Source organism: Streptomyces sp. NPDC006551, assembly GCF_040611675.1.
Classification (GTDB): Bacteria; Actinomycetota; Actinomycetes; order Streptomycetales; family Streptomycetaceae; genus Streptomyces.
In genome coordinates this window covers 1-57,671 of the sequence record NZ_JBEXOT010000031.1, presented here as the reverse complement: position 1 = coordinate 57,671, position 57,671 = coordinate 1, and the positions used below count along the sequence as shown (strand labels likewise).

Genomic DNA, 57,671 nt, shown 5'->3' with positions numbered 1-57,671 from the left:
GACGAGCTGGGGCTGGCAGCGTGGGGGGTCGACGCCTCTCCCGCCATGATCGAGTTGGCTCGACAGGACCATCCGCACCTGCGCTTCGACGTGGGTTCGATGGCCGCGCTGGACATCGCCGACGGCGTGCTGGGCGGCGTACTCTCCCGGTGGTCCGTCATCCACACTCCGCCGCCGGAACTCCCCGCCGTCCTGGCGGAGTTCCACCGGGTGCTGGCGCCTGGCGGCCACCTGCTGATCGGCTTCTCGGCGAGCGACGGTCCGTCTCACCCGACGCAGGCCTTCGACCACACGGTCGCCCTGGCCTACCGGTGGTCGCCCGATCACCTCGCCGCGGTGCTGCGCGAGTCCGGCCTGACCGAGGTGGCCCGGATGGTTCGCGAGCCTCAGCCCACCGACCGGCGGCAGTTCCAGGAGGTTCACCTGCTCGCGCGCAAGGCGTGAACGGGGGACTCCGGACACGACCTATGGGCGTGCCGAGGTGCCGATACGGAGCAGGGCTGTCAGGTCACCCGTACGTGGGTGCAGATCGTCGTCGGCCACCAGTCGGGCATCATCGGGCATAAGGCCCATTCGGACAGCAGGAATTCGAGGAAGCCGGGACTGGACGTGGGCGACGTGGTGATCGATGCGCGAAACGATCGGGAGGGCCCGGAGGACGGTCCTTCCGACGAGACCGCCTCCGCCTCCGGTCGCGGCCCGAAGCGGTCTCGTCCCTTCTGGGTCGAGCTTCCGCTGCTCGCCGGCGTCGCGCTGGTGCTGGCCTTTCGGATCAAGACGTTCCTGCTGCAGGCGTTCCCGATTCCCCCGGCCCCATGCAGAACGTCCTCCAGGAGGACGATCGCGTCCTGGTCGACAAGCTCACACCGTGGTTCGGCTCGGAACCCACCCGGGGCGAGGTCATGGTCTTCCGCGACCCCGGCGACTGGCTGCTGCGCCAGCCGGTGCAGGAGCCGAATGCGGCACAGAAGTCCCTGAGCTTCGTCGGGCTGATGCCGGCGGCCGGAGAGCAGCACCTGATCAAGCGGGTCATCGGTGTGGCCGGCGACACGGTCGAATGCGCGGGCACGGGACCGCTGAAGGCGAACGGCAAGCCGCTCGCCGAGCCGTACGTCTTCCCGGGCAACACTGCGTGCAGCACGGACGCGGGAGGTCAGTTCAAGGTCACGGTGCCCAGCGGCCATCTCTGGGTGATGGGTGATCACCGACAGAGCTCGCAGGACGCCCGCTACCACCAGAACGACCCCCGCGCCGGCATGGTGCCCGTGAAGGACGTGGTGGGCCGCGCCGTCGTGATCGCCTGGCCGACCAGCCACTGGTCGACCCTGCCGGTCCCCAGCACCTTCGAACAGCCGGGCCTCGCACCGGCAGGGTGACGCTCCTCCCCCAGCACGGAGCCTGCCCGGAGGCACCGACCCATAAGGTCCCCCCGGCAGACTGCGAGGGCCTGCCGGCATCGGCGTGGATGTCTCCGTCCACACCTAGCCGGCAGGCCCTCACCCGTCACGCCTCTCAGAGGGCGCCGACGATGTCCTCGACCCGGGTCTTCGCGTCGCCGAAGAGCATCGCGGTGTTCTCACGGAAGAACAGCGGGTTCTGCACACCGGCGTATCCGGAGGCCATGGAACGCTTGAACACGATGACCTTCCCGGCCTCCCAGACATTGAGCACCGGCATGCCGGCGAGCGGGCTGCTGGGGTCCTCCGCTCCGGCCGGGTTGACCGTGTCGTTGGCGCCGATCACGAGGACGACGTCGGTCTCGGCGAAGTCGTCGTTGATCTCGTCCATTTCGAGCACGATGTCGTACGGCACCTTGGCCTCGGCGAGGAGCACGTTCATATGACCGGGCAGGCGGCCGGCGACGGGGTGGATGCCGAACCGTACGTCGACACCCTTCGCGCGCAGTTTCGAGGTGAGTTCCGCGACCGGGTACTGCGCCTGGGCGACGGCCATGCCGTACCCGGGCGTGATGACCACGGACCGGGCGGCGCCCAGGAGTTCGGCGGCGCCCTGAGCGGTGGTCTCCTGGTGCTCGCCGTAGTCGACGTCCGAGCCCGCCGACGCCTCGATGCCGAAGCCGCCGGCGATCACGGAGAGGAACGAGCGGTTCATCGCCTTGCACATGATGTACGACAGGTAGGCGCCCGAGGAGCCGACGAGCGCACCGGTGATGATCAGCAGGTCGTTGCCGAGCAGGAAGCCGGAGGCCGCCGCCGCCCAGCCGGAGTAGCTGTTGAGCATCGAGACGACGACCGGCATGTCGCCGCCGCCGATCGAGGCCACCAGGTGCCAGCCGAGGGCCAGCGCCAGGACCGTCACGGTGATCAGCAGCCACAGCTCCGGCGTGATCACGAACCACACCGTCAGGGCGAGGAACAGGACCAGCGAGCCGAGGTTCAGGGCGTTCTTGCCCGGCAGCCCCAACGGCTTGGAGTCGATCTTCGCGGCGAGCTTCAGGTAGGCCACGATGGAGCCGGTGAAGGTCACCGCGCCGATGAACAGGCCGATGAACACCTCGGCGTGGTGGATGCCCAGCGTGCCGAGCGCGTCCAGGGCCTTGGCCTCGTGGCCGTCCGGGTCGTGCTCGACGTTCAGGTAGCCGTTCCAGCTGACGAGCACGGCGGCCAGACCGACGAAGGAGTGCAGCAGCGCGATGAGTTCGGGCATTCCGGTCATCTCGACGCCGCGGGCCCGCTGCAGGCCGATCAGCGCGCCGATCAGCATGGCGACGGCCATCAGGCCGAGGCCGGCACCGCTGACGTCGCCGTCCAGCGCGAGCACGACCGTCGCGACGAGCGCGACGCCCATGCCGAGCATGCCGAACGCGTTGCCGAGCCGTGCCGATTCGTGCTTGGAGAGTCCTGCCAGCGCAAGGATGAACAGCAGCGCGGCAACAAGGTAGGCCGCCTGTGCGGCGAGGGTCGCAGACATGTCAGCTCCGGTTGAACATGGCGAGCATGCGACGCGTCACCGCGAAACCGCCGAAGACGTTGATACTGGCCAGAAGGATCGCGACGAACGAGAGCACCGTGACCGCCGTGCTCGTGTGGCCGATCTGCAGGAGCGCGCCGACGACGATGATCCCGGAGATCGCGTTCGTCACCGACATCAGCGGCGTGTGCAGCGCGTGGTGCACATGCCCGATCACGTAGTAGCCGATCACGATCGCGAGCACGAAGACCGTCACATGGGGCAGCAGCGCGGCGGGGGCGAAGGCGGCGGTGAGGAACAGCGCCAGCGCGCCGAGGGCCACGCCGCCGAACTTCTGCTTCGCCGTCATCGGCGCCTTCGTCGGCTTCGTCGGCTTCGGCTGCTTCGTGGTGGCCGCCGTGGGCACGGGGGCCGGGGCCGCGGAGACCTGGACCGGCGGGGGCGGCCACGCCGTCTCGCCGCTGCGGACGACGGTGATCGAGCGCTGCACCGGATCGTCCCAGTCGAGGACCAGCGACCCGTCCTTGCCCGGCGTCATCAGCTTCAGCAGGTTCACCAGGTTCGTGCCGTACAGCTGCGAGGCCTGGGCCGGCAGTCGGCCCGCCAGATCGGTGTAGCCGATGATCGTCACGCCGTTGTCCGTGACGGTCTTCTCGCCCTTCACGGTGCCCTCGACGTTGCCGCCGTTGGCGGCCGCCATGTCGATGATCACCGAGCCCGGCTTCATGCCCGCCACCATCTCGGCGGTGATCAGTGTCGGCGCGGGACGGCCCGGGATGAGCGCGGTGGTGATGACAATGTCGACGTCGCGGCACTGCGCGGCGTAGAGCTCGGCCTCGCGCGCCTTGTAGTCGGCGCCCATCTCCTTGGCGTAGCCGGTCTTCGAGACCTCCACCTCCGGGGACTCGATCGACAGGTACTCGCCGCCGAGCGAGCGGACCTGGTCGGCCACCTCCGGTCGCGGGTCGGTCGCCCGTACGATCGCACCGAGCGAGCCGGACGCGCCGATCGCCGCCAGACCGGCCACGCCGGCACCCGCGACGAGCACCTTCGCCGGCGGAACCTTGCCCGCCGCGGTCACCTGGCCGGTGAAGAAGCGCCCGAACTCGTGCGCGGCCTCGATGACGGCCCGGTAGCCGGCGATGTTCGCCATGGACGACAGTACGTCCATGGACTGCGCCCGGCTGATGCGGGGCACGGCGTCCATCGACAGGGCCGTGAAGGGGCGCCGGCCCAGATCCTCGACCATCGCCGGGTCGAAGGCCGGCGCGAACAGGGCGATCACCGTCGCCTCCGGGCGTACCCGATCCAGCTGCGACGGGGTCGGGGCGTTGACCCCCAGCACCACGTCCGCGGCCGCCGCCTCGCCGACGGTCGCGCCGGCGGCCTCGTAGGCACGGTCGGTGAAGCCGGCCGCGACCCCCGCGCCCGAGTCGACGACCACGTCGTAGCCCAGTGTGCGGATCCGTTCGATCGTGGCCGGCGTGGCCGCGACGCGACTCTCACCTGCCCGCGCTTCCTTGAGCACTCCGACAATCACGAGTGTTCTCCGTTCGCTGCTCTGGCCGTCACCGGCGTGTTCTCCACCCGATCAGATGTGCACCCCGCGTTGATCCGGAGCACGACGCTCAGCTTGGCCGTCGAGAGCTCTCCTTGAACAGCACCCACCGGTGAGGTACACGCAACACTCGACAAGGCCCGGGTGCCGTGCCTCACATGACGCCACACCTGACGTCGTACGTCGTGATGCCGACGCCGCCCGGGCGAACCGCAGACGGTGGCAGCGCCCTCCCGAAGCCCTCCTTGCCAACGCCCCTGGTCAGTTCCCGGGAGCCGCGCCGCGGCGGGCGTCACCCTCTGGGACTGGGCGGACTTCCGTTCGAGACGGCCCGGTGGGAACTGCCGGAGGGCGGTCTGCTCGCCCTCCACACCGACGGCCTCATCCAGGCCCGTGAGCGTGACGTGAGCGCCTCACTGACGCTGCTGAGCGACGCCCTCGCACAGGCGTCCCGGTCCTCGTTGTCGCCGGACGAGGCCTGCGAACGGCTGCTGACCACCTTGCTCCCGGGACGCCCCGCCAACGACGATGCCGAACACGGCGCCGCGCTGGGCAGGGGGGACGACCTCCGCGGTCGTCATGTAGTGAAGGGGGATGGCGATCGCGGTGCCGCCGAAGGCCAGCGCGATCAGTACGAGCCGCGGACCGGACGCGTCGATAAACGGGAACGCCGCCATCGCGCATCCCGCCACGCACACGGCGAGACTCTGCGCCGCCCCGCTCGACCAACGGTTGCTCACGCCACGGGATTTCAGCGCGTCCACGAACGGTGAGACCGCCAGCGGCAGCACGAGACCGGAGCCGGACATGACACTGATGGCGGTCGCGGAGGCCGCCGCGGACATGTCCATCTGTGTCCCGAAGTAGGCGGGCAGCCCGGCGTGGCTGAGGGAGCGCCCACGCCGCTCCGAAGGCGCGGGCGATGCTGCCGAGTACGGTGCCGGTCAGCAGGATCTCGCGGTACGGCAGCCGGAGCCCGCCGGATTCTGTGGCCGTGTGCTTGTGGTCGTACGGGCCGTCGTGGCCGACGCGCCACGACAGCAGCGCCCAGGTGGCGCTGACGACGGCGAGGACGGCGTAGGTGGAGCGCCGGCCGAAGCCGTCGATCAGCCAGATGACGGGGGCCGCGATGAGCGTGCCCAGGGCCGCCCCACCGATCTGGAGGGCCGAGGGCAGGGCGCGGCGCTCCGGCGGGAACCACTTGTAAAGGGCGTGCATGGACATGGACGCGGCCGGTCCCTCGGCGGCACCGAGCAGGATGCGGCCGGCGGATGACGAAGGACGGGGACCAGATGGGGCTTCGCCGGCTGTTGAGCGACGTCACCGCCGGTTGGGCGACCAGCACACACACAAGACGCTGAAACAGGCCCTCGCCGACCTGGGCATGCCCTCGGTGGAGGAGGGATCCAAGCGTGAGCGGGTGGAGCGGAGCCTGGCCCAGGCACCGGACGGCCGGCTCGCGCATGTCGTCGAGCGCTTCCTCCCGACGCAGCGCACCGACGCGCCGACCCGCAACCTCCTCCGGGACGCGATGTGGGCACCAGCTTCACCGCCCGAGACACCCCTGCGTACGCGGACGAGCCGGCCCGGGCCGTTGACCCGGAAGACCTCGTACAGCACGGCGCCCGGTTCATGGCGTTGCTGGACCGTTTCTGACATCTCGACGACGACATCCGCTGGCGCGATCTGCAGTCCTGGTGGCAGGACAGAGAGCACCTCGCCGACGTCGGCGAGGCAAAAAAAGGCCTCTACGCGCGGCTCCTCGCCAGCCTTCCCGCCAACTCTCCAGGACAGCGCAACCTCTTCGACAGCTACCACCGCATCCTCGGAGCCGAGGTGTACGACATGCCTGCGCTCCTCCCGGAGGTATGGCTTCACTGGAATCCCGTGACCGTCCGCGAACGCGGCCCCCAGGCCCTCCTTCGCTTCCGAATGGACTTTCTCCTCCTGCTGCCCCACGGCCAGCGCGTGGTCCTGGAAATCGACGAATCCCAGCACTACACCCGCGACCGCGGCCGCATCCCCGACACCACCAAGTACGCGGCCGTGGTCGCCGCCGACAGGGACCTCAGACTCAGCGGCTACGAGGTCTACCGCTTCGAACACGACGAACTCCGGGACGGGACCGCAGCCCGTACGCTCCTGGAAGCCTTCCTTCCACGCCTGTTCCAGCACCACGACGTCACCGGCCGCCGCTGAGGCCCGGGCCGGACAGGCCGAGCCGAGGCTGGGGACTTGGTCGCGGCTGCGATGAGCTCGCATAGACCCAGGTTGCGTGATCGGACGACAACCGAGCCCATCCCTGCTCTGGACGGCAAGGGCACGAACCGCTGCCCACTCACGGAACGCTCCTGTCGGGGCGGGCCGTCCAGACACGCACGACACGGCCAGGCTCCTCCCCGACACTTTGCGTAGCCGCGTGTCCGATTCTGCCGCCCGGAGCGTCAAACGAGCGTCACGACCATCATCGGCTGGCTCCTCCCCTCTTGCACTGCAGACTCCGCGCGCTTCAGCGTTCTAGGCGGTGGAACCGCCGGCCACCACCATTTCCCACGTTTCGCGTGACGGGCCAGAGGGTGATGGGGGGAGCTGTGACTGCCTCCTCAACCACTTCTCGACGCGGTCCCTTATCTCAGGGGCGGCGAACGCCTCGTGCGGTGTTCGCATCAAGTGCCGCGCCTGGGCCCATGCGCGCATGACCACCGGGTCCTCGAGAGCACAGGCGAACCAAGCGGCACGAAGCCTCGCCGAGTCGTCCAGGCAGGCCGGCACCGAGCCGGACAGTCGTCTCTCGTTCTCCCGGTCCGCCGAGACCTGGAGGTCGAACCACGGCTTGAGCACGTCTCGCGTCCATCGGTCGTAGGACAGGGCGAACTCATCGGGTCGATCCGCGCGGTGGGCGGTGTCGGCAATGCGTTCAGCAGCCCGTAGCGCGAGGGAGATGCCCTGCGTCATGGTCGGGTTGGTGTGGACGAGGGCGTCTCCCACCCGGATCACCCCCGTGGCGACCGGACCGGACTTGTCGGACGTGGGGCTCCAGCGATTATCGAGACCGGCCATGACGTACACCTCCCCCACCGACTGCGGAAGATTGGAAAGCCACGCCTCAGTAGCGGGGAAGAGACGGGCAAGCGCGTCGAACGTGGCGGGATCGCGCAGTGCGGACAGGGTCGGGTCCTTTACGGCGCAGACCAGGGCCACGCCCAGCAGGTCGTTGTCCGAGGGGAAGGCGATGCTCAGGGCGTGGGACGTCGCGGAGATGTAGGGAACGTACGGGATCCTGGAGGCGATGCCGCGTTTCGTCCGGTACCAGCGGCACGTATAGGCGAGACCCACCCGATGGGATTCTGTCTCTGCGATTCGGGCTCCCGCCGTGGTCAGCCAGCCGACGACCGGCGAGCGGCGTCCAGCCGCGTCAACGACCAGGCGGGTGTGGATCGTCTCGCCGGCGAGGTGGATTCCGGTCACTCGCGGCACACCGTCCGATCCCGGCTCGGTCGCAAGGCCGCGTACAGCCCACCCTTCGTACATGGTGATGTTGCTCTGGGCCTTCACCGCCCTGCGCAGGGCGACCTCGAGGACGACACGCCTCAGCCTCACGAGGACCAGGTCGTCATCTCCCGTTCTGAAGGGTGGACGCTGGGCGAACCAGTCGAACTCGTGCTGCTCCCAGGCACCAAGGTCGAGGAGATGCGCGTAGACGTCGGGGATGCGCGCCTTGAGGATGGCCCGTGCCGGGCCCAGCAGCGCGTGAGGCTGGACGGCCTGGGGCACTCGTGGGCGTGCTCTCCGGAAGAAGGCATCGTCCAGGTCTTCGACCGGGTCCATCGCGTCCTGCTCGATGAGAATCACCTCGTGAGCACCACGGGCGAGGAAAAGGGACGTGGCCAACCCCGCAATGCCTCCGCCGATGACAGCGATGGGACTCATTCGTTCTCCCCTTCGTACACCTACGCGGAATCGGTCCGCCAGGGCTCGTCTCTTCCGGCCGGTCGTGTCCGTGCCGACGCAAATCGTCCCGCCGGCACAGGGCTTCGGCATCGGTGAAAACTGCGGTAACTCGCCGGCCACGGCCCTGACCTGCTTGTCAGTGCCCTGATCTGCCGATCGCCGTGCAAAGCACGTAGGTACTAGTCGCCGATGCGCGGCCGTTTCGGCTGGTGCGAATCTGCACGAGGCGGCCGAATCCAGGTCGCCGATCACGACGATCATCGGAGATGACATGGCAGCCAACGACATCACGTACACCGGACTCGACGCGCTCCTCACCCCCGAGAAGTCGGTGCTGCTGCTGATCGACCACCAGGGTGCCCAGTTCGCCGGCATGCGCAGCATGGACGCCAGTCTGGTCATCAACAACGTCACGGCGCTGGCCAAGGGCGCCAAGCTCTTCAACGTGCCGACCATCCTGACCACGGTGGTCGAGGACCGCGGCGGCCACATCATCAGCCAGCTCCAGGACGTCTTCCCCGAGCAGACGCCGATCGACCGTACGGCGATCAACACCTGGGAGGACCAGCGGGTCGTCGATGCCGTCGAGGCGACCGGCCGCAAGGACCTCGTCATCGCCGGCCTGTGGACGGACATCTGCCTCGCCTGGCCCGCGATCCACGCCCTCGCCGACGGTTACCGCGTCTTCGCCGTCACCGACGCCTCGGGAGCCACCACCACCGAGGCCCACGAACGCGGCATCGAGCGCATGATCCAGGCCGGTGTGATCCCGACCTGCTCCGGCACCGTCATCTCGGAGTGGCAGCGGGACTGGGCGCGCGAGGAGACCGTTCCCGGCATGACGGAGATCCTCCTGGAGCACGGCAGCAGCTTCGGCACCAGCCTCGCCTGGGAACTCCAGCTCCTGGGGCAGAACAAGGGCTGATCCGGGCTCGTACGGCAGCAGACCCACGCAGGCGGCATGGCACCCGTCTCTTCGCCGTGCCGCCTGCGGCACGCCCATACCGCGCCCGAACACCCACCGCGCGGTATGGGCGTGCCGCGGCCCCGGCTCGAGTACTGCCGGGACGGTGCCGCGTGCCCATCGCCCAACTCAGAAGGGCGGACAGGCGGGTGTCATACCCGGCTCATGTCCCGCCACGCTCCGCCGGACAGAAACACAGGGACACATGACCGACACCTCCCCCATCGGACCGCCGCCCCCCTTCGACTCCGAGCTCGTACCCGCCCTGGCGTCGTTGGCGCGGGTCATGCCTCCGGCCATCCATCCGGAGATGCTCCCGGCACTGCGTGACTTCATGGAGTCCAGTGCCGCGAGCGACGACGACATACGCCGAGGCGGTGCTGTCGAGTTCGAGGAACTCCGGGTTCCGGGGCCGGCGGGGGCTCCGGACATCTCGCTGCTGGTGTGTCGGCGGGCCGGCTCCACGGAGCCGCGGCCTGCGGTCTACTTCACGCACGGCGGCGGCATGGTCCTGGGCAACAACCGCAGCCTCATCGGCGAGATGGTCGACTGGGTGGAGCAGCTCGGAATCGTCCTGGTCTCCGTAGAGTACCGACTCGCTCCGGAACACCCCTTCCCTGCCGGCCTGGAGGACGTGTACGCCGGGTTCAGGTGGACCATGACCCACGCCGAGGACCTGGGGATCGATCCCGAGCGCGTAGTGGTGTCGGGGCCGAGCGCGGGCGGCGGCCTGACGGCTGCCGTGACACTGCTCGCCCGGGATCTGAACGGCCCTGTCGCAGCGGGACAGTTGCTGGTCTGCCCCATGCTCGACGACCGCAACGACAGCGCGTCGGCTCTCCAGATGGCGGGGGTGGGGGCGTGGGACCGCACCTCCAACGAGATGGGGTGGACCGCACTGTTGGGAGAGCGCCGTGGCGGTCCGGACGTTCCGGCCCATGCGGCTCCCGCCCGCGCCGAGGACCTGTCCGGCCTGCCCCCGCTCTTCGTGGATGTCGGTTCCGCCGAGACCTTCCGCGACGAGGTCGTCACCTATGCCGCCCGGTTCTGGCGGGCCGGCAGCGTGGCCGAGTTGCATGTGTGGCCTGGCGGCTTCCACGGATTCGATGCGCTCGCCCCCGATGCCGACGTGTCCAAGCGAGCTCGCGCGACGCGGGTCGACTGGTTGCGTCGGACGTTGCGGCTCTGATCACCCGGAAACGAAATTGTTGACGTGACAACTTTTCACGGATAGTTTGTTGATGGATCAACCAAGGAGCTCAGCATGAACATCACAGTCATCGGCCGCGGGCATGTGGGCGGAGGCCTGGCCCGCATGTGGCAGAAGGCCGGCCACCAGGTCACCACCATCGGGCGCGACGGCGGTGACGCCTCGGGTGCCGACGTCGTCGTGGTCTCCGTCCCCGGCAACGTGATCACCGAGGCCCTGTCGGTGGTCACCGGCCTCGACGGCCAGGTGACCATCGACACCACCAACCTCTACACCGAGCGGGACGAAACCTTCCCGTCCCTCTCCCACCGCATCAAGGCGGTGATCGGAGGCCCCACCGCGAAGTCTTTCTCCACCGTCTTCGCCTCCGCCTACGACGACATCGCCACCCAGCGCGTCACCCCCAGCAGCCTCTACGCAGCGGAACCGGGTGCCAAGGACATCACCGAACGGTTGATCCGGGATGTCGGCCTCGACCCGCTCTACGTCGGCGACATCGATCCCGGCGCACGTCTGCTCGAGAACAGCTCCGCGCTGACGCGTGCGCTCGCAGGACGGATCGGCCCCTTCTTCTACCGGTACGGCCGCCCCGGCGAGCTGTAGTCCCAGGCCGCGCTGTAGTCCCAGGCCGCTCCGACGTTCCCGGACGGCGGCCGCCTGTTCACCACCCTCATCAAGGAGACCCGTCATGACCCGCATCGCGATCATCCTCGGCAGCACCCGCCCCGGTCGGAACGGCGAGGCCGTGGCCAACTGGGTGCTCGACATCGCCAAGCAGCGCACTGACGCCGAGTACGAGCTCGTCGACATCGCCGACTTCAAGCTCCCCCACCTCGACGAAGTGGTGCCGCCCTCCCTCGGCCAGTACGCGCAGCCCCACACCAAGGCCTGGGCCGAGAGGATCGCCTCCTTCGACGGTTACGTCTTCGTGACCCCCGAGTACAACCACTCCACGTCCGGCGCCCTGAAGAACGCCATCGACTTCCTCTACAAGGAGTGGAACAACAAGGCCGCCGGCTTCGTCAGCTACGGCAGCGTGGGCGGCACCCGTGCCGTCGAGCACCTGCGCCTGGTCATGGGCGAACTCCAGGTTGCCGACGTCCGCAACCAGGTCGCCCTCTCTCTGCACACCGACTTCGAGAACTTCAGCGAGTTCCAGCCCGCCGACCACCAGGCGGGAGCCGTCAGCGGCGTCCTGGACCAGGTCGTCGCCTGGAGCGGCGCCCTCGCCCAGCTCCGCGCCGCGGCGTGATCCCGCCGGACGGTCATCAGCGGCGCCGCGGGCGCTGACGCCCCTGCTCCGTCCCACCCTCAAGGGTGCCGCCACCACCGTGGCCGCAGCCCTGGCCGACGCACCCGGTCCTTCGGCAACCGCGTCACCGCAACCCCACCCCGACACCCTCGGCATGGTCCCGTCGCGCCGGCTCGGGGTTCCTCCGAGGTGGCGAACGCGGTCGCCTGCCGAGGGCCCACCTGTCCGGCAGCGTCCCCGGCGGCTGTCGGTCGACGAACCCGGCCAGGTGGCCGTCGGCCGACCCCGATCTTGAGCACGAGAAGGAACCCACCATGAGCAGCAACAGCGCAGGCGAGGCCGCGAAGGCAGTCATCCGCCGCAACACCGAGGAAGTGCAGGGCGGCGGCGACTGGACCCTGTACGACGAGCTGTTCTCCGACGACTTCGTCGACCACACTCCCCAGCCCGGCCGTACGGCCGACAAGGCAGGTGCCCTGGAGCTCTATCAGACGCTGCGCGCGGCCTTCCCCGACTTCCATGCCGTGATCCACTGGCAGGCTGCCCAGGATGACCTGGTCACGACCTATAAGACCTACCACGGTACCCACAGAGGAGAGTTCTTCGGCATCGCGCCCACCGGGCGCAAGATCCAGTTCGAGACGGTCGACGCCATGCGCGTCGTCGACGGCAGGATCACCGAGCACTGGGGCGTGGCCAACCTCTTCTCCCTCATGGAGCAGCTCGGCGCCCGCCTCGTCGCTGCCCCCGCAGAGTGAATCCGCTCTCAACGCACAGGGGCCCTTGTACGCCGAGGCCTGTCTGACGACCGCTGCGGCCCCTGCGCACCGCGCCTTGCCCGGACTTCACTACCGGCATCCGCTGCTGGGGAGTCCGGGTGTCCCGCCGGACAGATGCTCGACGACGGCCTTGAGTGCCCGGCAGGTCGAGTGTGACAGAACAGGGCTCCAACAGGACTCGCGAGCCGAGGAGTTGAGCTTCGAGGACCTCCACCGACGGCACGGGAGCCTTGTGCGTCGCGGTCCTCGTCCAGGCCCCGTCGGCATCGCCCCGCCAGAGGCCACTGCAGGAAATTGCGTACTGAAGGCGTACTACGCGACGTCGCCCGGGTGGGTGGCATCAACATGAGGGAGAGCCGCGAGACGTTTCTCGACCCCGCGTGCGAGGGCATCGATACCCAGGCTGGTGAACATCGTGAAGGCGAGCTGCCAGTGCTCGCGGGCCTGGTCCGGTTGGTTCATCGCCGCCTTGAGATCGCCCAGTGCGCGTAGGGAGACGGCTTCCAGCTGCTGGTGGCGGATCTGCCGACTCAGTAGCAGGCCTTCCTCTGCGTGGTGTTCGGCCAGCTCCAGCCGAGCAGTCAGGGTGTACGCCTCGCAGAGGCGGATGTGGGCGCCGGCGCGAAGCGGCCACTCTTCGCCTGCTTCCAGCAACTCCAGGGTTCGCTGATAGCGCGTGATCGCGTCGCTCACCAGATTCCGTCGCACCAAGACCTGGCCGTGACGGTAGTACGCGTAGGCCTTTCCGAGGCGGTCGTCCAGCTGCTGGAAAAGCTGTACGTGCCGCTCGGCGTCGGCCACGGTCCGTTCGTCGATGCCTTCCGTGTAGAACCGGGTCTGAATCGCGTTACCCAGGACCGTCGCCTCAAGGTGGAAGTTACCGCGGTGCCGTGCCAGGACCGCTGCGCGCCTGAGGACTTCCACGCCGGTCTCCGGGTCCGATGCACAGACGATCAGGCCTTGGACGTTGAGCGCCATGACGTGGAGGTCGTCGTGACTCGACAGCTCCAGAGCGCGTACCACGTTCGGCTCTGCCTGATCGAAACGGCAGACCTGGAGCAAGGCCCCGCCCAGCATGTAGCGGGCGCGCGCTTCGGACCGGGCGTCGTGGGCTTGAGCGGCAGCCTCGGCCACAAGGGCCGCGACGGGAATCACCTGATGCCAGAGAAACGAGTTCATCAGAACGGCGTCGAGCATCAACAGAAGCGTCGCGGCCCGCGCGGTGTGGGTGACCGCCGTCTGCTGCAGCAACAGCAAGACGTCATCAATGGCGGATGCGCCCCACGCAAGCGCCTCGTCCACGCTTTCAAACCTCGGTTCGCCAGGCGAACTCGGAACTGATTCCTGTACCACTGTATGGCCGGGGCGGATAACGCGGTACGAATCGGTGGCGGAGACCAGATGCAGGTCGAGGAGGCGGCCGAGAGCAGCATGACGGACTTGGTCGGAATCAGTCTCGACAGCCAGACGGCGGGCGAAGAGACGGACCAGGTCGTGCAGGCGATAGCGGTTCAAGGCCGGCGACTCCAGCAGTCCAGCCGCCATCAGGCTCTCAAGGAGCGGCTGGGTGACCTCCGCGGAGATTCCGAGGAGGGTGGAGGCGGTCGGCAGGTCGTACAAGTGGTGGGTGGGCAGGGCCAGCAGCCGCAGGGCGCGCTGTGCGTGGTGGTCGAGCTGTCCGTATCCGAGGGCGAAGCTGGACTCCACGCTGACGTCGTCCACACGCAGCTCCGATAGCCGCTGCTGCTCGTCCACAAGGCGGTCAGCGAGGTCCGCCAGGGTCCACTCGGGGCGTGCGGCAAGACGGGAGCCGAGGATGCGTACGGCCAACGGCAGACCCCCGCACGACGTGAGAACGCGCTGTGTCGCGTGCGGTTCCGCGTGGATACGAGCGGGTCCGACGATGTGGGTGAAGAGGTGCAATGCCTCTTGCGGGGCCAGGGGGCCCAGGACGACACGCAGGCTGACCGGAAGGGCCGCGAAGGCATCGCGGCTGGTGATCACAACGGCACAGGAGGGTGAGTCGGGCAGAAGAGGGGTCACCTGATCGAGGTCGGCGGCGTTGTCCAGGACAACCAGAATGCGCTGCTGGGCGATCCGCGAGCGGTAGCTGGCTATTCGGTCGTCCAACTCAGGCGGTATGAGGGACTCTTGTTCTCCCAGTGCGCGGAGGAACGATGCCAGAACGACGCCGGGGTCGGCAGGGGTGCCATCTGCACCGCGCAGGTCGACGTACAGCTGTCCGTCGGGATAGGCGTCGAGCACGGGTTGCACGCTGTGCATGACGAGGGAGGTCTTGCCGGCGCCGCCCATCCCCGTGAGGAGTACGATCGGCATGCCTTCAGCGGCGGGGCGCCGCAGGGTCCGCCGGATGTGTTCGGTTTCCTGTCGCCGACCGGTGAAGTCGACTACGGCATGCGGAATCTGGCGGGGGGCGCGGTCCCTCCCGGAGACGACTTCAGGCCTCTTCCGGGACGGCGAGGCGGCGGCGAGTACCTCTGCGTGCAGTTTCTGCATGTGGGCGTCGGGCTCGATGCCCAGTTCCCGCGCGAACGCGTTCCGCAGACGCTGGTACACCGCCAGCGCCTTCTCCTGTCGGCCGCTGCTGGAGAGGGCCCGCATCAGAAGGTGGTGCAGCCCCTCGTGCAGTGGGTGCGTCTCGACGAGTCCGGCGAGTTCCGTCGCGGCTTGCGCGTACTCGCCGAGAGTCACCATCGCCGCCAGCCGTGCCTCGGCCGCGTCCAGGCGGCGCTCCTCCAGCCGGACACGTTCCTTCCGGGCGAACGGGCCGGGCACGTCTGCCAGCGCCGGCTCACTCCACATCGTCAGGGCTTCGTCGAGCAGGGCCCGGGCCCCGGCTGTCTCACCGCACGCGCTACGGGCCCGCGCGTCGGCGACCTTTCGTTCGAACAGCTCCAGGTCCACAGAGCCCTCGTCGAGGCGCAGAGCGTAACCGCCCGGGACGGACTGCAGGACCTGCCATGCCCGCCCTGGAGTACGACCGGGCTCCAACAGGCTCCGTAGCCTCCATATGTAGGTGCGCACAACGGATTGCGGGCTGCGGGGTGGCGCCTGCCACAGGGCGTTCACGAGGTCGTCCGTGCTTACGGTGCGCCCACGCCGCAAGATCAGGACCGCGGCCACGGCCCGCTGTTGAGGCGAACCGAGATCCAGTTGCGCACCGCCCTTGTACCCGCGGAGCTGACCAAGCACCGAGAAGGCGATGCCTGGTGCCCCCGCTGCCCCCATGGTGACCCCACCAGCCTGACGACCTGATCCATTTCCCGCCCTCAGAGGCACGGGCGGTCATCTTACGCCGTCGCGCAGAAAGGATTCTGTAAGCGAAGGAGCGGGGCGCTGTGAGGATTCGGGGACTCCGCCCACGGTCGTGGCCCCGAAGGTACGGGTCCGTCGGTCAGCTCGGGTCAAGCCACTTCTTCAGAGCCCAGGACAGCGCGGGCATGACCGCGTAGGACATGAGGCAGCTGAAGAGCACCGCCACCAACGCCGTACGCAGGAGGAGGGGCAGACCGTCCAGGTGCGGCTGGACCACCGCGCCGGAGAAAAGGGAGATCGGATAGATGCCGAGCACCGCAGCCACCGTCATCTTCCAGCGAGGCGGCGGGGCGGCATGGGCGCTGCCCGGCGGGACGAACCAGCTCTCGATGCCACTGAGGCGGCGCCGGTCCACCTCCCAGTGATGGCCGTCGGCCCGTCGGAACCAGGCGGCGCGTTCGGCCGAGGCGTCCCACAGGGCGTGGGCCTCTGCATCACGGAACCGGTGGACCAGGCACCACGGCTCGCCCGGGCCGCTGGGTCGGAACAGGCCGTAACCGAGGTGTCCGGGAAAGGCGGAGGCCGCGGTGAGTACCCCGTGAGCCCACTTCTCGAAGTCCTCTTCGTGACCGGGCTCCACTTGGCGGGCGATGAGCAGGCCCACCTCTCCGGAGGGGACCGGGGCCGATCGGCGCTCTGCCTCGACGGTTTCCGACATGGCTGTCTCCTTCGACACTGGGCGGTTGGCCAGGGGCGTTCGCGCCCCGCCGGGTGTGCCGGTCCGGGCTTTGGCGCCTGGCCGAATGGTCTTAGTGAGCGGTCTGGCCGCCGTCCACCACGAACACGCCACCGGTGGTGAAGGAAGCCGCGGAGGAGGCAAGGTAGAGCACCATGCCGACGATCTCCTCGGGGTCGGCGGCACGTCCGAGCTGGGGACCCGCCATGACGACGTCCCGCTTGACGGGATCGTCGAGCCACGCCTGAGTCATGGCCGTCCTGGTCAGTCCGGGGGCCAGGGCGTTGACCCTGATGCCGGCCTTCGCGTAGTCGACGGCGGCCGCCTTGGTCAGCCCGATGACGCCGTGCTTGGCCGCCACGTAGGGGGCCATGTCCGGGTCTCCGATGAGTCCGGCGATCGACGCGGTGTTGATGATGGAGCCGCCGCCGGCGGCCGCCATGTGGGAGATCTCGTACTTGAGGGAGAGGAAGACGCCTTTCAGGTCGACGGCGATCGCCTTGTCGAAGTCCTCTTCCGTCTGCTGGGCCAGCGGGGCCGGCGGGACGAAGACGCCCGCGTTGTTGAAGGCGATGTGGAGGCCGCCGAAGGTGTCCACGGTCGTCGAGACGAGGCGTGAGACCTCCTGCGCGACGGTGACGTCGGTCGGGACGAACAAGCCGCGGCCACCCTCCTTCTCGATGAGGTTCACGGTCTCGCTGCTGCGTGCGTCGACGTCGCCGATGACCACGGTGGCGCCTTGGCGGGCGAAGGCGAGAGAGACCGCTCGGCCGATTCCGGTGGCGCCGCCGGTGACGAGCACGACTTTGCCGGTGAAGTCGAAATACTGTTGCGTCACTGTGTCCAGCTCCTGACTGGTGATGTGGGGGCGTTGGACGCCCCCGGCGGAGGTTCTGCGAGCGCCCCGCCGGGGGCAGCTGGGCGTCAGAAGGTGACGGTCACCTTGCCGCGCACGTGCTTGGAGGCGAAGTCGACCAGGGCTTGGTCCGCCTGGCCGAACGGGTAGTCGGAGTCGATCTCGACGCTCAGCCGGCCGTCTTCGGCCTTCGCGGCGAGCTCTTCCAGCCTTCCCAACGGGGTCCGGGTACCGGTGTAGACGGCGGTGACTCCGCGTTCGAAGGCGGAGGGTCCGCCGAGCGGGGACACGAGCTGTCCGCCGGCCTTGGCGGCCGCGGCCGTGGCCGCCAGGGCCGGACCCGCGTTCGCCAGGTCGATCACGATGTCGACACCGCCGTCCGCCAGCCGGTGCGCCTCCTGGGCGACGTCGACGTTGCGGTAGTCGAGGACATGGTCGGCGCCGAGGCGGCGCAGGAACGGCTCGTCGTCCGCGCGGCCGGTGGCCAGGACCGTCAGGCCCGCCTGCTTGGCGAGCTGGACGACGAACGAGCCGACACCGCCGGCGGCTCCGACGATCAGGACGCTGCCGCTCTCGGCTCGGACGGCGTCGAGCAGCGCTGCCGCGGTGAGCGCGCCGGTGGGCAGTGCGGCGCCCTGGGCCGGGGTGAGTCCAGCGGGTCGCAGGGCAACGGACGGAGCGTCGTTGATGACGATGTACTCGGCGAGCGCACCGGCGGTCACACTGTTCCAGGCGATGACGGCGTCACCGACGGAGAAGCGGGTGACGTTCTCGCCTACGGCCTCGACCACTCCACTGACGTCCACGCCGGGGATGAAGGGGTGCCGGACGGGCAGCGCGTCGCGCATGGCGCCGGTGACGAGCACCTTGTCGACCGCATTGAGGGAGGTGGCCTGGAGTCGAACCAGCAGTTGCCCTGGGCCGGGGGTCGGGGCGGGCTCGTCCGAGAACTCGAGGTCCTCCAGCGGGCCGTACGACCGGGCGATGAGCGCCTTCATGACCTTGCTCCTGACTTTTGTGTGTTCAGCCGTGGGGACCGGCACTGCAGCCGGCGCGAGCGGGCCGACTCGGCCCTTTTGTTGATTCATCAACAATAACCCATATTGTTGATGAGTCAACATAATTTGGGGGATGGTGTGCGCCGCCTCAGCCGGCGACGCGGCTGACGGGCCGGTAACGCCAGGGTTCGAACTCGGGATGTCTGTCCGCATAGGCGGCGATGAACGGGCAGACCGGCAAGAACTTCACGTCGGCCTTCCTGACCATCTCCAGAGACGCCTTCGCCAGGGCGGACCCGATGCCCTGTCCCTTCCTCTCGGGAAGGACCTCCGTGTGCACGAACGCGATCAACCCCTTGGCGGGGATGTACTCGACCAAGCCTGCGAGTCGTCCGTCCACGTACGCCTCCAGCCGCTTCTCGTCATCGACCCTGGCTACCGTGACCGTGGGCTTCGCTCTGTCCATGGCTTCTCCGTTCCGAGCGGGCACCGCGTCACGACGGGAAGCGGACGGTGTGCACCTGGACATCACGCTGGCAGGCACGGAGCCGGGTATGCATCGGCAATCACCGCCTAGAAGACCTGCCGAGCGGAAGGGCAGAGGTGCGCACGGTCGCCAAGGCGTCGGCCACTCCGCGCCTTTACCTTGCTGCTGCTGCGGGATCGATCGCGTTCCGCGGGGTGGTCGGCACTCCACGCCGCACCCAGCTGTCGTGGCCGGTCATGTCGGACCGCTCACCGCGTCGGCCTGCGCCCTTCGCTTCGCGCGTCCGCACGAAACGACACCGTCCCGTGCGTCACTGTCGGCATCGGAGGACCGCAAAGCTCGCAGTCCGCGGATGCGTTCACTCGCGCGCGGCGAGCAGGGAGACGGGGCTGCGTCTGGTCGCCATCCACGCTGCGGACACGCCTGTGAGAGCGGTGACGGCCAGACAGACGGCACCAAGCCAGGCTGCCAGCGACCAGGGGCCTCCCACGGTGGGTGAGCCGGTGATCGAGATGGCGGTGCCGGCCATGGCCACCAGCGTGCCCGCCGCCGCCACCGATCCCAGGACGAAGCCGATCACGGCGATCACGGCGGCCTCGAGGGCTGCGGTCAGCAGGATCTGTCCGCGCCTGAAGCCGGTAATCCGGCGCTCGGTGAAACCTGCCCAGCTCAGGCGCCACACGTCAGGCATCCAGGGCGACGAGGTGGTCGGCGAGACCGCGGGCGTCGGCACCCGTGAGCCGGTCGACCACACGGCCGTCCCGCAGAAAGACCGTCGCGTCCGCGTGGGCGGCCGCAGCAGGATCATGGGTGACCATGACGATGGTCTGGCCCTGCTGGGCGGCGTCACGGAGCAGCGCGAGCACGTCAGCCGCGGACCGGGAGTCCAGCGCCCCGGTGGGTTCGTCGGCGAAGAGGACGTCGGGTCGGGTGACCAGAGCGCGGGCGATGGCAACGCGCTGCTGCTGACCTCCGGACAGTTCCCGTGGCCGGTGGCCGTAGCCGTCGGTGAGCCCGACCGCCGTCAGCGCCTCACGTACCCGGGTCGTATGCGGACCGGCGTGGGCGAGTTTCAGCGGCAGTGCCACGTTCTGTTCCGCCGTGAGGGCGCTGATCAAGTTGAAGTTCTGAAAGATGAAGCCGATGCGCTGCCGGCGCAGGAGGGTGAGTTCCTGTTCGGTAGAGGTCGCTATGTCCGTCCGCCCCAACCAGACGTTGCCCTCGTCCACGCGCTCCAACCCGGCAGCGCAGTGCAACAGGGTGGACTTGCCGGAGCCCGAAGGGCCCATTACGGCTGTCCATGTGGCCCGCTCGAAGTCGATGCTGACCCGGTCAAGGGCACGCACTCTGTGGGGTCCACTCCGGTAGGTACGACTGACGCCACGCAGGGTGACAGCCGCCTTCGTATGAGGTGTCGCGTCCAAAGCGCTTCCGCCCGATCTGTGCGCAGGTGAGCCGACGAGTTGGACTCCGGAGAGGGTGTCGCAACTACGGCAGCGGGAATCTCGCCGCGCGGGAGTGCGCGGCATATGGCACAGAATGAACGGGCTGCGAGGGCAAGGCATCGGTGACTGATGCCTACGTCGCCGCCCAGGTCCGATCCGACCCGGCAAGCGGAAAACACGCCCGGAACGCACATCACGCGTCAGCCATCGAGGGCCCCGTTGACCGGCGGCCAAGGCGGGAGCGAGAGCCGTCAGTGGGGACTCGTCCCGGTCGGGGCCATGGACGAGGCTTCCCTGACGGCCCGCAGTACGCTGTCGAGCAGTCCGGGGAAGCGTTGGTCGAGGTCGTCGCGGCGGAGACTGTGCAGAATGATCCGCCCCTCCCGGCGGGCGCGCAGGATGCCGGCCTCACGCAGGACGTTCCAGTGCCGACTGGCCGTCGAAGGGGACACATCCGGCAGCGTGGTCGAGCAGGTGAGCTCCTCGCCGCCGGCGAGACGTTCGATGATCTTCAGCCGGGTGGGGTTGGCCATGGCATCGAGCACGGCCTCGATCCGCAGGTCGGCGCGGGTGGGGTGCGTCAGCGCTTTCACCCCTCGATCGTACGTCCGTTCACGAAGGAGTGAAGTGTCGTGCCGCGTAACTCACACTCCGGCGATTGCGTTCGACCGAAACCTGCAGTTCAATAGTTCACGTATTTACGAACTAACGAACCAAGGAGCACTCGTGAGCGCCTACATGGTCATCAGCGTCACCCCCCAGGACGACGAGAAGATGCGCGACTACGAGGCCAGGACCCTCGAGGTGGTCTCGCGTTACGGTGGTAAGCCCATAGCCCGTGACGCCGACTGCTTCGTCCTGGAGGCCGACCGGCGCCCCGGCATCGGGGTGATCCTGGAGTTCCCGGACAAGCAGGCCGTGCTGGACTTCTACCACTCCGAGGACTACAAGCCCCTCAAGGAATTCCGGCACACCTTCGCCACCGCCAGCGCGCTCGTCGTCGATTCCGTCTGACCCGCCGCCTCAGCAGGGCGCCCCACTCCCCCGCGACACGACGGACGATCGCTGCCAGGTGAGAGCGCCGAAGCTACAGCGCCCTGTGCCACGCCGCAGTGAGGGCCCGCGCGTCGTGGCGAAAGGAGAACGAGTCTCTGCGGCGGGCGGCCTCCCGGTCGCCGCAGAGACTCGTGAGGGGGGCGTGCGCGGCACCGGCGGTTCGCCTGGGACATCAGGCACAGGTCACCCTGTACGTCGGAGGAGGGGCGGCGGTTCACGTGCGGAGGGCTTCGTCCAGGAACGCTTCGAACCCGTGCGGGCCACCGCCTCGGCCGACCCGGTCGGAGCGCGCCGCCCGTCACCGTCCGGCGCCGCCCCGCGAAAGGCGCTGTGTGCTCGGAGGTGATCACAAGCGGCCGGGGCGAATCCGCCGACACGGGGGAATCGCAGAAGCGCCCCGGCCTTGCCCAAGGTTGACAGCCATGCGAGCGGCGTGACGTCGGTGACAGTCACCTATACGCCGACACCCGTCTGCCCCGAGGAGCGGTGATCGCGCCTCCTGCCGGGACGACCGACGACGGGTCGGCCAAGTCGCAGGCGCGGCACAAAACCAGCACACAAGTCCGACCGCGTGATCGGTACGCCACCACCCGCCGGCGTAGCCTCGCCGCATCCGCCACGTGTCGCGAAGGAAGACGGGCCAGGTGAACCCTGATGAGAATCAGGGCCTTTCCCCCGCCCCCGGGGCGTCGGCGCCATCTCGCGCCGGTGGGCATCTGCCGGACAGCGAGGCCGGCCGCTCAGTCGATGCCTCTCCAGTCCCGTAGCTGCCGTCGCGAGGTGATGCCGAGCTTGCGGAAGATGCTGCGCAGGTGCGCGTCCACGGTGCGGGGGCTCAGAAAGAGACGTACGCCGATCTCCTTGGACGTCGCCCCCGTCGCGACAAGGCGCGCGATGTGCAGTTCCCGCTCCGTCAGCTGATCGACGAGATCCGTGGTCGCCCGCCGCGCGTGCTCACCCGTCGCACCCAGTTCACGCCGCGCGAGCGTGGCGTAGGCCTCTGCGCCCATCGTCGAGAACATCTCCAGTGCCTCTCGGAGGTGCTCCCGCGCCTCACGTCGGCGTCCCGCCCGGCGCAGCCACTGGCCGAACACCAGGCGCGCCCGTGCAGGATGCAGAGCGACACGGCACCCGTCCAGACGGACGACGGCTTGCCGGAACCAGTGTTCAGCCCGCTCGTCGTCGCCGAGGGTCAGTGCCGTGCAATAGGCCTCGGCGCCCCTGGCCCAGTCGGTGACCGCGAGCACGGTACGGCGTGTCAGCGCGGCGAGCGCGTCGGCGGCCTCCTCGTCCTCCCCGCACCGCGCTGCGGCTTCGACCAGCTCCAACAGTGCCAGACCCGTGATCGCCGGTTCGTCGCGTCGCACCGCCGCCCTGGCGGCGTCCAGCGCCTTCTGGTAGTTGGCGAGCCCGTTGTGCAGCACGCTCAGTGCCCAGTGCGCGGTTGCTGTCGCCTGGCCGTCGTCCCGTTCCAGCGCTTCCCGCAGCGTCCGGCTCAGGAACGGCTCGGCGGACGCCTTGCCACGCACTGATTCAAGGTGCAACCGCGGATACGGCAGCGGAGAGGCACCGAGGACTTCGGCCAGCGCTTCCTCCTCCGCGATCAACGCAGTGGCCTCCGCATGGTCGCCGGCCTGGGCGGCCACGGCCGCCGACATCGCCAGTCCCACGGAAAGACCGCCCAGCGCTCCGACTCTCCGGGCCTCGCGTACCTGTGTCCTGGTGAGCTTGACGTACGCCTCGTCCTCCCACAGCTCGACGGAGATCAGGGATGCCAGGGCGGGACGCTCCGCCCACACCGGATTCCGCTCTTCGGTGAGGGCATGGCGCAGGCGCGACAGCGCCGCGCGGTTGCCGCCGTCGAGCAGGGCGAGCAGCCCCTCGAGGACGATATCGATGATGGCGGCAGGCCCGGGTGGTGGAGGTGCCTGCCGAGCCGCCGCCAGGGCCTCTCGCATCTCCTGGCTGTGTCGGCCGATGAGAACGCCCGTGGCCAGGGCGTCCAGCAGGCACTGACGCGCGAGAGCGGCATCGAACGGCGCGACCCGTCCGGCCACGGTGAGCAGCAGCCGGGGGGCATCGCGCAGCCGTCGCTGCGCGAAAGCCACCTGTGCCCGGATGAGGTCCGCCTGCGCGTCACGCGACTCGTCCGGGGGACCGGTCTGGCCTTCGACGGCAAGGCGTTCGGCCGTTACGTAGTCGCCCGCGCCGTTGGCGGCTCGCGCGGCGCTCAGCGCACGCCACGCTCGCTTCCCGGCGTCCGGGGTCAGGGTCGCGGACCGCTCCAGGAACGCCGCGGCAGCTGCCGCTCCGCCACGGGCACCCGCGCGTGAGGCGAGCCGTTCCAGATCTGCCGCAACGTCCTCGTCGGGTCGGAGGACAGCCTGTGCGCGGTGCCATGCACGCCGGTCCTCGTTCACCTGCTCTTGCATGGACTGCGACAGGACCTCATGCACACGGCGGCGTTCGGCCGGCGAAGCCGTGTGGTGGACGACGGAGCCCACCAGCGGATGATGGAAGCGGACGGTACCGTCCATGGCGGTCAGACCGGCCTCCTCAGCCGCGGTGAGCGCGTCGACGCTCACCCCCATGCGGTCGGCCGCGGCCCAGACCAGGGTCGCGTCACCTGTTGCTTCGACGGCGATGATCAGCAACAACGTGCGGGTCGCTTGCGGAAGGGGGAGCAACCGCTGCTCAAAGCTCTTCTCGATGCGGCGCGACAGGGGCACCGCCTGGGGAAGTCCGAAGCCTCCCGCTGCACGACCGGGGCTGATCGTCCGCGGCAGTTCGAGAAGCGCAAGAGGATTCCCCTGTGCCTCTGCCAGGATCCGCTCGCGGACCCGCTTGTCCAAAGGTGCGCGGAACTCCGACGTGAGGAGCGAGCGGGCCGCTTCGGGCGGCAGACCGGCCAAGGACATACGCGGGAGGTCGACGAGCTCAGGTGCGCTGTCCGGCTCCCGGAGGGCGAACATCATGGTGATCCGCTCGCTGTCCAATCGGTGGGCGACGAATCCGAGCGTCCGCGCGGACGCGCGGTCCAGCCACTGAGCATCGTCGATCACGCACAGCACAGGCTGCTTCGCCGCGGCGTCGGACAGGAGCCCCATCACCGCAAGACCGACGAGGAACCGACTCGGTGCCTCACCCTCGGCAAGCCCGAACACAACGCGCAGGGCTTCTCGTTGTGGCTCGGGAAGTCGCTCCAGGCCGGGCATCAGCGGGGCGCAGAGCGTGTGCAGTGCGGCGTAGCCGAACGTCGCTTCGAACTCCAGCCCGGTGACCCGCAGGAGCCGCTCCTCCTCCAGCGTGTCGCACACGTACTGCAGCAGTGCGGTCTTGCCGATGCCGGGATCGCCCTGGAGCACCAGTGCGCTGCCATGGCCCCCACGAGTCGCGGAGAGCACGACCCGAATCCGCTCCACTTCCCGCTCGCGTGCCAGGAGGCCGTGGGGTGCGCGTGGCTGGCTGATCATGCTCCGAGCATCGCACGGTGTCGGCTTCCGCTCGAAGGTCATGCCAGGGGGTAACCGTGGACGATACGTTTCTCCACGCTGATGGCCAGCGTCTCGGCGCCGAAACGCTGAAAGATGCCCAAAGCCTTGCGCCACCGATGCGCTGCCTCCTGCGCTCGGCCCGCCGCGAACGAAGCGTCTCCCTGAGCTCTTAGCGCCAGTGCCTCCAAGTGCTCATGCCTGATCGCTCTGGCGAGCAGCAGGCCCTCGTCGGCGCACTCCGTCGCCGACCGGAGCTCGTTCAGCCGGCAGTACACCTCACTGAGACGAATCAAACAGCCGGCACGCACGAAGTCCTGTTCCCCTCCCGGAAGCAGGTCCAATGCGTGTTGGTAACCCACTACGGCGTCATTCAGCAGACCTTGGCGCGCCAGAACCTGACTGTGTCGGTACAGGGCGAGGGCTTCACCCTGCCGATCGCCGAGCTCGCGGAACAAAAGTACCTGTCGCACGGAGTCTCTTACGGTCTGTTCGTCCATTCCTTGACCGAGCAGGCGACACTGGACGGCGTTTCCCAGCACCAAAGCCTCGAGGGACAGGTTGCCCAGTGATTTCGCGGCGGCCGCAGCCTCCCTGTACCGCTGAAGAGCGGTACCCGGGTCACGGTAATCGAGGACAATAGCCTTCACATTCAGCGACATGGCGTAGACATCGGCTTCTCGGTCACGTGAAGCTTCGAGTGCTCGGTTCACCTGGTCCTCCGCCTCGTTCAGGCGGCCGACTTCCGCCAGTGCGCCGCCGAGGATGTAGCGGGCGCGGCCCTCGGCGCGGGGGTCGCGGGCGCGGGAGGCCGCGTCGGCGATCAGGGTGGCGACGGGGATGATCTGATTCCACAGATGGGCGTTCATCAAGACGGCGTCGAGAAGCAGGAGAAGCGTCGCGGCACGGTCGGTGTGCGAGGAAGCGGTCTGTGTCAGAAGCGTCAGGATGTCGTCGAGAGTGGACGAACTCCAGGCGAGGGCGTCGCTGACGCTGTCGAAGCACCTCGCTCCCGGCGCTTGGGGAAGCAGCGGCCGTGCGACCGTGTGTCCAGGACGGATGACGCGGTAGGACTCGGCTGCATCGACCAGGTGCTGGTCGAGGAGGCGGCCCAGAGCGGCGTGACGGGCCCGGTCGCTGTCCGTCTCCAGGGCCAGACGCCGGGCGAAAAGGCGGACCAGGTCGTGGTAGCGGTACCGGTCCAGAGCGGGTGATTCCAGAAGTCCGACAGCGACCAGTCGCTCAAGGATGATCTTCGCGGACCCGCTCGGGATGTCGAGCACGGCGCACGCCGTCCGCAGGTCGTACACGCCGTGAGTCGGCAGCGCGAGCAGCCTCAGGGTCTGGCGCGCGAGCGGGTCCAACTGGCCGTAACCCAGTGCGAAGCTGGCTTCCACGGTGACGGTGTCCACGGTCAGTTCCGAGAGCCGATGCCGTTCGTCCGTGAGGCGGCCGGCCAACTCGGTGAGCGGCCACTCGGGGCGGGCGGCCAGGCGCGACCCGACGATGCGCACCGCCAGCGGCAGACCGCCGCAGGCCGTGAGGATGCGGCGGGCCGTGTGCGGCTCCGCGTCGACGCGCGCGGCTCCCACCAACCGTGTGAACAGTCGCATCGCCACTTCGCCGGACATCGCGCCGAGAACGACACGCAGACTGACCGGGAGGGTGGCCAGACCGTTCCGGCTGGTGATGATCACCGCGCAGGTCGAGGCGCCCGGCAACAGGGGCATCACCTGGTGCATATCGGCGGCGTTGTCAAGAACGATCAGTACGCGCTGCTGGGCGAGCCGGGAGCGGTACAGCGCCGCGCGCTCGGAGAGGTCGGTCGGTATGTACGCGTCACGCTCGCCCAGGGCGCGGAGGAAGGACGCCAGGACAGAGGCGGGGTCGAGGGGGGATCCGTCCGCTCCCCGGAGATCGACGTAGAGCTGCCCGTCGGGATAGGCGTGGAGGACGGTCTGCACGCTATGCATGACCAGAGAGGTCTTTCCCACTCCCCCCATGCCCGTGACCAGGACGATGGGCACCGCTTCCGGCGAGGGGCGCAGCAGGGTGTCCCGGATGCGTTCGGTCTCCTCGGTCCGGCCCGTGAAGTCGGGCACCGCGTGCGGGATCTGGCGGGGGGCGCGGTCCCGGCGGGTGGCAACCTCGGGCCGGCTGACGGCCGGCGCGGTGTGGCGCAGGATGTCGTCGTGCAACTGCTGGAGCCGGGCGTTGGGCTCGATGCCCAGTTCATGCCCCAGAAGGCGGTGCACGCGGCGGTAGGCGGCGAGAGCCTCGCCCTGTCGGCCGCTACCGTGGAGGGCCGACATCAGCAAGTAGTGCAGCCCCTCGCGCAGCGGGTGGGCCTCGACGAGGGCGGTGAGACTGGTGGCTGCGTCCGCACAGTCGCCAAGCTCCACCATGGTCTCCAGCCGTGCCTCGAGAACGTCCAGACGGCGCTCCTCCAAGCGAGAGCGTTCGGCCTCGGCGAACGGACCTGGGACGCCCAACAGGGCCGTTTCTCGCCACAGGGCCAGGGCGCGGTCGAAGAGCTGCCGCGCGGCGGCCGTCTCTCCAGCCGCCTTGCGGGCCCGGGCCTCGGCAACACTCTGCTCGAACAGCTCCCAGTCCAGAACGCCGTCGGCCAGACGGAGCGAGTATCCGCCGGGCACGGACTGCAGCATGTGCCAGGGCTCTCCCTGGAAGTGCGCCGGCTCCAGCAGATGCCGCAGTCGCCAGACGTAGGTACGGACGACGGCTTCCGGACGCTGTGGCGGAGACTCCCACAGTGCCCCCACGAGGTCGTCCATGCTCACCGCACGACCGTGCCTCAGTACGAGGACGGCGGCCACGGCCCGTTGCTGGGGCGATCCGAGTTCCAGTTCCCGCCCGCCGCGGCGCGCCCGAAGAGGACCGAGCACCGAAAAGTGGGTACTCGGTATCCCCGTTGCCTCCATGGTGAACCTCATCATTGCTCGGAAACTGTCCGGCTCCTCCAGTCTCGGAACCAGCCAGGTAGTGACGTCACGGAAACTCCTGCATGATATCCACTGAAAGCCCTCTGAGCTGCGCTTTCTCCCTTCAAGTGGCTCTCGTGAGCCTCGTCGGGAAGGCAACGGGGACGGCTACCGGCGTGGCCGTATAGGCATCGGCTGCCGATGCGAGGAACCGCTGGCTCCGGGACCGTGGAAGACACGCCGCGCGCACATCGTGTCCTGCGCGAGCGCACAGCGCCTGCGCGGAGAGGCCCACGCCTGCTCTTCGGGCGCCGTGAACGGGCTCGATCACCCAGGGAGAATGTTTCCGTGCCGTCGTTGCAGCAATTGACTGATGTTTCACATGCCTCCGACACCGTCCTGCCGGAGGCGGAGCTGGTCGCCCGAGCCGGCGCCCTCGTTTCCCTTCTGAGGACGAACGCGGAGCGGACGGAGCGGGACCGCCGTGTCGCACCGGAGAATCTCGAAGGACTGCGTGGGGCCGGCCTACTCCGGCTGACGACGCCGAGTGCGTACGGCGGTGTGGGGGCGTCCATTCGTACGCAGGTGGAAGTGGGGCTGGCACTGGGGCGCGGCTGTCCTTCCACCGCCTGGGTCGCGGGCATCTTCAACGGCGTGAGGCCGATGACGTTGATGCTGTCGGATGCCGCGCGTGAGGAGTTCTATCAGGAGGGACCCGACTCTGTGGCCTGCTCAGTGGCGAGCGTGCACGGAGAAGCCGTCCGCACGGAGGGCGGCCTGCGGCTGTCCGGGACCTGGGCGGCTGCTTCGGGGTGCGAGGACGCCCACTGGGCACTGCTCGGGGTCCCTCTGCCGGGCATCGCGGGCGCTCCGCCGTCCGGTGCGACCGTGCTCGTTCCGCTGCAGGATCTGGAGGTGAAGGACACGTGGCACGTGGCGGGCATGCGAGGGACGGGCAGCCAGAGCTTGGTGGCCGACGCTGTCCTGATCCCGGATCACCGCGTCATCGGCGCGGCAGTCGCGCCGAGCGGCGGCTCGGGGGGCGGCTTCCCGGCGGCTCTGAAGATCGGGGCGACACTGAACCTGCTGGCGCCGGTTGTCGGTGCGGCACTTGGCGGGCTCGACATCGTACGTGAGGTCCTCGACTCCGGTAAGGGAATCATCGCTTCTGTCTACCGGGACACCAAGGCGTCCCCCTCCGCGCAGATGTGGTTGGGCGAGGCGGATCACCTGACCTCACGGGCCGCACGGCTCATCGCGTCGGTCGCCGATGCCGCCGATGCCTCGATGGTGGGCGATCCCCTGTCTCTCCAGGAGCGCTCCGCGCTCCGGATGGACATGGTCGCGTCGACCGAATACGCCCGCGCCGCCATGAGCAGGCTGCTCGATCTGACCGGCAGTTCCGCCTTCTCCGACGCGCATCCGCTGCAGCGGTACTGGCGGGACATGGAGACCGGAGCCCGCCATGTGCAGTTCAATCCGTTCATCACTCGGGAGGACTACGGCCGGGTAGCCGTCGGCATCGGGTCCCCTGTCTCTCTCCTGGTATGAGCCTTCATCCATGTGACGCCCGCCACCGGGACGTTCGGGGGCGGGCGGGCAGGGACGAGCGTGGAACATTCTCTGCGTGCCTTCCTTCTCAGGGGCGGCCAGGCAATCGTGCGAAGAAAGCGGGACAGGCCTCGCCGAACGGATAGTTCTGGGGGACGGAGGAGACGTCCCTCAACGCGCCGGACCGTGCCTGCTACGGGATCCAACGCCCGGCCAACGGAAGCGGTCGGCCCGGCACGCGTCTTGCACGGCTCCGTTCGCCCCCTCCGAAGGGGCTGCTTGCCCATGCGCACAAATGCCACGACGACAGCGACCGCGGCATTGTCGACCTGTCTGCTGGCGGCACAGCTCGCTGCACCTCATCGACAGGCACACGCCGACACCGGTTCGCCGGCGCGGGAACAACACTTCCGCTCGTCGACACGTTCCTGCTCATCGTGGAGGTGTTCACCAGCCCTGCTGCCACCCACCGCCTGGCCGGGAACCGTCCAGCATCGGTCTTCAGCGGCTTGAGCCCCGGTACGCCGGTAGGAACCGGCCGAGGGCGCGGCCACACGGTGTACCGGCCGATGCGATTCTGCGGGAAGGGACGCGGCGAAACCTTGGGAAGGGTCTCAAGCAGACGTCCCTTGACGGTCTTTCCGAGGTGCCGCTCCGGGGGCTGGCACCTCTGCAGCGACCGCCAAGTCTTCCGCGGCTCCCCCCAGACCTGACGGTGGATGGCGGGGAGGAGCAGGTGGTATCGCCGGCACGTTCATAGGCCGGCGGCGTTCACCTGCTCCTCCCGTGGCGGGTAGGACCGGACCGGGACGGACCGGCACCGCGATGGTCAGGTGAGCGGGGCGGCGGTGGGAAGGGCGGCGAGGACGGACGGGTAGGTCGTACGGACCGCGGCCGTGTTGAAGCCGAACTTGTCGAGGGCGGCGGGGGTGATCTCACGCTTGGAGCCGTTGGAGACGAGGTAGATGGTGGCATCGTCGGTGCTGCGGGCGAGATAAGCGTAGGCGGTGAGCGATCCGCCGTCGGTGATGTTCGCGGTGGTGAGCACGAGCCGTACCCCGTCGGTGGTGCGGAAGAGGGCGTTGTAGGTGACGGTGCTGGGGATCAGGTGCCGCTTGCCGTCCAGGACGAGGTAGACGTCATCGGTGTTGACCCCCTTGATCCGCAGGCCGTTCAGCTCGGGGAAGAGTTCCCCCTGGGTGTGAACGTCGGCCGTGAGGACGGGCTTGGCCTGGGCCTGCGGGGTCACGGCGTGGGCCGAGAGGACGGTGCCGGCGGTGACGGCTCCCAGGGTGGCGAGCACGACGGCGACTCGCGGCATGAGGGACTGCTTGTTCATGGTGATTCTCCGATCGACGTCCGGGGTGGGTGGAACCGGGGGGATCCCGGGCCTCCACACCTTCGATGTAGTTGAAATCTAACCTAGTTAAGTTGATGCGTCAACAACTGCTCCGCGGTCGACACCGTTAGAGAGGCACAGAACCTGACGCAGCGTCTCCCGCGGCTGCCCGACCGGCCGTTTCGCTCAGATCGCGCGAGGCTTGCCGTACTCCGGAACGGAGATGCAAGCCGAGGAGACAGCGCGGCGCCGACCGGCCAGCCGGCCGGTCAAGGCGCCTGCGAGACCCGGTTCGCGAACGAGGATGCGGGGACGCCCCTCCCGGCCGACGTGCTGCGGCACGGCCACCGCCAGCGGCTGGAGGTGGACCGGACGCCGAAACCATCACCCACTCGCCGCGGGCGGACCGGTTCGAGGCCCATGCCCCCTTCCGGGACGGTCTTCGCCGAGGCTCCCGGTAACGGCATCGACCGGGTTGGTGACCGAGCGGTCGGAAGCCCTGCCCCGCCGAGCATGTCGGGTTCCGGAGTACTCGGGACCGGCGCGCCGGAGGCCGTGCCGAAGCGCTCGACCATGCGGCTCGACGTGGCCAGGGAACCGCGGATCTCCACGACCACTTCGACCGACGTCGACGAACACGGAGGAGGACCAGGAGCAGGGCCCCTGGTCCTCCTCGCACGCATCCGGACCTACGCGAAGTTGCGCGGTGCGATCTGGTCCGCAGGAACCCTACCCAGCTTGCCCTTCTCGAAGTCCTCCACCGCCTGCAAGATCTCCTTGCGGCTGTTCATGACGAATGGACCGTAGTGCGCGATGGGCTCACGGATGGGCAAGCCGCCGAGCAGCAACACCTCGAAGGCCTCGGGCGCTTTCCGCGCGGCCCTCAGGGTCACATGGTCACCGGGCCCGAACACGGCGAGTTGACCGGCAGAGAGCGGACGCCCCTCCGCACCGACGGATCCGTGACCCGTCAGAACGTAGGCCATGGCGCTGTACGCCGGGTTCCACGGCGTGGACAGCTGGGCGTCCGCCGCGAGCGAGGCGTGGGCGTAGGTGATCGGCGTGTGGGTGACACCGGGTCCGACATGGCCCGCGAGGTCACCCGCGATCAGGCGTACTAGCGCACCACCGTCGTCGGACGTGAGCATGCGCAGAGCGTCTCCGGTGATCGACTGGTAGCGGGGCCGGGTCATCTTGAGTGCCGCGGGGAGATTGACCCACAACTGGACCGCGTGCATGCGGCCGCCGGCCTTGTACATGCGTTCCGTCGGCAGCTCATCGTGCAGAATTCCGCTGCCGGCCGTCATCCACTGGGTGTCGCCCTCCCCTATGACACCTCCGCCGCCATTGGTGTCGTGGTGGGCGATCTCGCCATCCATGATGTAGGTGACGGTCTCGAAGCCGCGGTGCGGATGCCACGGGGCTCCGGTGGCGGCACCGGGGTCGTAGTACTGGGGCCCCAGGTGATCCATGAACAGGAACGGGTCGGCGTCCCGCATGGACAGGCGTCCCGGGAAAGGCCTACGGACCTCGAATCCCGCCCCTTCGAGCTGACGGTGGGCCGTGACGATGCCGGAGACCCGACGGGCGGAGGAGCCGTCCGCCGCCGGGCGCGGGATGCGCGGCAGGGTCAGGGGGTTGTCGACGGTGACAGCAGGCATGGTGATCCCTTCCTGGGGTCGATCCATCCATTTACGTGATGCGTCAACATATTCGTTTATTGTTCAACTTTCAACCATGGATCGCAGCCCGCTCTCGGTTAACGGAGTGTCGGCGGGCCGGTTCAGCAGCTCGCCCAGAGCGGCGACGCCGAGGCGCCGAAGGGCCGAAGGGCGAGTACGGACGCGGCCGACCGTCCGCGGTCGCGACCGGAATGTCCAGTGCCACCGCCGAGGAGACGCGTCCGCGCGTTCCAGACCAGGCCAACGGGAGGCGTCACGCTGCCCCGACCCGCCGTTCCTTTCACGCGGGCCGCCGGTCCGAGAAGCGCACCACGTGTGGCACGGTGCAGAACCACAGAAACCGCGATCCGATGACCGCAGCACTCATGGCGGTCGCCCCGACCGCGGCTTGCAGTAGATGTGTGACGGCCAGCGCCTCGACCGCGGCCGTCAACTGAACGCCGACCAGGACGAACAGAACGCTGCCGAGGAGGTGGCTGACGGTCTCCCGGAGAGCCGTGGCCTGGACGCGGGCGTCGGGGTTGATCACTCATGGCTGCCGACCGCACCGCAGGTGACGACGGCGAGGCCCGAAACGTGCGCGAGTTCGGCGGACAGGAAGGCGAAGAACAGTGCGGACCGAGAACGCCGCGCAGCAGCGGATCACCGACCCGGCGCCTCACACCTTCGAGGAGAAGGGCGACGGCGACCCCGATGGCAATGCCGCCGACTCGGCACCCGACAGGACGCAGTGCGGTGCCTCCCCAGCCGAAGGGGCGCCGTCGGCCATCACCTCGATGGCGATGGCGAGCAGCACCAGGGCGGTGGATTGCACAGCGATGGTGCGCGGGGCAGGGCGGATCTCGCGCACCAAGGGGGTCAGAGTCTCCCCGGTACAACAACGCGGGGAGGAGCAGGAGAAGGGCCACTTCGAGCGGGAGGGTGACGCTTCGGTGTGCCGATGCCCGCAGGAGTTACGGGGATTCCTCTGTTTCGACCTCGACCGCGGCAAGAATGCGGTCGAGGAAGCGACCGAGGAGGCGGACCTCGTCGGCGTCGAGCGGGTCGAAGAAGAGTCGCCGCACCGTCTGCGCGTGGCGGGGCGCGGCCTCCTCGATAGCCTTTCGGCCGGCGGGGGTGAGTCGGACCATGGAGCCGCGTGCGTCGTCGGCGCATGCCTCGCGCGTTACGAGCCCCCGCTTCTCCATCCGGCTGACCTGGTGGGAGAGTCGACTGCGCTCCCAGTCGACCTCAGCCCCCAGCTCCCTGGCTCGAAGCAGGCCCTCGGGGGATTCGGACAGAGGGGCGAGAAGCGCGTAATCGGCCGCGGAGAGCCCTGAATCACGCATGAGCTGTCGCTCCTGAGCCTTGTGCAGGTCGCGGCGCAGGCGCCGGTACTTCGCCCACACATCGGCTTCTTGGGCGCTCAGCCACTGCGGTTCAGTCATGAAGAAAGCCTACCATATTGTTGACATATCACTGAAATGTCCCGGCCGGCATTACGGCACAGGTGCCGAGGACAGGGAAAGCGATCCGCCTGGCCGGTCGCATCCAGAGACTAGGTGGTTACTGCCGACGCGACCGGATGCGCGGCTGTGCGAGTGTCGATACGGGCCACCTGTCCGGTACCGCCCGAAACATCCGTATGCCCAGCACACTTAGGGACACCATGAGCCTGACCACCCCTCTCCGATCGCTATTCCGCACAGCCCTCGGCAACTGGGTCTCGCGTTTCTACCTGGCTGTCGTAGCAGCCCTGCTGGTGTGGTCCTGGGCGGACGCGGCCTTCGTGACCCAGGCCGACTCCTCGTTCGCCGGCATCTACCCCGTTCTCGCCACCGCCCCCGTGAGCGTGGCACTGCTGGCGATCGACGCCTTCTCGGGACCGGCCTTCCCGCTGATCGTCACAGCCTGCGCTCTGCTGAACTCCTGGCTGATCGGGCTCACGATGCGCCGGATCAGCGGCGCGCGCTAGCGATACAGCGCCGGCCCACCACGGAACCGAACGACGACCCCGCTACCAAAGCTCTCATCACTCTCTTGCACCAGGAGATCCCCATGACCGCTGTCGTGATCGACAACCCTTCGGAATCGCGCTTCGAACTGCACGAGGACGGGAAGCTGGCCGGCTTCGCGGAGTACCACGCCTTCAAGGACGAAATCGCCTTCCTGCACACCGAGATCGGCAAACAGTACGGCGGCCGGGGTCTCGCAGGACAGCTCATCGGCGCCGCTCTCGACACGGCAGAAGAACGCCACCTGCGAGTACTGCCCTACTGCCCTTTCGTGCGCCGGTACATCTCCAAGCACCCTCGGTACACCGACCTGGTGCCGCAGGACGACCGCGCCAGGTTCGGGCTGTGACACGGTGAGCAACTTCGAAACGGCGCCGGCCGTCCACACGCGCGGAGGCCGGGAAGAGGTCTCCGCCCACCCCACCCACGAGTTGCTGAAGCCGAGGATCACTCCTCTTGGGGGGAGCACCATCGTCCGCAGGCTGCTGCCGAACCTAGGGCGCAGGATGGTGGGAGCCTGGTGCTTCGTGGACCACTACGGACCTGACGACATCGCCGACGAACCCGGCATGTGGGTCCCTCCCCATCCGCACACCGGCCTGCAGACAGTCAGCTGGCTGCACGAAGGGGACGTCCTGCACCGCGACAGCGTCGGCAGTCTGCAGACCATCCGGGCCCGCGAGCTGGGACTCATGACCGCAGGCCGGGCCATCGCCCACGCCGAACAGTCCCCCCGCGCGCACGCGCCACTTCTGCACGGGGCCCAACTGTGGATCGCCCTTCCGAACTCCCATCGCCACGTCTCCCCCTCCTTCGAGCACCACACAGGTCTGCCCCGGATCACGACACGCTCCGGGCTGCGAGGAACGGTCATCCTCGGCGAGGTCGACGGTGCGCCCTCCCCCGGCACCACCTACTCACCACTGGTGGGAGTGGATCTCGCCCTCCCCGAAGGCGCCTCCGCGAGACTTCCACTGGAGCCCGACTTCGAATACGCGGTGCTGACCATGTCCGGGTCCTGCCACGTGGACGGCGTCCCGCTGGACCCCGGCTCCATGCTGTACCTGGGGTGCGGCCGCAGGGAGCTACCGTTGCGGGCGTCCACGGACAGCGGCCTGCTGTTGCTGGGTGGCGAGCCGTTCGACGAGAAGATCATCATGTGGTGGAACTTCATCGGCCGAACCGGCGAGGAGATCGCCCAGGCCCGCACGGACTGGAACGCCGGACAGGGCTTCGGCACCGTCCACGGCTTCGACGGCGCCCCCACGCCCGCTCCGGAACTGCCTGAGGCACAACTCAAGGCCCGAGGCCGTGTCCGTTGAGCACAATGAGACGGTCTGAGCTCGAAGTGTGAAGAACACACTCACCCCTTCGGCGCGACCATCGGCTCGTTTCCGTTAGTCTCCCTCGACCGAGAGTGGTACGGCGGAGTCGGTCGTAGCCGCCACCGCTGCGGCGGTGCACATGGGCGCCGGGCGCCGGCGCGACGCCCAGGTGTTCAGCGCTCTCGTCAGCGACGTGCCGGCCCCCGCGCCGCTGCCCCGGCTGGAGCGGGGATCGCGTTGCGCGCGCTGAAGGAGCCCAGGGCCTGGCTGTCTGCGGGATCATCCGTCGCCCCGCGCACCTGTCGGTGTGCTCACGCAGACCAGGTCGTGACGCGGCAGCTCTGCAGGCGACGGTACGAGGCACGTCATGCCCACGTTCTACGTAGGTATCGCCGATGCTGCCGCCAACCGCCACTGACATGCTGAAACGCGGGCCGCCGAGGCGGATGACCGGCCGGGGCCGGAGGCGACCGCGCCACGGCCCGGAGTGACGCAGACGGATCAGGCCCCGGGGAAGCGGAGTGGCTCGTGGCAAGGTTCTACGGCCGTGACGAGGAGCTGACGTTCTTGCGCACGCTGTTCGCGAGGGCCCGAGCCGGGCACGGCGGCGCGCTGACTGTCCGCGGCGAGCCCGGCATCGGCAAGACCACGCTCCTGAAGCACGCCCTGGCCACCGTCTCGAAACCCGTTGAGGTGTTGTGGGCGAGCGGCTCACAGTGGGAAACCGACTTCGCGTACGCGACTCTGCATCAGTTGTGCGGACCGCTGCTGGTCCCGTCAGATGACGATGCCAGCCGCCATCTGGTCGTTCTGCAGAGGGCGTTCGGCTTTCGGGACGGTACGGCACCCGACGCGGTGGGGGTGGCGTCGGCGTTCGCCTCGCTCGCGGCCTCCGGCTCAGCGCGCGGGCCCCTGGTGTGCGTGGTGGACGATGTCCAGTGGGCGGATCCGGCCTCCGCACACGTCCTCAAGATCGCCGCCTCCCGTGCCGAGGTGGACGGGTTCGTGCTGGTGCTCGTCGCCCGTGACTCGGACGAGGCAGCTTTCCTCGCGGCTCTGCCGCGCCTGACGCTCACCGGTCTCCCTGAGCGGGATGCCCGTGCCCTGCTGCGGACGGAGTTCCGCGCTCCCCTCGACGAACGGGTGTACGAGCGGGTTCTGGCCGAGGCCCGCGGCAATCCGCTCGCCCTGCTGGAACTGCCGCGCAGTGTCGGGTACGCCGACCTCACCGAGCGCCCCGACGCCCGTACTGTTCTGTCTGCCCGGATCGAGGGGAGCGTGCAGGAACGGGCCGCACTCCTCACGCAGCCGGCCCGGTCGCTCCTACTCGCGGCAGCCACTGACCCGTCGGGGGATCCGGAATTGCTGCGGCGGACAGCCGTCGAGCTGGGAGTCGACCATGACAGTGCGGTCCAGGCGCTGACCATGGCGGAGTTCCTGGACGTGGGCGGACATGTGCGCTTCCGCCATCCGCTGGTGCGATCAGCCGTGTACCGAGCTGCCCACGCGGAGGACCGCCGACGTGTACACCTGGCGCTGGCAGACGTGATGGACTCCGCATCGGATTCCGACCGGATCGCATGGCACCGAGCTCAGGCAGCCACCGAACCCGATGAGGGACTGGCCGCCGCCTTGGAGCACGCGGCGAACCTGGCCCGGGAACGTGCCGGCGTCGCCGCCGCCGGCGCGTTCCTGGAACGGTCCGCCGCGCTCAGTCCCGACCCGGCGCGGAAGGCCGAACGCGCCTTGGCGGCCGCCGAGGAGAAGACCGCTGCCGACGAGCGCGACACGGCGCTCGACCTGCTCGCCACCGCCGAGGCCGGTCCTCTCGATGCCCAGCAGCGGGCGCGGGCTCACTTGGCCCGCGCCCGCATCGCCGCCGTGCGGTGCTCGAAGCACGAGGCTGTGCTGCACTTGGTGAGGGTCGCCCACCGGACCGAGGCTACGGCGCCGCACCTGGCGAGCGAAGCCCGTCTCGATGCGCTCGGGCTGGCCGTGCTGGCTGGTCGAGGCAGCGAGGCCATTCGACAGACCCTCGCCGCCCTGTCTGCACCGCAGCCCACGGTCGCTGTTTCGTCCGCCGACACCTTCCTCGACTGCCTGACCGCTTGGCTTCGCGGTGATACGCCGGACTTGCGAGAAGCCTTGCACGCGCTCCGACGTGATCCTCGCATCGGTGTCCGACACCCTGTGCTGTCCGCGCTGGTGTGGACGGAGTTGTGGGAGTGGGAGGCCCTGCTCGGCGCGGCACGGCAGCATGTCGTGACGGCGCGGCGGTACGGTCCCTTCACCGGGCTGTCCCAGGCCCTCACCGTGTTGGCCTTGGCAACGGCCCTCGCTGGGGACACCAAGGCGGCGTCGGAACTCGTCCGTGAGACCGAGGCCCTCGCCGAGGCCACAGGAACGGCCCCGCTGCCGCACGCACGGCTGTACCTGTCGGCCCTCGAGGGTGGGCCTGGCGCGGGCGACCTGCTCACCGCGGCTGCCGACCAGGCGCACAAAGCGGGCGAAGGTCTGCTGTACGCCACCGCCTGGTGGTGCACGGCGCTGCTGCACAACAGCACGGGTGATTACGCCGCCGCTCTGACGGCTGCCCGCACCGCTGTCAGAGCCGGCGAACCGGGTGTCACCTGTCTCGCCCTGACGGAACTGGTCGAGGCGGCGGTACGGTGCGGCGCCCCGGACGAGGCGGCGGCGGCCGTGGCGCAGTTGACTGCGCGGACCGCGGTTGCGGTCACACCGATCGGCCAAGGGATCGGACACGCCGTGCGGGCGCTGGTCGCAGACGGCACAGGGGCGGAGCGGCACTACGAGGAGGCGCTGGCCTCGCTGACGCGGACGAGCGCGGTCGTGCCCACAGCCCGAGCACACCTGCAATACGGCGCGTGGTTGCGGCGCCAGGGACGGCGGCAGGACGCCCGGGCGCACTTGAGCACGGCCTCGCGAATGTTCTCTGCCGCTGGTGCCGACGCGTTCGCGTCCCAGGCGACGGCGGAGCTCCGCGCCACCGGGGCCTTGGCAGTGCGGCGCGCTCCGGGCGACTGCCCGGATCAGCTCACGCACCAAGAAGCCCGCGTTGCTCAGCTGGCGGGTAACGGCAGCACGTCCAAGGAGATCGGAATGCATCTGCATCTGAGTCCCCGCACGGTCGACGCGCATCTGCGCAGCATTTTCCGCAAGCTGGGCATCACCTCCCGTCGGCAGCTGCGTGACTTGGCGGCGCAGCAGGGGGATCCGCAGCACACGCAGCTGCCGATCGGGTGACCCGCGGCAGGCGCGGGTCACCTGGTCCGGCTCGCGCCGAGTGGATGACCGCCCGGCGCGTACGGTCTGCGTCCCCGGTGCAGGTCGACCGAGCGGGTTCCAGCCGCCGGGTGTGCGTGCAGCGGCAGCTCGCTGCTCTGGTCTCGCGATGACGTCGGCGGCGGTCAGGCGGGCAGCCGGGGCACCAGCCCGGCCACGCCTCTGAGTTGCCGTCGGGATTCGATGCCCAGCTTGCGGAAGATGTTCCGCAGGTGGGCATCGATGGTGCGAGGGCTGACGAACAGTTCGGCGGCGGCCTCCTTGGTGGTCAGGCCGGTGGCCACGAGGCGGGCGACGTGCCGCTCCTGCGGAGTCAGGTGGTCGACTGTCGGCGCAGCGACGGCGTGGGGCTGTTCGCCGACGGCCTTGAGCGCCTTCTTGGCTCGGGCGGCGAAGCCGTGGGCGCCCATGGAGGTCAGTAGGGCGTGGGCGGTGTGCAGGTGGGTGCCGGCCTCGGTGCGGCGGTCGACGCGACGGCTCAGCCATTCGCCGTAGAGCAGGTGGGTGCGGGCGCACTGGGCGCGCGCCGCACTGCGTGAGAGGTGGGCGAGCGCCTCACGGAACATGGCGTCGGCCTCCGCCCCGTCCGCGAGGAGAGCCCGGCATCGCAGTTCCAGGCCCCGGGCCCAGTCGGTGTCGTTGGCTACCGTGCGCTCACGGAGTTCCTCGATGACGGACTGTGCCCGTTCCGGTTGGCCGGTCGCGGCGGCCGCCTCGACGAGTTCGGGGGTGATCCACGTGTGGAAGCCCATCTCGTCGTGAGCGGCCGCCAATTCGGCAGAGCGGAGCGCCTCGCCGTGGTGGCCGATGCTGTTGAGGTACACCGCCCGCGCGTAGTGGCCGACCGTCACCAGTCGGCCCTCGCGTGCTGTCTCGGCTTCCATGAGCCGCAGGTCGAGCCGGGTACTCAGGTGCTCCTCCGTACCGCGCCAGGCTGCCAGGGTGAGGTCCGACGCGGACAACGGCGGGCTGTCGATGGTCTCGGCGATGAGGGCGGCCTCGTCGGCACATGCGGAGGCTTGATCGAACGCGCCCGCGTGCAGGTGAACCAGCGTCTGGTACCTCAGCCCGACGTGGAGCGCGGTGAGGGCACCGGCCCGACGGGCCAGTTGCACGTGACGGTCGATGAGAGCCGCCCAGGCCTCTTCGTCGCACAGGTCCATGGCCGCGCTACCGACGATCCACAACCAGCCCACGTTGTGCTGGTGTTCGGAGTCTCGGCCGTAGTCCCGTACTGCTTGGCGCAGCAGCGGCGCGGCGGCGACGTGCCCGTCCAGCAGACGGGTGATCGTCCCGCGGAACAGCGTGTCGAGCGCTCCTTGCGGCACTGTCCCCGGGGGCAGCGCCGCGGCTGCGCGGGCGATGTCTTGCTTGCGTTCGGCGGGAGTGAATCGGCCGACGAAGATCATTCCGGCGAGTGCTTCGACCAGGGTGCGGGCTGCGGCCTCGCCGTCGAGGCGGGCCATGGTGTGGGCCGCGCGCAGCAGGAGCTGCGTTGACGGGTCATCCCGTCGGCTGTCGAAGGCGATCTGGGCGCGCAGGCTTTGGGCGCGGGCGGCCAGGAAGGGAGCACCGGCGGGGACGGTCAGGGAGCGCAGCAGGTCGAGTGCCACAGACGGCGAACCGGCGTCGTGTTTGGCTTGGGCGGCCTCAAGCATGCGCGCGGCCCGGCGGTCCGGGTCCGGCGTCAGAGTGGCGGCGAGGGTGAGGAAGGCGGCCGCGGCAGCGGCACCGCCTCGGGCCCGGGACCGGTTTGCGGCGGCGTGCAGGTCGGCGGCAATGGCCTCATCGGGTGCTAGGGCGGCCTGGCCGCGGTGCCAGGCCCGGCGGTCGGGGTCGACGGCGGCGGACGTCTCGTCGGCCAAGGCCTGGTGCACCCGTCTGCGTTCCCGCCCGGAGAGGGACGTGTAGGCGGCGGACCGCACCAGCGGGTGGCGGAAGCGCACCCGGGTGTCGATCGTGACCAGCCCGGTTTCCTGGGCCGCTTCCGCGGCCGAGGGGTTGATGCCCAGCCGGTGGATCACCCGCCACAGGAGGCTGCTGTCCCCTGTGGGTTCGGCGGCGGCGGCCAGGAGCAGCAACTGGGTATCGAGGGGCAGGACGTCCAACCGCTTGTGGTAGTCGTCCTGCAGCGTCATCGTCACGGAGCGCATCGGCGGTATGGCGAACCCGCCAGCCAGCCGCTCGGGGGTGGTGCTGTGTGAGAGGTCCAGCAGAGCCAGTGGGTTGCCGCGCGCCTCCACGACGATGCGGTCGCTCACCCGTGGGTCGAGCGGGCCCAGCACGCGGGAGGACAGGAGAGCCCGGGCAGTGGAGTCGTCCAAGCCGGCAACGGTGAGGGAGGGCAGGGGAGCCAGTACCGCTGCTCTGTCGGTCTCCCGGGCGGCGATCACCAAGGCGACGCGCTCGCTGCCGAGGCGGCGGGCGACGAAGCACAGGGTGTGCAGGGTCTCCTCGTCCAGCCACTGGGCGTCGTCCACGAGGCACAGAACGGGCTGTTCGGCGGCCGCCTCGGCGAGCAGACTCAGCACGGCCAAGGCCGCCCGAAAGCGGTGCGGGGTGCTCTCCTCGCTCAGGGCGAGTGCCGCCTCCAAGGCGGTGCGCTGCGCGCCGGGGAGCTGGGCGATGCCGTCGATCAGCGGACGGCAGAGCTGGTGCAGAGCCGCGAACGCCAGATCCGTCTCGAACTCGTAGCCCTCCACGCGCAGGACCGAGAACCCCTCCGCGTGCTCCAGTAGCTGGTGCAGCAGAGCCGACTTGCCGATACCCGGCTCTCCGCGCAGGACCAGGGCGCCGCCGTTGCCCTGCCGTGCCGCTCCGAGGAGACGCCTGAGGGCTGCGGTCTCCCTCCCTCTGCCGAGCAGTCTGGAAGGTGCTTCGGCCGCTGACGGCGTGATCATCGCTCCCCTTTCTTCAGGTACTGACCCGCGCACAGGCGTCGGTGCGCGGCCGACAACAGCGGCTACCGCCGTGATATGCGTGGGGATCGGTGGCACGTGCTGACCTCGTGGTGCACAGCTCATGACTCATCGTGGAGCCGGGTCGGCTGCTCTGGGCGGTGGGCCGTTGTGGGATGGTCCCCTCCCGGCCGTCGTCGACTCAAGCTGCCGGGCCGGCGGTCCGACTCTATCCGCGGCCCTCTTGTACGTGAGCGATGAAGCGGTGACCGGTCACCCTCTTCCCGATGGATCGAAAAGGCTTCTGACCTGCTGGAATAGCGCATCACAGCGCCTTTCGCCGAGAGGGACGCGCTCCTCTGTGGGCACTGTCGATTAGGTGTGTTTCACCGATGGCGGCACGCATGCGGTCCGGGAGCTTCTTCGAGCATGGTCCAAGGGCTCGCGAGCAGGTCAAGCGCTCGCGGCTTCATGGCCGACCGATCTCCTCACGGCGCGTGCCGCCGCCCTGGCCATAAACTGCCTGACCGGTTCGGCGCTGGTGGAAGCGGCCCGGATTGACTCCCGGAAGGGATGTTGGTGCGGGGCGGGTCGGCTGCTCGGGCCCGGTGAACCACCAGGTGCTCGGTCACCTGGACGACATCGCGGCCGCGGTGTGCCTCGGCGTCGAACACCCGGAGGTCGGCCAACTTGCGCGCCCCGGCGGACGCGTCTGGCGGCCTGGTCGTGACGACGGGGATGTCGGGGGCGTTCCCCCTGGCGTCAGCAGCCTCTCACTGACGCGCCCGCTGTCCAACCAGGTCCCCGGCGTTGCCGCGCAGGCGGAGGCACGAGACGCCTGGAGGCCCTGCCCTCACCAGCCCGGGGACCCCGGGAGGCAAGGTGCGGCACGTGGGCAAAGAGGCTGGAGGCGGAGGACTTCGACATCGGCAGTGACAGTTCGCAGAGGCGCGCGCCGGTGGGTTCTCCCCGCCGGCTTCACGGAGAGCGACCGCCTCGCCGGCCGGAGCAGGAGGAAGCGCGATACCGCGGGCATGCGATGATGTTGGTATCAAAGGGGGGCTGGAATCCGCCGTCGGGCGTGCAAGCAGTCGCCGCCGGACCGCGTGGCGGCCTTTCCACCGGACGGGCTCGCTCTGGCCTCGGACCGAGTCCATTTCGGATGCCGGGCGGAGGACTTGGCGGGGAATCGCGGGAATGCGGAGAGGTGGGACGCGGTGCGGATCAGCCGTGACCCGGGGAAAGCAACGGAGCTCATCGGCAGACGGCAGGAGCGCGAGGAACTCGCCCTGCTGCTCAGCGCCGCCGGAAAGGGCCGGGGCGGCGCGCTGGTGCTGAGCGGGGAAGCCGGCATTGGCAAGACCGCGCTGCTCGACTCGGTCCACACACTGAGCGGGCTGCGCGTCCTGCGGGTCGCCGGAGTCGAGTTCGAGACGGACCTCGCCTTCTCCGCACTTCATCAGCTGTGCGCACCGGTGATGAATCGGCTCAGCAAGCTGCCGATGCCCCAGCGGCACGCTCTGGAAGCGGCCTTCGGGCTCGGCACCCGCAACGTCCCCGACCGCTTCCTGGTGGGCCTGGCAGTCCTAGGTCTTTTGTCCCGGGCCGCTGCGGAGCGACCACTGGTGTGCGTCGTGGACGACGCGCAGTGGCTCGACCAGGCATCGGCCCAGGCCTTGTCCTTCGCCGCGCGGCGTGCGCAGACAGAGCCGGTGCTCTTCCTGTTCGCGGTGCGGGAGATCAGCGGCTGCCAGGACCTGGCGGGGCTGCCCGGCATGGCCGTGGGCGGCCTTCCGGACGACGAGGCCCGCGCCCTGCTCGCCGCGCGGGTCCGGGCCCCTCTCGACTCCCCGGTGCGCGACCGCATCGTGGTCGAGGCACGGGGTAATCCCCTGGCGCTGCTGGAACTACCGCGGACCATCGACCTGGCGGGCGGCTTCGCCCTCCCGGAGCAGAACGCCCCTCGGATGCCCAACAGCGGGACGAACGACACCAGGGGAACAAGCGGCACCGACCCGACCACCGCGTCGGACAAGGTGGTGGCAAGCTTTCGGGCACGCGTAACCGCGCTGCCGCCCGACACCCGGCGGCTGCTGCTGATCGCCGCCGCCGAGCCGACAGGTGACCCGGTGGTGCTCTGGCGCGCGGCGCATCTGTTGGACATCGACGCAGCGGCCGCCACGCCGGCGCTGGACGCGGAACTGCTGTCGATCGGGTTGTGGGTGCGCTTCCGTCATCCCCTGGTGCGCTCCACCGTGTACGGGGACGCGTCGCCGGCCGAGCGCCGGTCGGTGCACCGCGCGTTGGCCGACGTGATGAACGAGGCTGACGAGCCCGACCGGCGGGCCTGGCACCGTGCCCAGGCGGCCGCGGGCCCGGACGAGGAAGTGGCCGGGGCTCTGGAGCGCTCCGCCGACCGGGCACAGTCGCGCGGGGGTGCGGCAGCGGCCGCGGCGTTTTTGGAAGCGGCGACGAAGCTGACACCCGACGCGGGACACCGTGCCGAGCGCGCACTCGCGGCGGCCTCCGCGAAGCGCGACGTCGGCGCCTCGGATGCAGCACTGGAACTGCTCGCGGTGGCCGATGCGCAACCATTGGGTGATCTCTCGCGTGCGCGTGCCCAGACCCTGCGCGCGCGAATCGCCTTCGATCGGCACCGCAACGACGCCTCGGTCGCCGAGCTGCAGCGTGCGGCGCAGTCGACGGCGCCCCTCGATACGTCCGCAGCCCGGGAGATCTTCCTGGAGACACTCGCCGCGGCAGTCTTCGTCGGCCGGTTCGCGGAGGGTCCGCGCCTGCGTGAAGCGGCACAGGCCGCCCTCGCGATGCCGCCCGCGCCCTCGCCGGCCCGGCCGCTCGACCTGCTGCTGGATGGTCTCGCCACCCAGGTGCGTGATGGGTTCGAGGCGGCTGCCCCGCTGCTCCGGGGTGTGGTCGACCATTACCTGCGGCGTCCGGGCGACAGCGCCCACTCCCCCGGCGAACTGTGGATGGCGTGTAGCGCGGCCATGGATCTGTGGGACGACATGGCCTGGCGCATGCTGGCCGACGAGCAGATCCGTTCCTCCCGTGAAGCGGGCGCCCTGGCGGCCCTACCCATGACGTTGAGCTACCGGGCCCTTGCCCACATCCACGCCGGGGAGTTCAGCGACGCGGCAGCGCTCGTGGCGGAGTCCTATGCGATCGCTGCGGAGGTCGGCGCCCCGGGCCTGGTCTACGTGGACGTCTCTCTTGCCGCCTGGCGTGGTGACGAGGCTCGTACCGATGAACTGAGCAGTGCGGCCATGTCGGATGCCGCACAGCGGGGCGAGGGGCGGCTGGCCACCGCCGTCGAATACGCGCGGGCGGTACTGTGCAACGGCCTCGGCCGGTACGAGGCCGGGCTGACGGCGTGCCGATCTGTCTGCGAACTGGACGAGATGGGCTTCCACGCCTGGGTGCCGGCAGAGTTCGTGGAGGCGGCAGTGCACTGCGGCCGCCGTGAGGAGGCGGAGCGCATGCTCGAGCGGCTGACCGAGCGGACCCGGTCGAGCCCCACCGACTGGGGTGTGGGCATGAGGCTGCGGTCCCAGGCCCTGCTGAGTCACGGGGCGGAGGCTGACCAGCTGTTCGGCGAAGCGGTCGCCCGGCTCGACCGCAGCGAGGGGCGTGTGCACGCCGCGCGCGCCCGGCTGCTCCATGGTGAGTGGCTGCGGCGCGAGGGACGCAGCCATGAGGCGCAGGCCCAGCTGCGGACGGCTCACGAGACGCTACGGTCGTTCGGCGCGGAGGCATTCGCTGAACGCGCCGCGCGGGAACTGCGCGCGACGGGCGAACAGCCTGTCCGCCACCCGACCGCGTCGGCGGCCGGTCTGCTCACCGCGCAGGAGGTTGTCATCGCACGGCTGGTCGCCACGGGCGCCACCTCCCGCGAGGTGGGCGAACGAATGTTCCTGAGCCCTCGTACGGTCGAGGCGCATCTGCGGAACGTCTATCGAAAGCTCGGTATCCGCTCGCGCAAGCAGTTGCGGGACCTTCCAGCACTCGGCGAGCCTGGTGCCCTGCCTGGCCCCGACACGATGAGCCGCCTGTGACGGCGTCACCGCCCGCCTTCGCAGCGGGGGTGGCGAGCGACGGCCGCATGCGTGCGCTGGAGCCGGCCATGCTGGAACTACGCGGTGATCCGCACGGTCCGCGGGCCAGACAGTCGCGAGTTTCGTCCCGCCGGGGAGGCTTCGCCGCCCTGGACACGTGGCTCGTGCCGTAGGGGTCACCCGCCTGGAACTGGATGGGGCCGACGCCCAGGGGTGGCGGTGTCGTCGGGCCAGCCCTCGATCGAGGCGAGCGCATCGGCGGGCCGGTTCGTGCACTGTACGGAGCCGTACGTCAGCGCCGGCCTTCTCCGCCGTCACGGCCGCGGCCTTGGCCGACTCGAAGTCGTTGCCGGGGGCCGCATAGGAGATGACGGCCACGTTCATCAGAGATTCCATGACCTCCCTCGATCGGAAACGGTGTACAGCGACCGGCGTACCGGCGCGTCGCAGAAGAGGGGAGCCGATCTCACCGGTCCCGGGACGACGCTCTCGCATCCGACGGGTCGGCGGCCTCGGCGGACGCGATCTCGGCGCTGTCGAGGGCTTGTCAGCGGTCGCCGACCGCTTGTCGGCGTCCGAGGCGGCACCGCCTACGGCAGCAGAGTGGCGAGGAAGTCGTCGAGGCTCTGCCGGACGATTTCCCGGCCGTCCGGGACCATCAGGTCACATTGGTGCAGGAAGGCACGCACATCCGCGCTGTGCAGGGCCAAGGCCACATAGCCGCTTCGGTTGGACAGCTCGATCAGTACCTGCTCGGGGGCGACGGAACAGACCTGCACGTCGCTCAACCCGGCTGCGGAACGCAGGCCTTCGGCGAGGAGATCCCGCGCGAGGACCCAGCGTCTGTCGTTCCCGCTGCCCGGCAGGCACAGGACGAAGGTGACGACCAGAGGGTCGTGCCGGGAGTATTCGAGGATCGATTCGACGGCGATGGGGTCCTGCGCCGTCAGGATGACGGTGCGCACTTTCCGCCTCATGGCGCCAATGCCCTCCGCGGACAACGCCCGTTCCGCTTGCGCAGTCGTCGGTGTCTCGCCTGCCTGGCTGCTCATAACGTTCCTTTCGATGACGACTGCTAACGCACATCACTCTGGCGCAGGGGCACAGCTCCTCGTCTCGGCGGCCGGGGCCTATCGTGATGCCTAGAACCTGTACGCGAAGCCCGCCCGCTGCGAAGGGCGCGCTCCCCTGTACGGCAGATGCGGCCGGGGTCCAGGCGAATCGTCCGAGTCCGGTACGCGAAGGCAGGTGTGTCACCGGCCCAGCCCGCGGGGGCACGAGGGCCGGTGGCCTGCGTTGAGCGTGTGCCTTCACGGTCGGTCCGCTCCAGGTCCGGCCGATGGCGTGACCTGCCGGTGCGCCTGTCCAGGGGCCTGTTCGCCGGCCCAGCCGCATGCTGGTGTGCGCGCACGATGGTGGAGTGGGCCGGGACAGCCCTGTTGAGGTCGTCGTCGGTGTCTGCTGTCCGACCAGTGCAGCGGAGAACACCCGCTTGCGGGTTCATCGACGGCTCGTCCGCACTTCTCGGGGGAAGCGGATCCCCTGCGGTCCCGCCGCGGTGCCGCTGTCAGGCACCTCGACAACCTCGGCCGGTGGAAGGGATCCGGACCGACCGACCTAGGCCGTGTCTTTCGGATCTTGCCGGGCTCGCGACGCCTGGCACGCACGCTCTCCCCCGTAGCCCTTCGGGCACGGGAGGTGCCCCCAGTCGTCGTCGGTCGCCGATGCTCCGCATGGACTCCCTCCTCCGCCTTGCGATCGCACGCACCAGACGCCGCTCCCTGATCCGGCCTGATCCGAAAGACACGGCCTAGTCCCATGGACCCGGGCGAGGGCCGTCCGCGGACGGATACGGACTGTCACACCCCACCGGTACGGTGAGGTCATGAGTCACCGACCCGGCTCCGGCCTCGCCGCCGTGAGCACCGCGTTGCTGGCGATGAGCCGCCACCTGGAGGTGCGCGACGTCCTCAAGACGATCGTCGCCTCCGCCCGTGAGCTCCTCGACGCCGAGTACGCGGCCCTGGGCGTGCCGGACGACCACGGCGGCTTCGCCCAGTTCGTGGTCGACGGAGTCAGCGAAGAGCAGTGGCGCGCCATCGGCCCGCTGCCCCGCCAGCACGGCATCCTCGCCGCCATGCTCCACAAGGCCGAGCCCGAGCGGCTCGCCGACGTGCGCGAGGACCCCCGCTTCGAGGGCTGGCCGGCCGCCCACCCGGAGATGTCCGACTTCCTCGGCCTGCCCATCCAGGACGGCGACGAGACGATCGGCGCGCTCTTCCTCGCCAACAAACGCTGCCCCCGGCCGGCCGGAGGGTGTGGCTTCACCGCGGAGGACGAGGAGCTGCTCGGGATCCTCGCCCAGCACGCCGCCATCGCCCTGACCAACGCCCGGCTGTACGAACGCAGCCGCGAGCTCACCATCGCCGAGGAGCGCTCGCGCCTCGCCCACGAGCTGCACGACGCCGTCAGCCAGAAGCTCTTCTCGCTCCGGCTCACCGCCCAGGCCGCCGCGGCCCTCGTCGACCGGGACCCGGCCCGGGCCAAGGGCGAGCTCCAGCAGGTCGCCTCGCTCGCCGCGGAGGCCGCCGACGAGCTGCGCGCCGCCGTCGTCGAGCTGCGCCCCGCCGCCCTCGACGAGGACGGCCTCGTCCACACCCTGCGCACCCAGATCCAGGTCCTCGACCGGGCCCACGGCGCCAAGGTCACCTTCGACAGCTCCGGCGTGCGCGCGCTGCCCGCCGCCCAGGAGGAGGCCATGCTCCGGGTCGCCCAGGAGGCGCTGCACAACGCCCTGCGGCACGCCGAGCCGGAGCTCGTCACCGTCTCCCTGGTGCGGCACGGGCAGGGCGCGCTGCTCACCGTCACCGACGACGGCAAGGGCTTCGACCCCCGTACGGTCCGCAGGGCCGGACGCCACCTCGGTCTCGTCTCCATGCGCGACCGGGCCGGCGGCGTCGGCGGCCGGCTCACCGTGACATCGGAGCCCGGCCGGGGCACCACGATCGAGATGGAGGTCCCTGGTGGCTGACAGCGTGATCCGCGTTCTGCTGGTCGACGACCACCAGGTGGTCCGCCGCGGCCTGCGGACCTTTCTGGAGGTCCAGGACGACATAGAGGTCGTCGGAGAGGCGTCCGACGGCGGCGAAGGCGTCGCCCGGGCCGAGGAGCTGCGCCCCGACGTCGTCCTGATGGACGTCAAGATGCCCGGCATGGACGGCATCGAGGCGCTGCGGAAGCTCCGTGAGCTGGCCAACCCGGCGAAGGTCCTGATCGTCACGAGCTTCACCGAACAGCGCACGGTCGTCCCGGCGCTCCGGGCCGGCGCCTCGGGGTACGTCTACAAGGACGTGGACCCCGACGCCCTGGCCGGCGCCATCCGCTCCGTCCACGCGGGCCATGTGCTGCTCCAGCCGGAGGTGGCCGAGGCGCTCCTCTCCCAGGACGACGGGCAGGGCGGCACGGGACGCGGCACCACCCTCACCGAGCGGGAGCGCGAGGTGCTGGGACTGATCGCGGACGGACGGTCCAACCGCGAGATCGCCCGCGCGCTCGTCCTGTCGGAGAAGACGGTCAAGACGCACGTCTCGAACATCCTGATGAAGCTCGATCTCGCGGACCGGACGCAGGCGGCGCTCTGGGCGGTGCGGAACGGCCTGACCTCGTAGAACGCGGGGCGGGGGGTGCCGGGCGGAAGCGGCACCTCCATTCCCTTTTTCATACCGTCGGGTGCATGTCCCCCATTCGGCGCAACCTCGCGGGGGCGGGGGCGTTCTCCATGGCGTGCTGCGGCGGCCGGCCGCAGCGAATACCAGGAGGATCCTGAAAGTGAATTACCTGAAGAAGGCCGCTGCCCTCACCATGGTCGCCGGTGGCATCGTCGCCGCGGGCGCGGGTGTCGCCTCCGCCCACGGCGGCGCGCACGCCCACGGGCAGGCCCTCAACTCGCCGGGCATCGGCTCCGGCAACCTGGTGCAGGCCCCGGTCCACGTCCCCGTGAACGTCTCCGGCAACACGGTCAACGTCATCGGCCTGCTCAACCCGGCCTTCGGCAACGAAGCCGTCAACAGCTGACGCCACCCCTGACCGGCCCGGCCCCAGGACGATCCCCCGGGGGCCGGGCTTCGTCGTCCCCCGGGGGCCGCGGCCGGGGCCTCCGGGAGCCACAGCAGGCCCCAGAGCCCCTGGCCGGCATCAGTGCTCCCGTTCCCGCTCCTCCACATACGCGTTGTACGCCGCGACCTGGGCCCGTCTCGCCACCCTCTCCACCGGACGCAACGCCAGCTGCCGGGCCGACATCTCCGAGGCGCTGACCGCACCCCCATGGCCGTGGTCGTACGCCAGGTCGATCAGCAGCCCCACCCGCTGGGCCAGCTCCAGCACCCGTACCGCACGCGGCGGATAACCGGGGGCCAGGACCTCCCGGCCCGCCTCCGCGCGCGCCCGGTACGCGTCGCGGGCCGCGTCCGCCACCGGCCCCGAACCCGCCACGTCCAGCTTCGTCAGGACCACCGTCGCCTCCCGCAGCGCCTCCGCCAGCTCCCGCTCGGCCTCGCCGAGCGAGGGCACGTCCGCGGGCGGCGCCTCCCGCACCGCCAGACAGCGCCAGATCACCTCCACATGCGTGTCACCCGCCGGACCCGCCTCCGTGACCTCCGGCACCAGACCGTACGGCGCACCGAAACCGACCACGGCCTCCTCCGCCTCCAGCGCCCGCGCGTTGAAGTCCGGCGGCCCGCTCAACCCCAGCGGATGCCCCGGCGCGGGCAACGCCACCCGCCACCCGGTCACCCCGAGCCGCCGCAGCCGTCCGAGCGCCAGGGTCAGCCCGACCAGCCCCGCCTCGCCCGGCAGACCCTCCACGCGGTGCACCGCGTCGTCCCCGACAATGGCCAGCGCCGCGTCGTCCGGCGATACCGATCCGGCCAACAGGGCATTGCCCCAAGCGGCCAGGCGTCCTGAGCGTGGTTCCGAAAGCATGCCCCCAGCCTAGGGACTCCCTGTGCCGGAACAGGGCAGTACCGGACGCAAGGGCCAACCTGAGGACCGGCCGGCCCGGCGAGTGGCGTAGGTTTTCCCTGGACGCCGCGCCCACAGGCGCAAGGCGACGACCCGACTCGACCGCAAGGGGAGACAACGCGCTCATGAGCGATGTACTGGAGCTGGTGGACGTATCCGTGGTCCGCGACGGACGGGCTCTGGTGGACGATGTCTCGTGGTCGGTCAAGGAGGGTGAGCGCTGGATCATCCTCGGCCCCAACGGCGCCGGCAAGACCACCCTCCTCAACATCGCCTCCAGCTACCTCTTCCCGAGCACCGGCACCGCCAAGGTCCTCGGCGAGCGGCTCGGCGGCGTGGGCACCGACGTCTTCGACCTCCGCCCCCGCATCGGCATGGCCGGCATCGCCATGGCGGAGAAGCTCCCCAAGCGCCAGACCGTCCTGCAGACCGTCCTCACCGCCGCGTACGGCATGACCGCCACCTGGCACGAGAACTACGACGCCGTCGACGAGGAGCGTGCCCGCGCCTTCCTCGACCGCCTCGGCATGACCGAGTACCTCGACCGCAACTTCGGCACCCTCTCCGAGGGCGAGCGCAAGCGCACCCTGATCGCCCGCGCGATGATGACCGACCCCGAGCTGCTCCTCCTCGACGAGCCCGCCGCCGGACTCGACCTCGGCGGCCGCGAGGACCTGGTCCGCCGCCTCGGCCGCCTCGCCCGTGACCCGTACGCCCCCTCCATGATCATGGTCACCCACCATGTCGAGGAGATCGCCCCCGGCTTCACCCATGTCCTGATGATCCGTCAGGGCAAGGTCCTCGCCGCCGGCCCCATGGAGACCGAGCTCACCTCCCGCAACCTCTCGCTCTGCTTCGGCCTGCCGCTCGTCGTCGAGCACGTCGGCGACCGATACACGGCCCAGGGCCTTCCGCTCAAGTAGCCGCAGGCGTACGGAAACACCGGAACCACGGGCGTCGCGTCCCCGCACAGAGCCGCGCCCTGTCCCCGGAGTTCCCACCGCCCTACCATGACCATGTGGACATCGACGCATGGGTGTGGTGGCTGATCGGCGCGGTGGGACTCGGCATTCCGCTGGTCCTGACCGCGATGCCCGAATTCGGCATGTTCTCCGTCGGCGCTGTCGCCGGAGCCGTGACCGCCGGTCTCGGCTTCGGCATCGTCGCCCAAGTGGTGGTCTTCGTCGTCGTCTCGGTGGCGCTCCTCGCCGTGGTCCGCCCCATCGCGGCCCGGCATCGCGACGGGCCACCCCGGCACGCCAGCGGCATCGACGCGCTGAAAGGCCGTCAAGCGGTCGTCCTGGAACGGGTCGACGGCAGCGGCGGCCGCATCAAGCTCGCCGGCGAGATCTGGTCCGCCCGCGCGCTCGACGCCGAGCAGAGCTTCGAACCGGGGCAACAGGTCGACGTCGTCGACATCGACGGGGCGACCGCCGTGGTCATGTGACCGAACCCCGCACACGACGGTCCGCCGTCTGGGAAACTCGATCATCGAAACCAACCCGGCAGTGAACCGGTAGCGAAGGGCACGGGGAACACGATGTCAGCAGTCATCATCGTCCTGATCATTCTGGTGGTGCTTGTCTTCATCGCCCTGATCAAGACGATCCAGGTCATCCCGCAGGCGAGCGCCGCGATCGTGGAACGGTTCGGCCGCTACACCCGCACACTCAACGCCGGCCTGAACATCGTCGTCCCGTTCATCGACTCCATCCGCAACCGCATCGACCTCCGCGAACAGGTCGTCCCCTTCCCGCCCCAGCCGGTGATCACCCAGGACAACCTGGTCGTCAACATCGACACCGTCATCTACTACCAGGTGACCGACGCCCGGGCCGCGACCTACGAAGTCGCCAGTTACATCCAGGCGATCGAGCAGCTCACCGTCACCACCCTGCGCAACATCATCGGCGGCATGGACCTGGAGCGGACCCTCACCTCCCGCGAGGAGATCAACGCCGCCCTCCGCGGCGTCCTCGACGAGGCCACGGGCAAGTGGGGCATCCGCGTCAACCGCGTCGAGCTCAAGGCGATCGAGCCCCCGACCTCCATCCAGGACTCGATGGAGAAGCAGATGCGCGCCGACCGCGACAAGCGCGCCGCGATCCTCACCGCCGAGGGCATCCGCCAGTCGCAGATCCTCACCGCCGAGGGCGAGAAGCAGTCCGCGATCCTCCGCGCCGAGGGTGAGGCCAAGGCCGCCGCCCTGCGCGCCGAGGGCGAGGCGCAGGCCGTCCGCACGGTCTTCGAGGCCATCCACGCCGGAGACCCGGACCAGAAGCTCCTCTCGTACCAGTACCTCCAGATGCTCCCGAAGATCGCCGAGGGCGACGCGAACAAGCTCTGGATCGTGCCCAGCGAGATCGGCGACGCGCTCAAGGGGCTCTCCGGCGCCTTCGGCAACCTCGGAAGCGGAGCGCCCGGCTTCAACACCGGCGGCGGCAAGGGTACGGAGCGCCGCGAGGAGCCCCCAGTTGACTGACACGTACACGTAATCGTGCATGATCGGTGCGAGCCCCTCGACCCTGACGGCCTCAGGGCGGGGAGGCGACTCACTGACCATGTAAGGAGATGGCGTTGTCCATCTGGGAAGTACTGGCGGTCTTCGCCGCCGGCGTGGGAGCCGGCACCATCAACACCATCGTCGGATCGGGAACGCTGATCACGTTCCCCGTCCTGCTCCTCACCGGCCTGCCCCCGGTCACGGCCACCGTCTCCAACGCCCTCGGCCTCATCCCGGGATCCATCAGCGGCGCCATCGGCTACCGCGCGGAGCTCAAGGGCCAGCGCCGCCGCATCCTCCGCCTCGGCGTCGTCGCCGCCATCGGCGGCCTCGCCGGCGCCGTCCTCCTGCTGATGCTGCCACCGCGGGCGTTCGAGACGATCGTTCCCGTCCTGGTCGCCCTCGCGCTGGTCCTCGTCATCCTCCAACCCCGCCTGTCCAAGGCGGTCCAGGCCCGCCGCGAGCGCGACGGCACCCCCGGTGACCCCGACGGCGGACCGCTCCTGCTCACCGGACTCCTCCTCGCCAGTGTCTACGGCGGCTACTTCACCGCGGCCCAGGGAATCATCTACCTCTCCCTCATGGGCATGCTCCTCGCGGACACCCTCCAGCGCCTCAACGCCGTCAAGAACGTCCTCGCCGCGATCGTCAACAGCATCGCCGCGCTCTTCTTCCTCTTCGTCGCCGAATTCGACTGGACCGCCGTCCTCCTCATCGCCGTCGGCTCGGCCATCGGCGGCCAGATAGGAGCCAAGGTCGGCCGCCGCCTGCCCCCACCGGTCCTGCGCGGTTTCATCGTCGTCGTCGGCACCGTCGCCATCGTCCAGCTCCTCCTGCGCTGAACGACGGCGGGCCCGCCCCCAAGAAGGGGCGGGCCCGCACCCGTACGAAGATCAGGGTCAAGCGGCCGTGCTCGCCAGCCACTCCGGCAGCTCGGACCGCTCGCCGGCCCGCATCGCCAGCAGCATCGCGTCCGCCGGAGTCGGCACGAACGGCTCGTGCAGCAGGGGCATGCCCGCCTGCTCCGGCGTCCGGTCCGCCTTACGGTGATTGTCCTCCGCGCAGGACGCCACCGTGTTCAGCCAGCTGTCCGCACCACCCTGCGCCCGCGGCACCACATGGTCCACCGTCGTCGCGCGTCTCCCGCAGTACGCGCACCGGTGCTGGTCCCGCACCAGCACACCCCGCCTCGACCACGGAGCCTGTCTTCGGAACGGCACCCGGACATAGCGGCAGAGCCTGATCACCCGGGGCACCGGTATGTCGACGGCGGCGGCACGCATACGCAGCTCGGGATGCTCCTGCTCGACGACGGCCTTGTCCTGCAGGACAAGCACCACCGCACGGTTGAGTGTGACCGTCGAAAGCGGCTCGAAGCTCGCGTTCAGTACCAGCGTGTCCCGCATTGTGCCCACCTCCCGTGTGCCGCCCAGCCCCGTCGCAGGGCTCCGGACTCGGATCAACTCTGGCCGGGCGCGCCGGGTTGGACAACGCAATATCCGTGCGGAACGAAAGATGCCCGCTTCTGATCTCTCCAAGACCAGAAGCGGGCAAACAACAAACGAACGCTCAGCTGTGGGTGGGACCCGTGTACTCGGCGACCAGCTGGGCGCGCCCCAGCGTGTGGAACCGCAGGTTGAAGCCGACGACCGCCGGCGACGCGTCCGCGTCCGGTCCGAGCTTCTCCTTGTCCACCGCGTACACGGTGAAGACGTAACGGTGGTTCTCTCCCGCCGGGGGAGCGGCGCCACCGAAGTCCTTCGAGCCGTAGTCGTTGCGCACCTGCACGGCACCCGCCGGCAGACCCTCGAACGACCCCGTGCCCGCACCCGCCGGCAGCTCGGTCACCGACGCCGGGATGTCGAACACCACCCAGTGCCAGAACCCACTGCCCGTCGGCGCGTCCGGGTCGAAGCAGGTGACGGCGAAGCTCTTCGTCTCCGCCGGGAAGCCCTCCCAACTCAGCTGCGGCGAGGTGTTCCCCTCCGCGTACACCTGAGCGTCCTTCAGCACACCGCCCGGCACGATGTCGTCGCTCACCACGGTGAACGCCGGCACCTGCGGATGGAAGTCATGAGGGAGCGGCGCCCTCTTGCCCTCGGCCACCTTCGAACCTCCGTATCGCCTGACCTGGCTCACAGCCTTACGCGCCCGAGCCTAGAGCCAGTTGCGCTTACCGCCGACATCGGCGAGCCACTGGTTGAGGTAAGCCGCCCAGTCCGTCGTGTGGAAGTCGGCAAGACCCACCTTGAACGAACGGAACGAGTCACTGCTCTCGCTGAACAGCCCCGGCTTCTTGTCCATCTCCAGGACGACGTCCATCTCACGGTCGTCCGCGACGAAGCTGACCTCGACCTGGTTGAGACCTCGGTACTGCTGCGGCGGGAAGAACTCGATCTCCTGGTAGAACGGCAGCTTCTGCCGGGTCCCCCGGATGTGCCCCCGCTCCATGTCCGCGCTCTTGAAGCGGAAGCCCAGCTGCAGGAAGGCGTCCAGGATCGCCTGCTGCGCCGGCAGCGGGTGGACGTTGATCGGGTCCAGATCACCGGAGTCCACCGCGCGGGCGATCTCCAGCTCGGTGGTCACGCCGATGTTCATACCGCGCAACTGCTGCCCGGCGATGGCCGTGACCGGCGTCTCCCAGGGAATCTCCAACCCGAACGGGACCACGTGGACCGCGCCCGCCTTCACCTCGAAGGCACCGCCGAGCCGCACCTTGGTGAACTCGATGTCCTGCTTGGTCTCCTGGTCACCGCCTTCGACCTCGACCCGCGCCTGCAGCCCCACGGACAGACCCTCGATCTGCTGGTCGACCGAGCCGCCCTGGATCCGCACCTCACCCTGGACGACCCCGCCCGGTACGACGTTCTCCTCGGTGAGCACCGTCTCCACGGACGCCCCACCGGCACCCAGGCTCGCGAGCAGCTTCTTGAACCCCATGAACACTCCCTATCGGTCCTGCTTGGTCCTGACCCCTACTTACGCGCGACGACCGTAGCCGGTTCCCCACGGCTTTCCCGTGCTCCCCAGTACCCTCGGACGCCATGAGCGAGAGCCCCGACCGTACGCCGCTCCCGCGGGACTTCTTCGACCGCCCCGTTCTGGAGGTGGCCCCCGACCTTCTGGGACGGACTCTGGTCCGCACATCGGACGCCGGCCGCATCGAACTCCGTCTCACGGAGGTGGAGGCGTACGCCGGTGCCATCGACCCCGGCTCCCACGCCTTCCGCGGCCGCACCGCCCGCAACGCGGTCATGTTCGGCCCGCCCGGACACGCGTACGTCTACTTCACCTACGGCATGTGGCACTGCCTGAACGTGGTGTGCGGCCCTGAGGGCCACGCGAGCGGAGTGCTGCTGCGAGCGGGCGAGATCATGGTGGGCGCGGAACAGGCCCGCAAGCGCCGACTCTCGGCCCGGTACGACAAGGAACTGGCCAAAGGCCCGGCCCGCCTGGCCACCGCCCTCGACGTGGCTCTCTCCCTCAACGGCACGGACACCTGCGCCGGCCCCGACTCCCCGCTGGCCCTTCTCACCGGCACCCCACCCCCGGCTGACCAGGTGCGGAACGGCCCCCGGACGGGAGTGGGCGGGGAGGGCGCCCCGCACCCCTGGCGCTTCTGGATCGACAACGACCCGACGGTCAGCCCGTACCGCGCTCATGTGCCCCGTAAGAGGAGGTCTTGACGAGACTTGACCCAGGTGCTGGGGACGCCTAATGTAGTCCGAGCCGCAGGAACGGGCAGTGCTTCTCGAGCACCCCGGAGCGGCCATCCACTACATACAACGAACCCCCACCGGGGCGGATTCTCGGCGTGCCGGAATCCCATCCGAATGGCTCGATTATGAGTCGCCGGGGAATTCGGCTAAAGTAGTGACCACGCCGAAAGGCAAAGGCCCCAATCGGCCGCCGGAAACAAAATTCGAACCGGAAACGGAACGGAAAACGGATCTGGTAAGGTTGGAAACACGAAAGACCGAAGGGAAAAGCCCGGAGGAAAGCCCGAGAGGGTGAGTACGAAGGAAGCGTCCGTTCCTTGAGAACTCAACAGCGTGC

47 protein-coding genes and 3 pseudogenes (1 of these 50 running past the window's edge) are annotated in these 57,671 nt (G+C 69.4%); 24 read left to right on the top strand and 26 right to left on the bottom strand.

Annotated elements, in window-relative coordinates:
• Positions 1–444: the 3' portion of a methyltransferase domain-containing protein gene (locus tag ABZY12_RS24510; RefSeq protein ID WP_356893778.1), read on the top strand. 204 nt of this gene lie to the left of the window's left edge; the window shows 444 of its 648 coding nt (coding positions 205–648); the start codon falls outside the window, past its left edge; the stop codon is at positions 442–444.
• A gap of 165 nt (positions 445–609) precedes the next feature.
• Positions 610–1,361, top strand: a pseudogene (gene lepB / locus ABZY12_RS24505) (signal peptidase I); the annotation flags it as partial.
• Positions 1,362–1,512: 151 nt separating this feature from the next.
• Here lepB and pntB read toward each other — a convergent pair.
• Positions 1,513–2,931, bottom strand: a complete 1,419-nt coding sequence (gene pntB / locus ABZY12_RS24500) for a Re/Si-specific NAD(P)(+) transhydrogenase subunit beta (RefSeq protein ID WP_356893776.1) — start codon at positions 2,929–2,931, stop codon at positions 1,513–1,515.
• A gap of 1 nt (position 2,932) precedes the next feature.
• Positions 2,933–4,471 carry a Re/Si-specific NAD(P)(+) transhydrogenase subunit alpha gene (locus ABZY12_RS24495; protein WP_356893774.1) on the bottom strand — a complete coding sequence of 513 codons (1,539 nt, stop codon included), beginning with the start codon at positions 4,469–4,471 and terminating at the stop codon, positions 2,933–2,935.
• A 176-nt stretch (positions 4,472–4,647) separates the two neighbouring features.
• Between ABZY12_RS24495 and ABZY12_RS24490 the strand changes: the two are divergent.
• Positions 4,648–4,962, top strand: a pseudogene (locus ABZY12_RS24490) (SpoIIE family protein phosphatase); the annotation flags it as partial.
• Here the strand turns inward: ABZY12_RS24490 and ABZY12_RS24485 are convergent.
• Positions 4,871–5,707, bottom strand: coding sequence for a hypothetical protein (locus ABZY12_RS24485; protein WP_356893829.1), 837 nt, complete (start codon positions 5,705–5,707; stop codon positions 4,871–4,873). The pseudogene ABZY12_RS24490 and the gene ABZY12_RS24485 overlap by 92 nt on opposite strands.
• A gap of 714 nt (positions 5,708–6,421) precedes the next feature.
• Between ABZY12_RS24485 and ABZY12_RS24480 the strand changes: the two genes are divergently transcribed.
• Positions 6,422–6,688 (top strand): hypothetical protein, encoded by a 267-nt coding sequence (locus ABZY12_RS24480; protein ID WP_356893772.1) that lies wholly within the window; start codon positions 6,422–6,424, stop codon positions 6,686–6,688.
• 318 nt (positions 6,689–7,006) lie between these two features.
• On the opposite strand, the gene ABZY12_RS24475 is transcribed toward ABZY12_RS24480, so the two are convergent.
• Positions 7,007–8,419, bottom strand: a complete 1,413-nt coding sequence (locus ABZY12_RS24475) for an FAD-dependent oxidoreductase (RefSeq protein ID WP_356893770.1) — start codon at positions 8,417–8,419, stop codon at positions 7,007–7,009.
• A 292-nt stretch (positions 8,420–8,711) separates the two neighbouring features.
• Here ABZY12_RS24475 and ABZY12_RS24470 point away from each other — a divergent pair, with 292 nt between their 5' ends.
• The 5 genes from ABZY12_RS24470 (at position 8,712) to ABZY12_RS24450 (ending at position 12,624) form a co-directional block, all read left to right on the top strand.
• Positions 8,712–9,365, top strand: coding sequence for a hydrolase (locus ABZY12_RS24470; protein ID WP_356893768.1), 654 nt, complete (start codon positions 8,712–8,714; stop codon positions 9,363–9,365).
• 244 nt (positions 9,366–9,609) lie between these two features.
• Positions 9,610–10,593 (top strand): alpha/beta hydrolase, encoded by a 984-nt coding sequence (locus ABZY12_RS24465; RefSeq protein WP_356893766.1) that lies wholly within the window; start codon positions 9,610–9,612, stop codon positions 10,591–10,593.
• Between the two features lie 75 nt (positions 10,594–10,668).
• On the top strand, positions 10,669–11,217 hold the full coding sequence (locus ABZY12_RS24460; protein ID WP_356893764.1) for a dinucleotide-binding protein: 549 nt from the start codon (positions 10,669–10,671) through the stop codon (positions 11,215–11,217).
• Positions 11,218–11,302: 85 nt separating this feature from the next.
• Positions 11,303–11,866, top strand: coding sequence for an NAD(P)H-dependent oxidoreductase (locus ABZY12_RS24455; protein ID WP_356893762.1), 564 nt, complete (start codon positions 11,303–11,305; stop codon positions 11,864–11,866).
• Positions 11,867–12,180: 314 nt separating this feature from the next.
• Positions 12,181–12,624, top strand: coding sequence for an ester cyclase (locus ABZY12_RS24450; protein WP_356893761.1), 444 nt, complete (start codon positions 12,181–12,183; stop codon positions 12,622–12,624).
• 333 nt (positions 12,625–12,957) lie between these two features.
• Here the strand turns inward: ABZY12_RS24450 and ABZY12_RS24445 are convergent, their stop codons facing one another.
• The 9 genes and pseudogenes from ABZY12_RS24445 to ABZY12_RS24405 form a co-directional block, all read right to left on the bottom strand.
• On the bottom strand, positions 12,958–15,570 hold the full coding sequence (locus ABZY12_RS24445; protein WP_356893827.1) for a BTAD domain-containing putative transcriptional regulator: 2,613 nt from the start codon (positions 15,568–15,570) through the stop codon (positions 12,958–12,960).
• A gap of 78 nt (positions 15,571–15,648) precedes the next feature.
• Positions 15,649–15,894: pseudogene (locus ABZY12_RS24440) on the bottom strand (winged helix-turn-helix domain-containing protein); the annotation flags it as partial.
• 166 nt (positions 15,895–16,060) lie between these two features.
• The gene (locus ABZY12_RS24435; RefSeq protein WP_356893759.1) at positions 16,061–16,639 is read right to left on the bottom strand and encodes an antibiotic biosynthesis monooxygenase; all 579 of its coding nucleotides are present in this window, start codon (positions 16,637–16,639) and stop codon (positions 16,061–16,063) included.
• 91 nt (positions 16,640–16,730) lie between these two features.
• Complete coding sequence (locus ABZY12_RS24430) at positions 16,731–17,495, bottom strand: SDR family oxidoreductase (protein WP_356893757.1); 765 nt, start codon at positions 17,493–17,495, stop codon at positions 16,731–16,733.
• Positions 17,496–17,581: 86 nt separating this feature from the next.
• The gene (locus tag ABZY12_RS24425) at positions 17,582–18,511 is read right to left on the bottom strand and encodes an NADP-dependent oxidoreductase (RefSeq protein WP_356893755.1); all 930 of its coding nucleotides are present in this window, start codon (positions 18,509–18,511) and stop codon (positions 17,582–17,584) included.
• A 148-nt stretch (positions 18,512–18,659) separates the two neighbouring features.
• A complete protein-coding gene (locus ABZY12_RS24420) occupies positions 18,660–18,977 on the bottom strand; it encodes a GNAT family N-acetyltransferase (protein WP_356893753.1) in 318 nt (105 codons plus the stop codon).
• A gap of 379 nt (positions 18,978–19,356) precedes the next feature.
• Entirely contained in the window at positions 19,357–19,689 is a 333-nt protein-coding gene (locus tag ABZY12_RS24415) for an ABC transporter permease (RefSeq protein ID WP_356893751.1), read from the bottom strand.
• The gene (locus tag ABZY12_RS24410) at positions 19,682–20,344 is read right to left on the bottom strand and encodes an ABC transporter ATP-binding protein (protein ID WP_356893750.1); all 663 of its coding nucleotides are present in this window, start codon (positions 20,342–20,344) and stop codon (positions 19,682–19,684) included. Before ABZY12_RS24410 ends, ABZY12_RS24415 begins: the two co-directional genes overlap by 8 nt.
• 350 nt (positions 20,345–20,694) lie before the next feature.
• Positions 20,695–21,036, bottom strand: a complete 342-nt coding sequence (locus tag ABZY12_RS24405; RefSeq protein ID WP_356893748.1) for a metalloregulator ArsR/SmtB family transcription factor — start codon at positions 21,034–21,036, stop codon at positions 20,695–20,697.
• Between the two features lie 133 nt (positions 21,037–21,169).
• On the opposite strand from ABZY12_RS24405, the gene ABZY12_RS24400 reads away from it, so the two are divergent.
• Positions 21,170–21,457, top strand: a complete 288-nt coding sequence (locus tag ABZY12_RS24400) for a DUF1330 domain-containing protein (RefSeq protein ID WP_356893746.1) — start codon at positions 21,170–21,172, stop codon at positions 21,455–21,457.
• Between the two features lie 782 nt (positions 21,458–22,239).
• On the opposite strand, the gene ABZY12_RS24395 is transcribed toward ABZY12_RS24400, so the two are convergent.
• Both ABZY12_RS24395 and ABZY12_RS24390 read right to left on the bottom strand, forming a co-directional pair.
• A complete protein-coding gene (locus ABZY12_RS24395; RefSeq protein ID WP_356893744.1) occupies positions 22,240–24,972 on the bottom strand; it encodes an AAA family ATPase in 2,733 nt (910 codons plus the stop codon).
• Positions 24,973–25,010: 38 nt separating this feature from the next.
• Positions 25,011–27,929 carry a BTAD domain-containing putative transcriptional regulator gene (locus tag ABZY12_RS24390; RefSeq protein ID WP_356893742.1) on the bottom strand — a complete coding sequence of 973 codons (2,919 nt, stop codon included), beginning with the start codon at positions 27,927–27,929 and terminating at the stop codon, positions 25,011–25,013.
• A 348-nt stretch (positions 27,930–28,277) separates the two neighbouring features.
• On the opposite strand from ABZY12_RS24390, the gene ABZY12_RS24385 reads away from it, so the two are divergent.
• Complete coding sequence (locus tag ABZY12_RS24385; protein ID WP_356893740.1) at positions 28,278–29,480, top strand: acyl-CoA dehydrogenase family protein; 1,203 nt, start codon at positions 28,278–28,280, stop codon at positions 29,478–29,480.
• An 829-nt stretch (positions 29,481–30,309) separates the two neighbouring features.
• On the opposite strand, the gene ABZY12_RS24380 is transcribed toward ABZY12_RS24385, so the two are convergent.
• From ABZY12_RS24380 to ABZY12_RS24360, 5 genes are all read right to left on the bottom strand, one after another.
• Entirely contained in the window at positions 30,310–30,819 is a 510-nt protein-coding gene (locus ABZY12_RS24380) for a hypothetical protein (protein WP_356893738.1), read from the bottom strand.
• Positions 30,820–31,508: 689 nt separating this feature from the next.
• Entirely contained in the window at positions 31,509–32,480 is a 972-nt protein-coding gene (locus tag ABZY12_RS24375; protein WP_356893736.1) for a pirin family protein, read from the bottom strand.
• Between the two features lie 301 nt (positions 32,481–32,781).
• Positions 32,782–33,030, bottom strand: coding sequence for a hypothetical protein (locus ABZY12_RS24370; RefSeq protein ID WP_356893734.1), 249 nt, complete (start codon positions 33,028–33,030; stop codon positions 32,782–32,784).
• Between the two features lie 129 nt (positions 33,031–33,159).
• Positions 33,160–33,354 carry a hypothetical protein gene (locus ABZY12_RS24365; protein ID WP_356893732.1) on the bottom strand — a complete coding sequence of 65 codons (195 nt, stop codon included), beginning with the start codon at positions 33,352–33,354 and terminating at the stop codon, positions 33,160–33,162.
• A gap of 100 nt (positions 33,355–33,454) precedes the next feature.
• A complete protein-coding gene (locus ABZY12_RS24360) occupies positions 33,455–33,928 on the bottom strand; it encodes a MarR family winged helix-turn-helix transcriptional regulator (protein ID WP_356893730.1) in 474 nt (157 codons plus the stop codon).
• A gap of 221 nt (positions 33,929–34,149) precedes the next feature.
• On the opposite strand from ABZY12_RS24360, the gene ABZY12_RS24355 reads away from it, so the two are divergent.
• The 4 genes from ABZY12_RS24355 to ABZY12_RS24340 all read left to right on the top strand — a co-directional run bounded on the left by ABZY12_RS24355 (position 34,150) and on the right by ABZY12_RS24340 (position 39,084).
• Positions 34,150–34,455, top strand: coding sequence for a hypothetical protein (locus ABZY12_RS24355; RefSeq protein WP_356893728.1), 306 nt, complete (start codon positions 34,150–34,152; stop codon positions 34,453–34,455).
• Between the two features lie 83 nt (positions 34,456–34,538).
• On the top strand, positions 34,539–34,844 hold the full coding sequence (locus ABZY12_RS24350; protein WP_356893726.1) for a GNAT family N-acetyltransferase: 306 nt from the start codon (positions 34,539–34,541) through the stop codon (positions 34,842–34,844).
• 4 nt (positions 34,845–34,848) lie between these two features.
• Entirely contained in the window at positions 34,849–35,817 is a 969-nt protein-coding gene (locus ABZY12_RS24345) for a pirin family protein (protein ID WP_356893724.1), read from the top strand.
• 531 nt (positions 35,818–36,348) lie between these two features.
• Positions 36,349–39,084, top strand: a complete 2,736-nt coding sequence (locus ABZY12_RS24340) for an AAA family ATPase (RefSeq protein WP_356893722.1) — start codon at positions 36,349–36,351, stop codon at positions 39,082–39,084.
• 164 nt (positions 39,085–39,248) lie between these two features.
• Here the strand turns inward: ABZY12_RS24340 and ABZY12_RS24335 are convergent, their stop codons facing one another.
• Positions 39,249–42,023: an AAA family ATPase gene (locus ABZY12_RS24335; protein WP_356893720.1), complete on the bottom strand. Its 2,775-nt coding sequence runs from the start codon at positions 42,021–42,023 to the stop codon at positions 39,249–39,251.
• Between the two features lie 1,214 nt (positions 42,024–43,237).
• On the opposite strand from ABZY12_RS24335, the gene ABZY12_RS24330 reads away from it, so the two are divergent.
• Positions 43,238–46,093: an AAA family ATPase gene (locus ABZY12_RS24330; RefSeq protein ID WP_356893718.1), complete on the top strand. Its 2,856-nt coding sequence runs from the start codon at positions 43,238–43,240 to the stop codon at positions 46,091–46,093.
• Positions 46,094–46,683: 590 nt separating this feature from the next.
• Here the strand turns inward: ABZY12_RS24330 and ABZY12_RS24325 are convergent.
• A complete protein-coding gene (locus ABZY12_RS24325; RefSeq protein ID WP_356893716.1) occupies positions 46,684–47,145 on the bottom strand; it encodes an SsgA family sporulation/cell division regulator in 462 nt (153 codons plus the stop codon).
• An 833-nt stretch (positions 47,146–47,978) separates the two neighbouring features.
• Here ABZY12_RS24325 and ABZY12_RS24320 point away from each other — a divergent pair.
• From ABZY12_RS24320 to ABZY12_RS24310, 3 genes are all read left to right on the top strand, one after another.
• Positions 47,979–49,124 carry a GAF domain-containing sensor histidine kinase gene (locus ABZY12_RS24320; protein WP_356893714.1) on the top strand — a complete coding sequence of 382 codons (1,146 nt, stop codon included), beginning with the start codon at positions 47,979–47,981 and terminating at the stop codon, positions 49,122–49,124.
• Positions 49,117–49,761, top strand: a complete 645-nt coding sequence (locus tag ABZY12_RS24315; RefSeq protein ID WP_356893712.1) for a response regulator transcription factor — start codon at positions 49,117–49,119, stop codon at positions 49,759–49,761. Before ABZY12_RS24320 ends, ABZY12_RS24315 begins: the two co-directional genes overlap by 8 nt.
• 160 nt (positions 49,762–49,921) lie before the next feature.
• Positions 49,922–50,167 (top strand): chaplin, encoded by a 246-nt coding sequence (locus tag ABZY12_RS24310; RefSeq protein ID WP_356893710.1) that lies wholly within the window; start codon positions 49,922–49,924, stop codon positions 50,165–50,167.
• Between the two features lie 120 nt (positions 50,168–50,287).
• On the opposite strand, the gene ABZY12_RS24305 is transcribed toward ABZY12_RS24310, so the two are convergent.
• Positions 50,288–51,073, bottom strand: a complete 786-nt coding sequence (locus ABZY12_RS24305; RefSeq protein WP_356893708.1) for a hypothetical protein — start codon at positions 51,071–51,073, stop codon at positions 50,288–50,290.
• A 164-nt stretch (positions 51,074–51,237) separates the two neighbouring features.
• Between ABZY12_RS24305 and ABZY12_RS24300 the strand changes: the two genes are divergently transcribed.
• From ABZY12_RS24300 to ABZY12_RS24285, 4 genes are all read left to right on the top strand, one after another.
• Positions 51,238–52,035, top strand: coding sequence for an ABC transporter ATP-binding protein (locus ABZY12_RS24300; RefSeq protein WP_356893706.1), 798 nt, complete (start codon positions 51,238–51,240; stop codon positions 52,033–52,035).
• A gap of 95 nt (positions 52,036–52,130) precedes the next feature.
• Positions 52,131–52,559: an NfeD family protein gene (locus ABZY12_RS24295; RefSeq protein WP_356893704.1), complete on the top strand. Its 429-nt coding sequence runs from the start codon at positions 52,131–52,133 to the stop codon at positions 52,557–52,559.
• A gap of 93 nt (positions 52,560–52,652) precedes the next feature.
• Entirely contained in the window at positions 52,653–53,594 is a 942-nt protein-coding gene (locus tag ABZY12_RS24290; protein ID WP_356893702.1) for an SPFH domain-containing protein, read from the top strand.
• An 89-nt stretch (positions 53,595–53,683) separates the two neighbouring features.
• Positions 53,684–54,457, top strand: coding sequence for a sulfite exporter TauE/SafE family protein (locus ABZY12_RS24285; RefSeq protein WP_356893700.1), 774 nt, complete (start codon positions 53,684–53,686; stop codon positions 54,455–54,457).
• A gap of 57 nt (positions 54,458–54,514) precedes the next feature.
• Here ABZY12_RS24285 and ABZY12_RS24280 read toward each other — a convergent pair whose 3' ends face one another.
• From ABZY12_RS24280 to ABZY12_RS24270, 3 genes are all read right to left on the bottom strand, one after another.
• Positions 54,515–55,021 carry an HNH endonuclease gene (locus ABZY12_RS24280; protein WP_356893698.1) on the bottom strand — a complete coding sequence of 169 codons (507 nt, stop codon included), beginning with the start codon at positions 55,019–55,021 and terminating at the stop codon, positions 54,515–54,517.
• A gap of 163 nt (positions 55,022–55,184) precedes the next feature.
• A complete protein-coding gene (locus ABZY12_RS24275; RefSeq protein WP_356893696.1) occupies positions 55,185–55,721 on the bottom strand; it encodes a YbhB/YbcL family Raf kinase inhibitor-like protein in 537 nt (178 codons plus the stop codon).
• A 51-nt stretch (positions 55,722–55,772) separates the two neighbouring features.
• Positions 55,773–56,555, bottom strand: coding sequence for a sporulation protein (locus tag ABZY12_RS24270; RefSeq protein WP_356893694.1), 783 nt, complete (start codon positions 56,553–56,555; stop codon positions 55,773–55,775).
• A 104-nt stretch (positions 56,556–56,659) separates the two neighbouring features.
• On the opposite strand from ABZY12_RS24270, the gene ABZY12_RS24265 reads away from it, so the two are divergent.
• Positions 56,660–57,301, top strand: coding sequence for a DNA-3-methyladenine glycosylase (locus ABZY12_RS24265; protein ID WP_356893692.1), 642 nt, complete (start codon positions 56,660–56,662; stop codon positions 57,299–57,301).
• Positions 57,302–57,671: the final 370 nt, after the last annotated feature.

Coding starts and splice junctions, on each gene's coding strand:
- ABZY12_RS24285 (WP_356893700.1), top strand. CDS start 53,684: ATGGCGTTGTCCATCTGGGAAGTACTGGCGGTCTTCGCCGCCGGCGTG.
- ABZY12_RS24450 (WP_356893761.1), top strand. CDS start 12,181: ATGAGCAGCAACAGCGCAGGCGAGGCCGCGAAGGCAGTCATCCGCCGC.
- ABZY12_RS24390 (WP_356893742.1), bottom strand. CDS start 27,929: ATGGAGGCAACGGGGATACCGAGTACCCACTTTTCGGTGCTCGGTCCT.
- ABZY12_RS24455 (WP_356893762.1), top strand. CDS start 11,303: ATGACCCGCATCGCGATCATCCTCGGCAGCACCCGCCCCGGTCGGAAC.
- ABZY12_RS24425 (WP_356893755.1), bottom strand. CDS start 18,511: ATGAAGGCGCTCATCGCCCGGTCGTACGGCCCGCTGGAGGACCTCGAG.
- ABZY12_RS24350 (WP_356893726.1), top strand. CDS start 34,539: ATGACCGCTGTCGTGATCGACAACCCTTCGGAATCGCGCTTCGAACTG.
- ABZY12_RS24335 (WP_356893720.1), bottom strand. CDS start 42,023: ATGATCACGCCGTCAGCGGCCGAAGCACCTTCCAGACTGCTCGGCAGA.
- ABZY12_RS24375 (WP_356893736.1), bottom strand. CDS start 32,480: ATGCCTGCTGTCACCGTCGACAACCCCCTGACCCTGCCGCGCATCCCG.
- ABZY12_RS24290 (WP_356893702.1), top strand. CDS start 52,653: ATGTCAGCAGTCATCATCGTCCTGATCATTCTGGTGGTGCTTGTCTTC.
- ABZY12_RS24480 (WP_356893772.1), top strand. CDS start 6,422: ATGGACTTTCTCCTCCTGCTGCCCCACGGCCAGCGCGTGGTCCTGGAA.
- ABZY12_RS24475 (WP_356893770.1), bottom strand. CDS start 8,419: ATGAGTCCCATCGCTGTCATCGGCGGAGGCATTGCGGGGTTGGCCACG.
- ABZY12_RS24470 (WP_356893768.1), top strand. CDS start 8,712: ATGGCAGCCAACGACATCACGTACACCGGACTCGACGCGCTCCTCACC.
- ABZY12_RS24460 (WP_356893764.1), top strand. CDS start 10,669: ATGAACATCACAGTCATCGGCCGCGGGCATGTGGGCGGAGGCCTGGCC.
- ABZY12_RS24395 (WP_356893744.1), bottom strand. CDS start 24,972: ATGATCAGCCAGCCACGCGCACCCCACGGCCTCCTGGCACGCGAGCGG.
- ABZY12_RS24380 (WP_356893738.1), bottom strand. CDS start 30,819: ATGAACAAGCAGTCCCTCATGCCGCGAGTCGCCGTCGTGCTCGCCACC.
- ABZY12_RS24300 (WP_356893706.1), top strand. CDS start 51,238: ATGAGCGATGTACTGGAGCTGGTGGACGTATCCGTGGTCCGCGACGGA.
- ABZY12_RS24355 (WP_356893728.1), top strand. CDS start 34,150: ATGAGCCTGACCACCCCTCTCCGATCGCTATTCCGCACAGCCCTCGGC.
- ABZY12_RS24325 (WP_356893716.1), bottom strand. CDS start 47,145: ATGAGCAGCCAGGCAGGCGAGACACCGACGACTGCGCAAGCGGAACGG.
- pntB (WP_356893776.1), bottom strand. CDS start 2,931: ATGTCTGCGACCCTCGCCGCACAGGCGGCCTACCTTGTTGCCGCGCTG.
- ABZY12_RS24420 (WP_356893753.1), bottom strand. CDS start 18,977: ATGGACAGAGCGAAGCCCACGGTCACGGTAGCCAGGGTCGATGACGAG.
- ABZY12_RS24270 (WP_356893694.1), bottom strand. CDS start 56,555: ATGGGGTTCAAGAAGCTGCTCGCGAGCCTGGGTGCCGGTGGGGCGTCC.
- ABZY12_RS24360 (WP_356893730.1), bottom strand. CDS start 33,928: ATGACTGAACCGCAGTGGCTGAGCGCCCAAGAAGCCGATGTGTGGGCG.
- ABZY12_RS24415 (WP_356893751.1), bottom strand. CDS start 19,689: ATGCCTGACGTGTGGCGCCTGAGCTGGGCAGGTTTCACCGAGCGCCGG.
- ABZY12_RS24280 (WP_356893698.1), bottom strand. CDS start 55,021: ATGCGGGACACGCTGGTACTGAACGCGAGCTTCGAGCCGCTTTCGACG.
- ABZY12_RS24435 (WP_356893759.1), bottom strand. CDS start 16,639: ATGTCGGAAACCGTCGAGGCAGAGCGCCGATCGGCCCCGGTCCCCTCC.
- ABZY12_RS24305 (WP_356893708.1), bottom strand. CDS start 51,073: ATGCTTTCGGAACCACGCTCAGGACGCCTGGCCGCTTGGGGCAATGCC.
- ABZY12_RS24320 (WP_356893714.1), top strand. CDS start 47,979: ATGAGTCACCGACCCGGCTCCGGCCTCGCCGCCGTGAGCACCGCGTTG.
- ABZY12_RS24265 (WP_356893692.1), top strand. CDS start 56,660: ATGAGCGAGAGCCCCGACCGTACGCCGCTCCCGCGGGACTTCTTCGAC.
- ABZY12_RS24485 (WP_356893829.1), bottom strand. CDS start 5,707: ATGCACGCCCTTTACAAGTGGTTCCCGCCGGAGCGCCGCGCCCTGCCC.
- ABZY12_RS24465 (WP_356893766.1), top strand. CDS start 9,610: ATGACCGACACCTCCCCCATCGGACCGCCGCCCCCCTTCGACTCCGAG.